The organism is Phocaeicola massiliensis B84634 = Timone 84634 = DSM 17679 = JCM 13223 (genome assembly GCF_000382445.1).
In the GTDB taxonomy this organism is placed as follows: domain Bacteria; phylum Bacteroidota; class Bacteroidia; order Bacteroidales; family Bacteroidaceae; genus Phocaeicola; species Phocaeicola massiliensis.
Genome location: NZ_KB905472.1, coordinates 1,932,954 through 1,990,624 on the forward strand (window position 1 = coordinate 1,932,954; position 57,671 = coordinate 1,990,624).

General features: G+C 38.5%; 57 protein-coding genes (2 of these 57 cut by a window edge). 29 read left to right on the forward strand and 28 right to left on the reverse strand.

The window, feature by feature from the left end:
* Both HMPREF1534_RS10885 and HMPREF1534_RS10880 read left to right on the forward strand, forming a co-directional pair.
* Positions 1-248: the 3' end of a hypothetical protein gene (locus HMPREF1534_RS10885; RefSeq protein WP_004312124.1), read on the forward strand. Its footprint begins 334 nt before the window's first position; 248 of the gene's 582 nt are visible here — the last part of the coding sequence; its start codon lies off the left edge, out of view; it ends in the stop codon at positions 246-248.
* A 5-nt stretch (positions 249-253) separates the two neighbouring features.
* Positions 254-742 carry an SLOG family protein gene (locus tag HMPREF1534_RS10880; RefSeq protein WP_004312125.1) on the forward strand — a complete coding sequence of 163 codons (489 nt, stop codon included), beginning with the start codon at positions 254-256 and terminating at the stop codon, positions 740-742.
* A gap of 279 nt (positions 743-1,021) precedes the next feature.
* On the opposite strand, the gene HMPREF1534_RS10875 is transcribed toward HMPREF1534_RS10880, so the two are convergent.
* Together HMPREF1534_RS10875 and HMPREF1534_RS10870 are read right to left on the reverse strand one after the other, a co-directional pair.
* Positions 1,022-1,438 carry a hypothetical protein gene (locus tag HMPREF1534_RS10875; protein ID WP_018668641.1) on the reverse strand — a complete coding sequence of 139 codons (417 nt, stop codon included), beginning with the start codon at positions 1,436-1,438 and terminating at the stop codon, positions 1,022-1,024.
* Positions 1,431-2,924 (reverse strand): Y-family DNA polymerase, encoded by a 1,494-nt coding sequence (locus HMPREF1534_RS10870; RefSeq protein WP_005939523.1) that lies wholly within the window; start codon positions 2,922-2,924, stop codon positions 1,431-1,433. The genes HMPREF1534_RS10875 and HMPREF1534_RS10870 overlap by 8 nt, the downstream gene beginning before the upstream one ends.
* A gap of 375 nt (positions 2,925-3,299) precedes the next feature.
* On the opposite strand from HMPREF1534_RS10870, the gene HMPREF1534_RS10865 reads away from it, so the two are divergent.
* Both HMPREF1534_RS10865 and HMPREF1534_RS10860 read left to right on the forward strand, forming a co-directional pair.
* Complete coding sequence (locus tag HMPREF1534_RS10865; protein WP_005939525.1) at positions 3,300-3,686, forward strand: DUF2958 domain-containing protein; 387 nt, start codon at positions 3,300-3,302, stop codon at positions 3,684-3,686.
* 40 nt (positions 3,687-3,726) lie between these two features.
* Positions 3,727-4,254, forward strand: a complete 528-nt coding sequence (locus HMPREF1534_RS10860; protein WP_232509266.1) for a hypothetical protein — start codon at positions 3,727-3,729, stop codon at positions 4,252-4,254.
* A 97-nt stretch (positions 4,255-4,351) separates the two neighbouring features.
* Here HMPREF1534_RS10860 and HMPREF1534_RS10855 read toward each other — a convergent pair whose 3' ends face one another.
* Entirely contained in the window at positions 4,352-5,152 is an 801-nt protein-coding gene (locus tag HMPREF1534_RS10855) for a YqiA/YcfP family alpha/beta fold hydrolase (RefSeq protein WP_004312129.1), read from the reverse strand.
* A gap of 5 nt (positions 5,153-5,157) precedes the next feature.
* On the reverse strand, positions 5,158-5,814 hold the full coding sequence (locus HMPREF1534_RS10850; protein WP_004312130.1) for a recombinase family protein: 657 nt from the start codon (positions 5,812-5,814) through the stop codon (positions 5,158-5,160).
* Positions 5,815-6,250: 436 nt separating this feature from the next.
* Here HMPREF1534_RS10850 and HMPREF1534_RS10845 point away from each other — a divergent pair, with 436 nt between their 5' ends.
* From HMPREF1534_RS10845 to HMPREF1534_RS10765, 17 genes are all read left to right on the forward strand, one after another.
* Positions 6,251-7,258: a hypothetical protein gene (locus tag HMPREF1534_RS10845; RefSeq protein ID WP_227194014.1), complete on the forward strand. Its 1,008-nt coding sequence runs from the start codon at positions 6,251-6,253 to the stop codon at positions 7,256-7,258.
* Between the two features lie 13 nt (positions 7,259-7,271).
* Positions 7,272-7,727, forward strand: coding sequence for a hypothetical protein (locus HMPREF1534_RS10840; RefSeq protein WP_004312132.1), 456 nt, complete (start codon positions 7,272-7,274; stop codon positions 7,725-7,727).
* Positions 7,728-8,090 (forward strand): hypothetical protein, encoded by a 363-nt coding sequence (locus HMPREF1534_RS10835; RefSeq protein WP_005939535.1) that lies wholly within the window; start codon positions 7,728-7,730, stop codon positions 8,088-8,090.
* Positions 8,080-8,508 carry a hypothetical protein gene (locus HMPREF1534_RS10830; protein ID WP_005939537.1) on the forward strand — a complete coding sequence of 143 codons (429 nt, stop codon included), beginning with the start codon at positions 8,080-8,082 and terminating at the stop codon, positions 8,506-8,508. The genes HMPREF1534_RS10835 and HMPREF1534_RS10830 overlap by 11 nt, the downstream gene beginning before the upstream one ends.
* A 164-nt stretch (positions 8,509-8,672) precedes the next feature.
* Positions 8,673-9,017: a hypothetical protein gene (locus HMPREF1534_RS10825; protein ID WP_227195314.1), complete on the forward strand. Its 345-nt coding sequence runs from the start codon at positions 8,673-8,675 to the stop codon at positions 9,015-9,017.
* A 76-nt stretch (positions 9,018-9,093) separates the two neighbouring features.
* Positions 9,094-10,014 (forward strand): hypothetical protein, encoded by a 921-nt coding sequence (locus HMPREF1534_RS10820; RefSeq protein WP_004312135.1) that lies wholly within the window; start codon positions 9,094-9,096, stop codon positions 10,012-10,014.
* A 326-nt stretch (positions 10,015-10,340) separates the two neighbouring features.
* Positions 10,341-11,492, forward strand: a complete 1,152-nt coding sequence (locus HMPREF1534_RS10815; protein ID WP_005939542.1) for a site-specific integrase — start codon at positions 10,341-10,343, stop codon at positions 11,490-11,492.
* 12 nt (positions 11,493-11,504) lie between these two features.
* The gene (locus HMPREF1534_RS10810) at positions 11,505-12,662 is read left to right on the forward strand and encodes a site-specific integrase (protein ID WP_005939544.1); all 1,158 of its coding nucleotides are present in this window, start codon (positions 11,505-11,507) and stop codon (positions 12,660-12,662) included.
* 78 nt (positions 12,663-12,740) lie between these two features.
* Positions 12,741-13,325 (forward strand): hypothetical protein, encoded by a 585-nt coding sequence (locus tag HMPREF1534_RS10805; RefSeq protein ID WP_258462005.1) that lies wholly within the window; start codon positions 12,741-12,743, stop codon positions 13,323-13,325.
* A complete protein-coding gene (locus tag HMPREF1534_RS10800) occupies positions 13,322-13,723 on the forward strand; it encodes a hypothetical protein (RefSeq protein ID WP_005939548.1) in 402 nt (133 codons plus the stop codon). The genes HMPREF1534_RS10805 and HMPREF1534_RS10800 overlap by 4 nt, the downstream gene beginning before the upstream one ends.
* 235 nt (positions 13,724-13,958) lie before the next feature.
* Positions 13,959-14,195 (forward strand): helix-turn-helix domain-containing protein, encoded by a 237-nt coding sequence (locus HMPREF1534_RS10795; protein WP_005939551.1) that lies wholly within the window; start codon positions 13,959-13,961, stop codon positions 14,193-14,195.
* Positions 14,196-14,203: 8 nt separating this feature from the next.
* Positions 14,204-14,920, forward strand: coding sequence for a hypothetical protein (locus tag HMPREF1534_RS10790; protein WP_005939554.1), 717 nt, complete (start codon positions 14,204-14,206; stop codon positions 14,918-14,920).
* Between the two features lie 31 nt (positions 14,921-14,951).
* Positions 14,952-15,503 carry a P-loop NTPase family protein gene (locus HMPREF1534_RS10785; protein ID WP_018452241.1) on the forward strand — a complete coding sequence of 184 codons (552 nt, stop codon included), beginning with the start codon at positions 14,952-14,954 and terminating at the stop codon, positions 15,501-15,503.
* A gap of 24 nt (positions 15,504-15,527) precedes the next feature.
* On the forward strand, positions 15,528-15,869 hold the full coding sequence (locus HMPREF1534_RS10780; protein ID WP_005939559.1) for a hypothetical protein: 342 nt from the start codon (positions 15,528-15,530) through the stop codon (positions 15,867-15,869).
* A gap of 197 nt (positions 15,870-16,066) precedes the next feature.
* Positions 16,067-16,450 (forward strand): MobC family plasmid mobilization relaxosome protein, encoded by a 384-nt coding sequence (locus HMPREF1534_RS20940; protein ID WP_229126637.1) that lies wholly within the window; start codon positions 16,067-16,069, stop codon positions 16,448-16,450.
* A gap of 17 nt (positions 16,451-16,467) precedes the next feature.
* Positions 16,468-17,544: a relaxase/mobilization nuclease domain-containing protein gene (locus HMPREF1534_RS10770; RefSeq protein ID WP_258469367.1), complete on the forward strand. Its 1,077-nt coding sequence runs from the start codon at positions 16,468-16,470 to the stop codon at positions 17,542-17,544.
* 2 nt (positions 17,545-17,546) lie between these two features.
* The gene (locus HMPREF1534_RS10765; protein ID WP_005939564.1) at positions 17,547-18,284 is read left to right on the forward strand and encodes a hypothetical protein; all 738 of its coding nucleotides are present in this window, start codon (positions 17,547-17,549) and stop codon (positions 18,282-18,284) included.
* A gap of 63 nt (positions 18,285-18,347) precedes the next feature.
* Here HMPREF1534_RS10765 and HMPREF1534_RS10760 read toward each other — a convergent pair whose 3' ends face one another.
* The 22 genes from HMPREF1534_RS10760 to HMPREF1534_RS10655 all read right to left on the reverse strand — a co-directional run bounded on the left by HMPREF1534_RS10760 (position 18,348) and on the right by HMPREF1534_RS10655 (position 48,034).
* On the reverse strand, positions 18,348-19,538 hold the full coding sequence (locus HMPREF1534_RS10760) for a DEAD/DEAH box helicase family protein (protein WP_005939566.1): 1,191 nt from the start codon (positions 19,536-19,538) through the stop codon (positions 18,348-18,350).
* A 5-nt stretch (positions 19,539-19,543) separates the two neighbouring features.
* Positions 19,544-21,157, reverse strand: coding sequence for an ATP-dependent nuclease (locus HMPREF1534_RS10755; protein WP_005939570.1), 1,614 nt, complete (start codon positions 21,155-21,157; stop codon positions 19,544-19,546).
* A 15-nt stretch (positions 21,158-21,172) separates the two neighbouring features.
* Positions 21,173-24,232 (reverse strand): type III restriction-modification system endonuclease, encoded by a 3,060-nt coding sequence (locus tag HMPREF1534_RS10750; protein WP_005939572.1) that lies wholly within the window; start codon positions 24,230-24,232, stop codon positions 21,173-21,175.
* A gap of 38 nt (positions 24,233-24,270) precedes the next feature.
* A complete protein-coding gene (locus HMPREF1534_RS10745) occupies positions 24,271-26,172 on the reverse strand; it encodes a site-specific DNA-methyltransferase (protein ID WP_005939574.1) in 1,902 nt (633 codons plus the stop codon).
* A 2-nt stretch (positions 26,173-26,174) separates the two neighbouring features.
* Positions 26,175-26,855 (reverse strand): DUF4391 domain-containing protein, encoded by a 681-nt coding sequence (locus HMPREF1534_RS10740; protein WP_005939576.1) that lies wholly within the window; start codon positions 26,853-26,855, stop codon positions 26,175-26,177.
* Positions 26,855-27,667, reverse strand: coding sequence for an abortive infection family protein (locus HMPREF1534_RS10735; RefSeq protein ID WP_005939578.1), 813 nt, complete (start codon positions 27,665-27,667; stop codon positions 26,855-26,857). Before HMPREF1534_RS10735 ends, HMPREF1534_RS10740 begins: the two co-directional genes overlap by 1 nt.
* Before the next feature lie 3 nt (positions 27,668-27,670).
* Positions 27,671-30,919 (reverse strand): helicase-related protein, encoded by a 3,249-nt coding sequence (locus HMPREF1534_RS10730; RefSeq protein WP_005939580.1) that lies wholly within the window; start codon positions 30,917-30,919, stop codon positions 27,671-27,673.
* Positions 30,894-31,124, reverse strand: a complete 231-nt coding sequence (locus HMPREF1534_RS10725) for a helix-turn-helix transcriptional regulator (RefSeq protein ID WP_005939582.1) — start codon at positions 31,122-31,124, stop codon at positions 30,894-30,896. Before HMPREF1534_RS10725 ends, HMPREF1534_RS10730 begins: the two co-directional genes overlap by 26 nt.
* Before the next feature lie 589 nt (positions 31,125-31,713).
* Positions 31,714-32,736, reverse strand: a complete 1,023-nt coding sequence (locus HMPREF1534_RS10720; RefSeq protein ID WP_005939584.1) for a virulence RhuM family protein — start codon at positions 32,734-32,736, stop codon at positions 31,714-31,716.
* 27 nt (positions 32,737-32,763) lie between these two features.
* Positions 32,764-33,273: a very short patch repair endonuclease gene (locus tag HMPREF1534_RS10715; RefSeq protein WP_005939586.1), complete on the reverse strand. Its 510-nt coding sequence runs from the start codon at positions 33,271-33,273 to the stop codon at positions 32,764-32,766.
* 28 nt (positions 33,274-33,301) lie between these two features.
* Complete coding sequence (locus tag HMPREF1534_RS20840; protein WP_225694327.1) at positions 33,302-33,496, reverse strand: hypothetical protein; 195 nt, start codon at positions 33,494-33,496, stop codon at positions 33,302-33,304.
* A 113-nt stretch (positions 33,497-33,609) separates the two neighbouring features.
* Positions 33,610-34,569 carry a hypothetical protein gene (locus HMPREF1534_RS10705; RefSeq protein WP_005939588.1) on the reverse strand — a complete coding sequence of 320 codons (960 nt, stop codon included), beginning with the start codon at positions 34,567-34,569 and terminating at the stop codon, positions 33,610-33,612.
* 3 nt (positions 34,570-34,572) lie between these two features.
* Positions 34,573-36,378 (reverse strand): ORC-CDC6 family AAA ATPase, encoded by a 1,806-nt coding sequence (locus tag HMPREF1534_RS10700; protein WP_005939589.1) that lies wholly within the window; start codon positions 36,376-36,378, stop codon positions 34,573-34,575.
* Positions 36,375-37,367 carry an HD domain-containing protein gene (locus HMPREF1534_RS10695; protein WP_005939591.1) on the reverse strand — a complete coding sequence of 331 codons (993 nt, stop codon included), beginning with the start codon at positions 37,365-37,367 and terminating at the stop codon, positions 36,375-36,377. The genes HMPREF1534_RS10700 and HMPREF1534_RS10695 overlap by 4 nt, the downstream gene beginning before the upstream one ends.
* Before the next feature lie 10 nt (positions 37,368-37,377).
* Positions 37,378-39,495 (reverse strand): AIPR family protein, encoded by a 2,118-nt coding sequence (locus HMPREF1534_RS10690; RefSeq protein WP_005939593.1) that lies wholly within the window; start codon positions 39,493-39,495, stop codon positions 37,378-37,380.
* 12 nt (positions 39,496-39,507) lie between these two features.
* The gene (locus tag HMPREF1534_RS10685; protein ID WP_005939595.1) at positions 39,508-40,419 is read right to left on the reverse strand and encodes a PD-(D/E)XK motif protein; all 912 of its coding nucleotides are present in this window, start codon (positions 40,417-40,419) and stop codon (positions 39,508-39,510) included.
* Positions 40,409-43,300: a Z1 domain-containing protein gene (locus HMPREF1534_RS10680; RefSeq protein ID WP_005939596.1), complete on the reverse strand. Its 2,892-nt coding sequence runs from the start codon at positions 43,298-43,300 to the stop codon at positions 40,409-40,411. Before HMPREF1534_RS10680 ends, HMPREF1534_RS10685 begins: the two co-directional genes overlap by 11 nt.
* On the reverse strand, positions 43,275-44,792 hold the full coding sequence (locus HMPREF1534_RS10675) for an ATP-binding protein (protein ID WP_005939598.1): 1,518 nt from the start codon (positions 44,790-44,792) through the stop codon (positions 43,275-43,277). The genes HMPREF1534_RS10680 and HMPREF1534_RS10675 overlap by 26 nt, the downstream gene beginning before the upstream one ends.
* A gap of 2 nt (positions 44,793-44,794) precedes the next feature.
* The gene (locus HMPREF1534_RS10670; protein ID WP_025066855.1) at positions 44,795-45,880 is read right to left on the reverse strand and encodes a DNA cytosine methyltransferase; all 1,086 of its coding nucleotides are present in this window, start codon (positions 45,878-45,880) and stop codon (positions 44,795-44,797) included.
* Between the two features lie 10 nt (positions 45,881-45,890).
* Positions 45,891-46,121: a helix-turn-helix domain-containing protein gene (locus HMPREF1534_RS10665; protein WP_005939605.1), complete on the reverse strand. Its 231-nt coding sequence runs from the start codon at positions 46,119-46,121 to the stop codon at positions 45,891-45,893.
* Between the two features lie 326 nt (positions 46,122-46,447).
* Positions 46,448-47,710, reverse strand: coding sequence for a type II toxin-antitoxin system HipA family toxin (locus HMPREF1534_RS10660; RefSeq protein ID WP_005939610.1), 1,263 nt, complete (start codon positions 47,708-47,710; stop codon positions 46,448-46,450).
* A 3-nt stretch (positions 47,711-47,713) separates the two neighbouring features.
* On the reverse strand, positions 47,714-48,034 hold the full coding sequence (locus HMPREF1534_RS10655) for a helix-turn-helix domain-containing protein (protein WP_005939613.1): 321 nt from the start codon (positions 48,032-48,034) through the stop codon (positions 47,714-47,716).
* A gap of 852 nt (positions 48,035-48,886) precedes the next feature.
* Between HMPREF1534_RS10655 and HMPREF1534_RS10650 the strand changes: the two genes are divergently transcribed.
* The 8 genes from HMPREF1534_RS10650 (at position 48,887) to HMPREF1534_RS20945 (ending at position 55,171) form a co-directional block, all read left to right on the forward strand.
* A complete protein-coding gene (locus HMPREF1534_RS10650) occupies positions 48,887-49,567 on the forward strand; it encodes a zinc ribbon domain-containing protein (RefSeq protein WP_005939616.1) in 681 nt (226 codons plus the stop codon).
* A gap of 304 nt (positions 49,568-49,871) precedes the next feature.
* Positions 49,872-49,979, forward strand: coding sequence for a hypothetical protein (locus HMPREF1534_RS19785; protein WP_260397896.1), 108 nt, complete (start codon positions 49,872-49,874; stop codon positions 49,977-49,979).
* Positions 49,980-50,142: 163 nt separating this feature from the next.
* Complete coding sequence (locus tag HMPREF1534_RS10645) at positions 50,143-50,511, forward strand: hypothetical protein (RefSeq protein WP_005936264.1); 369 nt, start codon at positions 50,143-50,145, stop codon at positions 50,509-50,511.
* A gap of 1 nt (position 50,512) precedes the next feature.
* Complete coding sequence (tnpB, locus tag HMPREF1534_RS10640) at positions 50,513-50,857, forward strand: IS66 family insertion sequence element accessory protein TnpB (protein ID WP_005936267.1); 345 nt, start codon at positions 50,513-50,515, stop codon at positions 50,855-50,857.
* Between the two features lie 88 nt (positions 50,858-50,945).
* A complete protein-coding gene (tnpC, locus tag HMPREF1534_RS10635) occupies positions 50,946-52,727 on the forward strand; it encodes an IS66 family transposase (protein WP_005936270.1) in 1,782 nt (593 codons plus the stop codon).
* Between the two features lie 278 nt (positions 52,728-53,005).
* Positions 53,006-54,295 carry an MATE family efflux transporter gene (locus HMPREF1534_RS10630; RefSeq protein ID WP_018452656.1) on the forward strand — a complete coding sequence of 430 codons (1,290 nt, stop codon included), beginning with the start codon at positions 53,006-53,008 and terminating at the stop codon, positions 54,293-54,295.
* Positions 54,296-54,308: 13 nt separating this feature from the next.
* Positions 54,309-54,941: a CatB-related O-acetyltransferase gene (locus HMPREF1534_RS10625; RefSeq protein ID WP_005939619.1), complete on the forward strand. Its 633-nt coding sequence runs from the start codon at positions 54,309-54,311 to the stop codon at positions 54,939-54,941.
* Between the two features lie 107 nt (positions 54,942-55,048).
* Positions 55,049-55,171, forward strand: a complete 123-nt coding sequence (locus HMPREF1534_RS20945) for a hypothetical protein (RefSeq protein WP_258462320.1) — start codon at positions 55,049-55,051, stop codon at positions 55,169-55,171.
* A 264-nt stretch (positions 55,172-55,435) separates the two neighbouring features.
* Here HMPREF1534_RS20945 and HMPREF1534_RS10620 read toward each other — a convergent pair whose 3' ends face one another.
* Together HMPREF1534_RS10620 and HMPREF1534_RS10615 are read right to left on the reverse strand one after the other, a co-directional pair.
* On the reverse strand, positions 55,436-56,314 hold the full coding sequence (locus HMPREF1534_RS10620; RefSeq protein WP_005939621.1) for a hypothetical protein: 879 nt from the start codon (positions 56,312-56,314) through the stop codon (positions 55,436-55,438).
* A 17-nt stretch (positions 56,315-56,331) separates the two neighbouring features.
* Positions 56,332-57,671: the 3' end of an ATP-binding protein gene (locus HMPREF1534_RS10615; RefSeq protein ID WP_005939623.1), read on the reverse strand. The gene runs 2,323 nt beyond the window's last position; only the last 1,340 of its 3,663 coding nucleotides appear in the window; the start codon falls outside the window, past its right edge; it ends in the stop codon at positions 56,332-56,334.

A 57,671-nucleotide genomic window follows, 5' to 3' on the forward strand; every position in this document is an offset into this window, starting at 1 on the left:
TCGGTGAACGTACTGCAGTCCATGGAACAAAGATAAAAAAGGAAGAGCGTGCCAAACGGATAAATGAGCAGAACAACATTGAGATTGATGCTGATTTCTTCAAGAACAAGGAGGTCTGCATTTGGGATGATGTAGTCACAACGGGTGCATCCTTTAATGCCTATGTCTCCCAATTAGAACAGGCCGGAGCTCATGTGACCAACGGCATCTTCCTTGCCAAAACAAGCTATAAATACGTACTAAAATGACAATTATGAATGATTTGAAATTTGACAGGACAGTCTCAGCTGCTTTTACAGGACATCGGTTCTATGACTTTTCCCAAAGGGAATTTATTCAGGAACGCCTTACCTCAGCAATATCCGAAGCCTATGACCATGGCATCAGGAATTTCATTTCCGGATTTGCTTTGGGAATAGATCTGATGGCAGCACAGTTGGTACAATCGCTGAAGTGTGATTTGCCCGGAATATCTCTGACTGCAGCCATACCGTTTGAAGGCCAGGCAGAGAGATATAATATCTATGATAAAAGAGTTTATAGACGGTTGCTTGAACTGGCTGATAAGGTAATTGTGCTCAGTGACTACTATTATCCGAGGTGCTTCCTTGACCGGGACAAGTTTATGGTTGAGAATGCTTCATATCTCATTGCCTATTATGATGGCCGTGAGAAAGGGGGAACATACTACACCGTTAAAAAGGCACGAGCGAGGGGCATCCCGATTATTAATGTGTATTGATTTTAAATGGAACGAGTATGAATGAACTTTTTGATACTATTATTGTCTTTTTCGTGTTCCGTTTTTTCTTCTACATTTTGGAAGTATGGTGGAATGGAGATGAACGGAACGATTTCAGAAGAGACAGATAGCAATCCTGATATATAAGTCAAGTACAGGTGAGTAGGAGCGGTCTTGCCGTCAGCTTCTACAGGACAATCACGCTTTCATTGCAAGGATAGGTTTTTATCCTTGCCGGGTCTTTGCGTATTTTGGTGAACGAGACTTTGGTATAACCTGTTAAAACTCCGGAGTATCAAGTCTTCTGATAGACAGAATATTGTCAATCAGAAGCACTCTTCCGTCCGATAACGTGAGTGCTCTTGTCACCTCTTCGTATTTCTTGGCTGTGCCTGTTATTGACACGTATTTGCCTCCATCTTTTTGAGTATCAGGTACGAAATACACGAAAGTGTATTCTTCCTGTTCCGGCACCTGTTCAATGACGCGGGCGAGTTCTCTTGTAAGACTTGCCATCTCATCATCAGAAAGGAGCTTCTTGGGAGTAGTCAGCCTTGCTGTTTCGGCTAACGCTTCATCATGTCCTGTGAGAGCGGCAAACGGGGCAAACTGGGCGGCACGGTTCTCCATGGACATGGGTGTCCTGTTCTTTGAGACATGATGTGGCAGATTGATTATGTCGTCATATTTACTCATGGTGCCCTCCAATCTGTTGGTTACGTTCTTTCTGGGTTGCTCCATCGGCATAATTGATGCCCTTCAGGATGGCATTCTTCCCAAACTTCTTCTTTATACTCAGGATAGCTTCCTGACGTCTGCGTTCCTTCTCAGCTTTTTCCAGGTCAGCTTTCCGCTGTCTTTCTGACTCTTCGAAATCAGTAAAAAGATCGAGTTGGACGATTTTAGGTTGCTTTTTATACTGCTCCTCATGTACGAGGTGATTCACCGACAGGTTAAGACGGCGCACGAGTAGGACAGGATTCACTATGCGGCCGTACAGTTCAGCCACTTTTTCGGAGATGATACTGCCTGCAGAAGTCGGCTCCTCGATATTGATGGTGCCATGAGCATTGACCGGCACCTGTCTGCCGTAATGGTCGGTTGTAATCTTACCATGGTACTTCTCCCTTATTGAAGGGTTGGTCAATGATTCAATGTCGTATCCGACGGTAAGCACCAACTGGTCAGTGAGCAGCCTCTTGTCCACAAGGTCGAGCGACACACTGTCGGCCATTTCAAGTATCACATTACGGGCCATATCCGTAGTGTAAGCCGACTGGAGAACCTGTCCGGAACTCAATGATTTGCTTTCAGGCTTATAGGCTTTCACATATTCCATGGTAACTGGTTCCCATCCCCAGGCATGGTCAATAAGCAGTTCAGCATTGACTCCAAACATCTGGTACAGGAATCCTTCATGTTCTATAGAGCATCTGGCTACATCACCCATCGTCAGGATATTGTACTGGGCAAGCCGGTTGGCAATACCTTTGCCTACACGCCAGAAATCTGTGAGAGGAGTGTGTTCCCAAAGCAATTTGCGATAAGTCATTTCGTCAAGTTCGGCAATGCGTACACCGTTTTCATCGGGTGGCATCTTCTTGGCCACAATATCCATGGCTACCTTGCACAGATACATGTTGGTACCGATTCCTGCCGTAGCTGTAATGCCTGTATCCGAAAGGACATGACGGATCATCTTCATTGCCAGCTCATGAGCAGTCATCCTGTTAGTCGCGAGATAGGTGGTAGCATCGATGAAGACCTCGTCGATGGAATACACGTGGATGTCATCCGGACTTATATATTTCAGGTAGATGTCGTAGATTCTTGTACTGTATTCTATGTAGTGAGCCATGTGGGGAGGAGCCACCACATAGTCTATGGCCAGACTTTTATTGCTGTCCAGCTCCTTCTTCGAGTAGGATTTTCCACTGTTACCTCGCTGCCTGTTTGCCACACGTACTTTCTCAATCACCTCGAATAAGCGAGGACGACCTCCGGTACCATACTTCTTTAATGCCGGCGAAACAGCCAGGCAGATGGTCTTTTCCGTTCGTGAAGCATCAGCCACGACAAGGCATGTGTCGAGCGGATCCAATCCCCGTTCAACACATTCTACTGAAGCATAGAATGATTTCAGATCTATGGCTATATATTGTCGTAATGGCTCTGTACTCATTATATTTCCGGAAAACGATACAAAGATAACGAGAATCCTCCAAAAATTCCTTAATATTGTTATTGCTTATCAGTTATATACAGCCCATATCTCACTCTTACATGCAGTCCCGGACTGATTTTCACCTGTTATATGTCTGCCTTTAAGCACATCCGCTGTCGTGTCAGAGGAAAATTTTTCAGCGAAGTTATCTTGGATCTGTCAAACTGCAAGACGTGTCTTGTGAACAATCTTCCTTTAAGTGACAGGCACTTAAAGAGTATTCTTCATGCCATTCTTGCCTTATTTGCCTTCTCCAAACTTCTGATGCAGAAAAATCTTCCCGACACACAGCTGAAAGGCTGTAACAAAAGGGAAATAAATAATTCAGATATTATGACAGTAACAAAATTCAACAATCGTCTGGTAACTCCAGAACTGAGAGAGGCTCTGAGTGATTATCCCCTGTATTCACAGGACGCAAAAGGAAAGGATGCGCTTTGCATCGCAGTGTTTCACCTTGGCAATATCCGTTGGTATATTATGGAAGGACAGCCCGAAGGAGATGACTTCACCCTATATGGTATAGTGGTCGGTCTACATGAAACAGAGTACGGCTACATGTCAGCATCTGAAATGGCCGATGTCACTTATGATGCGAGTAAGTACGGACTCGGCTTATTGAAGATAGAACAGGATAGGAGTTTCAAATCTTGTGCCCTCAGAGAGGTAAAGGATAAAGAACTTCAGTCTTTCTTGTCAAGACTTTATGATGAAAACTAATGTATAACTTAAAAATTGGACAGCTATGAAGATTATTGTTGTGGATTGCGCAAATGTCCGCATCGATGTTTTGAACGTTCCGGAGAATATGGTTGGAGAGGACGTTGAACTTTTCCTTGTAGAGCACGACTACTCCTTGAATAACATTTCATGGATGGCAGTTCCTGCAGATTATGTTCCGGTGCAGTTTCATGAATTTGGCATAGATGAAGAGAATGGCAAGGAGGTACATGAACAAAGGGATACCAGGTTGAAGAATTTTTCAATCTATGATAGCGTGCAGGAGGTAAAGCATCGCGAACAGGAAGAGCTCGTTTCTGCAATTCGCCAATATGGTGAGAAGGTTGCCGATGGCTATGAATGGCACTTTGAGGGTGATTGCCCGATAGTGGCAGCGTATGACTATGATGAGCCTTGTGATGTGGTAATCCTTGCAGTGAGGGTTAGCAATGATGGAAGAATAACCATCATAGGAGATGAGAAAAACGACCGGGGCAATGAACATGAGATTGATGCCGATGATATATTTGCCGGTCACATTGATTTCATTACGTCGGAAATTGAGTGATAAGAACAAAGGAACAGGAGCCACAGGGATGGTCTTCTGTTCCTTTACTCGTTGCAGTCTTACGGTTATAGCTGCTATGCGGATAAACCTTAAACACTCAGATGTCTATTTCCGTAAACCTTGAAAAGCGTCTTCCGTCCCTTTCTATAGTCTCGAAAAACATCTTTTCCGGTCTGACCCAATAAGATTTCTCTCCATAGAGAGCCTGATATACAACCATCCGCTCCTGAGTTTCACTGTCAAAAGCGGAATGGATATATTTATAGGTACCACCCTTGAAATGACGGAAATATCTTTCTTCTTTTTTAGGAAACTCCATCAGCATCTTCATGGCCAAGGGCGCATACCAGGTCTTCACTTCCTGTTCTGTGGGAGTATGCGCACCCGGGAAATGATGGGAATTGTTGTAATGCTCCAGGAACATGGGCTCATAGTGAGCCAGTCTGTCCTGTTCGCCGAATAGTCCCCAGACACGGTCTCTGTAATACGGATTACAGCAGTCAAACTGAATCTTTTCGAGTTTGGCAAACTCTTCGATTAAAGCTTCATCTATGATAAACGTCTGATTGCCGTCCTTGCGTGGGGCTTTGTACTGATGCTCACCGATTCTTTCTTTCAAGAATTTCGTCATCTCAAAGTGCGGATTGCCAAGCAATGCCGGGATGCCGACTATCGGGGCGAGCATCTGCGCAAGAAAAGATCCGCAGCTGTTACCCAGCAGCAGGTCGGGCGATTCCTGTTCAATGATTGAGCGTACCTGTTTTAATGCCTCCTTGGGATGAAGCGGAAGGTCTGGCGTTAAGACGGAGGCATGATTTTCAAATGCTTCTTTCAGAGCAACTGCCATCGGACAACTTCCTGTGGCAAAGAATCCGTGAAGGAAAAGTATCTTTTTCATTATAGTCAGCTTTTATCCATATCTTTCGATGTATCCTCTTCATTTTTCTTTTTGATAGGTCCGGAATGGTTTCCTCTATTGAGTTTGATGCCATGCTTGTTCAGAATACGGAACACAGAACTTCTGCTTTTGAAGCCGCTTGCTCTCCATATCTCATCTATAGGATGACCGGCTGCATACAGATTGATAACTGTCTTTTCTCTGTCGAGCTTTTGTAATTTTGTGGAAGAAACCTTCGGTAATGATGCAATCATCTTCGCCTGCAGGTTCACCATATGCTCGGCAGTCTTTCTCAAAGCAAGTACTTCTTCAGGTAAGGCACCCATCATTTCCAGCACATCCGATGGCTTGGTTTCAGGGAAAAGCTGGTTCTTGGAATCAATCCGGTCGTGTATGCTTATGACGCGAATAGCTTTTACCCGGCAAAATTCCAGGAAAGTAGCCAGTTCCCGACTGCCACGGATGGCATTTGAAAATTTGGGGATAACAAGTTCATCCCCCCTTTGCAGGGCAACCATGAGTTGCTTCCAAAGCGGCCTGTTGCGTTCGTTCTCATCGCACTCCTCTACAATGCGTATACATCCGAAGTTATTCATCCACTCCCTGTCTTCTTCCAGTTTGTCATACTGGGATATTGCCATAATGTAACCTATCTTTGCCATATTATAAAGGTTTTGACTGATAATCAAATAGATGTCTTATCTTGTCTTGAAAAATATATAGTATGATAATTCTCCAAGAGTATAATGAACACGACTCTGATGCAAAGGTATAAATTATATTCATATTGGTAATCATACTGATATGACAGATTTTATAATCGACTTCTTTTTTAACAACTTCTTATTATCAATAGATATGTATTATAAATCATACTATTATGAGTATGAAATATAAATTAGTATAAACTGAATATTTTATACTGACAATGTGGAATTTTATCTATACATTTGCCACATAACAAACAAAATTATGCCAATGATATATAGAAATTTAATCGGTCAGAATCACTGTTGTAGCGGTTTGATTGGTATGTCTGACGCAGGTTCAGGAAAACAAGTGAAAGAAAGTAAATCAAGTGAAAGAAAAAATACTCAAATGAGTTTAATCTTTCACTTGATTTTTTTATGCTCTGTACTCTTGTTTTACTCATGCAACAATCATGAGAAATATGATTTTGAGTCCTCTGATGAAGCTCTGAATGAATACGATAATCTTTATAAGACTGTCAGATCACAGGAAACGTGCAATGCCGAGCAACTTGCCTCATTTATCAATCTGTGGTATGAATGCTCAGACACAGTCTACAAATTTATTCAGAAAGACCCTTCGTTTACGGCTCATGCCGGTCTGACCATGAGGTTTGACAGTATAACGGATTCCATTCGCACGAGGTTGATGGAGCTTGCGGACAACTTTACTCTAAGCGATGTGGCATATGTCAAACTTCATACTTCTATCTATGGTCAGGATAAGGAACTTGACTCATTAAAGCGACATGCAACAGTATTCTTTTCCTCATTGGATAGCATTCCTGTATATACCGGGAATATTAGAGACTTACTTGCCGATTACTCAGAGTTTCTGCTTTCATATAAATTACATGGGGTACACTCAGAAGATGCGCTTCTTCGATTTATCCGTATGGAAGACTTCTTCTTCCGAAGCTTTCTTGCTTCCATTGACGAGTGCTCAGCTTTGGGTATGGCGGATATTACTGATATGACGGCCAATATTTGTGACAGCATTTATAAGGAAGCATCAAATGGTAAAATCAAGGCTGATGAAACTATTACCTATATGTCCATGAGGACAGGCCGCCGTCTGCTTCTGAATGCCAAAGTCTGTCATGAGAAACTGAAACGTGGTATAGTAAAGGATTCGCAATATGCCAATGCTTACTTGTGGATGATGTTACAACCTTATCTCTCGATAGATGCCCTTGCCATAACAATGCTGACACCGGAACAGATTCGGCTTATGACGGATATGGCAAAGGATTATCCGGCTATCATTTCCAGATTAGACAGCAAACACTTAATCGATCGGGATGTGACCACAAAAATACCGAATCAGCTAATTCGATTATACATATCAACCATCTAATCATATAAATATCATGTTACAGGAAGCTATTTTAAAATTCAGATCATCCGGTCCCATATTGTTGCCAGCCATTATTGATAATTACTGGCTTGGGGAAATCAAGACTTACGAAGATTATGCCGTACTTCCTTATGAAGTACACGAACCTCAGCCTCTCGAAAAGGTTTTGGACATGTTTGAGATGAATGCGGATCTTGCCATTCTTTACCACATAGTGCCATCATCCGCTACCGCATACGGACATGAATGCTGCGCCTACTGTTATCCGGTGACGGAACGTATGTTCAAGATAAACTGCAAGACACATACGGACGGTCTTATCCATGAGTTATATGTTACCATCTACAATTCCATTGAGGTTATGTCTGCTGACATTTTTGAAGATTTGCGACTACATGAACGTCGTGGAAAATTCATAGAAAAGCGAGAGCATGTCCAGATAATGAATGACTTCAACTGCGGACTTTGAATGAACAGGAAAACGTATTACCTCATTGCAGACATCATACAGAAAAACAGGACATGGATAAAGGTTATCGGTACAGAAAAACTGGTAGAGATGCGAATACTTCAGGATGGAATGCTGAAGCCGCTGCTGTTTAAAGCTATCACTTTGAAAAGCTACAGGGAACATTACTGTTTCAAGAGGTCCTGTACCTGGAACATCAATGAATACGATTTGAACATGGGTCTGTTGGCTCTCTGCAAAAAAGACCCTTCAGCCTCTGAACGGATTAAGCATGATGCGCTCACTTTGCGTGATGTCGAATACATTATAGAGAAAGCTTCTTTCGGTATAATAAAACTTGAACTTGACGATTATGAATACTAACAGGAAAATTTATGTTTTTTATTTTACAGTCATCCTGCTGGCTGTACTGGCGATGATGGTATTTGACCTGAATATAATAATCAAGGCTATACTGTGTTTCCTCATATTCTCTTGCCTGATGGTTATGAGAAGCATTAAAAGGGCCTATGACCTGGCCGATGATATTGACCCTGATACGTTGGACAAGGTGACTTCATTGACTGATGATTATGCCATAGGAGATGAGAAAAGGAATCACGATTCCAATTTGGATTCTTATCTGAATCTTCTCATCGAAACGGATGAAGAACTTTCAAAAGACCCCACTATTGACCAGAAATCGTTCAGCTATAATGTCCGGTTGAACAGGCGCATAGCTGAACGGTTGGAGTCAATCCAGAGAAAAGAGCAGGAACACGTTGAGAATACAAATAACTAAATGAATTCACTATGATACATACATTAACCATCATCCGTTTTTTGTTCCCGTTCCTGCTACTTCTGGCATTTTTTTGCTTATATAAAAAACCGTACCGCTGCATGCAAAGCTTCATGTGGAGGATGGTAGTATTTGACAGTGCAAGAAAATTTTATTTAAGTATTATGATGCTTACACTCATCTTCATCAACTGGTGCTGTTGTATGACAGAGCCCAATCTGGCAGTTGGACTGTCAAGCATCCTGACGCTGGCACTTTTGAACAGAAGGATTGCCGATAGTACCCTTCATATTCTGCATGAAAGGAAACGGTTTTGGCTTATCACACTCCTGATAGCAGTGGTATGTTATGCCACCCCTTATATGAACAGTGTGTTTCAGCTTTTTTTCCTGCTAAGTGTGGCAGCTGTCTTTTATCCGTCTGAAAGAGTTCTTCAGCAGAAAAGCGTACTTGAAGACTGCGACAGTTTTAAAAGCCAGATGGACTGGATAATGAAGAACTACTATTAATGCCACTTACATGTGGAATATATATTCCTTGCTTGCTTTTTTCCCACTTTTTAAATGTAATCTAAAAATGACGCAAATGACTAACAATAAAAACAATTCTTCTCCTGAATTGAATGACCCACAGGGCATAGACCGCTCCCTGTTGGAGTATCTGAAGCCTAAATCAGAGGACCGTTACAGCAAACTGGAAGCCTATTGTGATCTGCTCACCAGAGCGACATCAGGAACATATTCCACATCCGTTGTAGTAGGAAATCTGAAATTACTTCCCGGCCAGTTTATTGCCACCATATCTGAACTTGCAAGGAAGTGGCAATGGCAACGTGCTACAGTCCGTCAGTTCCTGACCGGTCTTGCCAACCTGGGCCATCTAACCATGGAGCAATTCTCAAAAAGCTATGTGTTTTCCGTAAGCCAGGAACAACGCCTTTCTCTCTTTGTTGAGACACCGTCTGATATATTGGACTTCAACGCACTTCAGTTTGTACGGTTCATTAAAGGACGCAACACTGCCGGTCAGGTGGCCCAATCATATAATTGTTATTTCAACAAGGTTATGGAATTGGCGGTAACGGAGAACGACGGAGGCAGACCTGCCCGACATGTTCTCAAACAGCAGGGTCAAGTATTTGACTCGCTGGCAAAGTCCATATTTCAGGTCTTGAAAATGGAGAAGGAAATGCCTGAAGAACTGTCGGATTCCATCGGCCTTCTCTTTGGAAAAGACCATGTATGGGACTGGCAGAAAGTAATAGAAATCCTTGGCATTCTGGCTGTGGCCATACGTGAAAACAGAAAGCCGGGTTATATGGCAGAACCCGTATCCCGTTATACGAAAGCAGAAGTTATTCTCCTTGACTGCATATTTGAATACTACGTATCTGACCCGGGAACATTTTATTATGATGACCCTCCTCGACCTGATTTAAGCCCCGTAGAGGACAGAACGGATGATAAGCCTGGGGGCACTTCCTCTATTGAAAACGGAACGGATTAAACGCCTTATTAACGATGCACGGCATGTCATACGCTTTTATACACTTCGTCTTTGTCCCGCTAACGGATAGATGCAACGACAGGCAGCGTGCTTGCACGTGCCACTTTTTTACAGTCTCGGGAAGCCTAATACCTTAAATACGAAAATCAAAAGAAAGAAACAGAAATAAAAGCAACTCATAATGCTAATTTATAGATACTTATAAAACTACCTTTGATTCCTTACGTTTTATTAAATAGCTTATTTTTGCTGTAATTTTGTTACTCATTTTTGCGATAAATACGGGGAATTGTGTTACCTTTGTAGCTGTAACAAAATTAGAAGTGATGGAAGGAGACAGAGGCAAATATACAAAAGATCCCGTAAAAGTCCGGTTTACTACCAAGGCAGACGGGCGTAAATCCATATCTTTTGAGATTTACCAGAATGGAAAGCGCACGTATGAACGTCTTCCTAATTTGTTCCTGCTTGTGGAGACGGATGACAATTCCATCAGAAAAAACCGTGCAACCTTAAACAAGGTTGAAAAACTCAGGAAGCAACGTACTAAAGAACTCCAGAAGAACCCGGTACCGGATAAATATATTTCCAACAAAGATACGGGACAATCCCCCATCATGTTATCTTCATGGATGAACCAATACTATACAATCCAAAAGGACAGAGGTGTAAGAGAACTATCGAACATCACAAGAACCAAAAAATTCCTTTTAACATACAGTGAAGATTTAGAGTTGTGTCAGATTGACAAGTCTTTCTGCATCGGTTTTTCCAATTATCTTAAGACTGAATACAAAATGTCGGATGGGAGATGTCTGAGCCCCAAATCTGGATTCAATATACTCTGCGAACTGAATACAGCCCTTAACACGGCCGTCCGTGAAGGAATACTTGTTGCAAATCCCTTTTCCCTTTTATCGTCGTCTGAAAAGATACAGCCGGTCGAAGTTGTCAGGGAATATCTTACAATCGATGAAGTAAAGCAGCTTATCAGAGCAAGGTGCGGAAATGAAACTGTAAAACGTGCATTCCTGTTTTCCTGTAATTGTGGACTGCGCCTGAGCGATGTCAGAGCCCTCAAATGGAAAGACATCTACAGTGACAATGGTACATGGAAAGTGGCTACCAGAATGAAAAAAACTGAAAATGTCGTTTATATTCCTCTGCCCGGACAGGCACTGAAATGGTTGCCAGACACTGAAAGGAATGCTGACAGCAATGTGTTTCCTGATCTGACTCCCTATGCTCTCTCAAAGTATCTGAAGCCATGGGTAAAGGAAGCCGGAATCATGAACAAGAATGTTTCATACCACACGGCCCGGCATACCTATGCCACCATGCTTCTTACTCTTGGTGTTGACCTTTATACTGTATCAAAACTCTTGGGGCACACCAGTATCAAACACACACAACGGTATGCAAAAATCATCAGTCAGAAAAAAGATGATGCAGTCCGGTTGATAGATAACAAACTATAAATCCCCATATATATGACAAATAAAGTAACAATCAAATCCACAAAGGAACCCGTCAGACTCCGTGTAAAGAATCTGGCCAACGGAGTACAGTCACTTTATCTGGACTGTTATGTGGACGGAAAGCGCAGCTATGAGTTTCTGAAACTGTATCTGATACCGGAGAAAGGAGCCATGGCAAAGGCTCAAAACGAAGCCACTCTACAGGCTGCCAACGCTATAAAGATGACCCGTATTCTTGAAATAACCAACAACAAGGCCGGTCTGAAGAATACTTCACTGAAAGCCAAGCAGACACTGGCCGACTGGATGGAAACTTTCAAGAAGAAGCAGGCACAGAAGGGTATCAAAGACCAGAAGCTGATTCACAAGACCATAAATGTGCTGACAAAATACAATATAAACATTCCGCTCAACAAAATTGACAGGCAATACTGCATCGGATTCATGAGCTTCCTGAAAAATGACTACCGCACACGTAGCGGAAAACAGGTTCAGACATTCACGATAATCAGTTATATGTCCTGTCTGCGTAATGCCTTGAACACGGCAGTCCGTGAGGACATCATATCAGAAAATCCCATAAACAAGCTTTCCGTCCAGGACAAGATAAAGGTACCAGAAAGCAAAAGGGAATTCCTGACAATAGATGAATTGAAAAAAGTTGAAGAAACGGAAAATCCCCATAAGCATATCAAACAGGCTTTTCTGTTCGCTTGCTATTGCGGTTTGAGATATAGCGATATCCGTCAGCTCAGATGGAAGGATCTCATTAAGGACGGTGACCAGTGGAGACTGAACAAGCTGATGCAGAAGACAGGAACACCCATATATCTTCCCATATCCAAGAAAGCCATCGGCTGGCTCCCGGAAAAAGGTAACATGAGTGATGAGTGTCTTATCTTCCCTAAACTTCCGCGCGAGATCTGCACCAAGATATATATCACTCCATGGATGGAAGCCGCCGGAATAAGTAAGCCGATAACGTTCCACTGCAGCAGACATACTTTCGGAACGATGATGCTGACTTTGGGAGTTGACTTATATACTGTAAGCAAACTGCTTGGGCATACCAAGGTGGAAACAACCCAGATATATGCGAAGATCATCAACAAGAAAAAGGATGATGCAGTCAGTCTTATAGACGATGCATTCAGTGACATGGAATTTTAGTTTTGATTACATAACCCCACTATAAAGATGTATATTGCTGAAATAACTGAAAGGTTGCTTGAAGTAAACAGGCTCCTTTTGAAATATATCAAAGATACAGAACTGACCTTTGAGGAAAATCTGGTTTTTTCCGGATTCTATCATGACTACAAAGACATAAACAGTATAATCAACTCAGCTGAAAAAGAGTTAAACGACAGCCCGGCAATACTCATGGAACAGGCAAAAGCCTTGTCTGCCGCTGCGTCTGACTTCCTTGCCACTTATGAAAGTCACGAGGATATATTTGGCTCTTATAATCCGCAACCAGTCTGCGACAGGCATATAAAGCCGCTTGAAAAGGAATATGACTCTATTGCATATGCCGCTTCACAACTATGGAAACGGTATTCTCAAATGAGTGTCCGCATGGACTATCTCAATCCTGAAGATGACGATTACAAGGCCATAGAAAAAGAATCCGAGGAGGTAAAGGCAAGATATGAAGCAGAGAAAGCCAAGAGTGATGAGACATACCGCTTTTACACCGCAGAACGTGAGAAAACAGCCAAACTTTATTTTTTTGAGATGATATACCTTGAAATGCTGGTTGTCCGAATGAAAAGGATTGCAGACAGCATTATCAAAGATATAGAAGAACTGAAATTCGAAGGTAAGATATGACAGGACTGTACTTGAAAGAAACGGCCAAACTATTTGATATAGTAGATTTGACCATCTGTTGCAGCCTGTACAAGATCTGCAACGGCAACCAGTTTGAACACATGAAAGGTACGGATTTCGTAGATTTCATGAACCTGAAAGAAGTTTCACGACCTGTTGTTGTCCGTCATCGTGAAAACAGCCGTGTCTGTTACCTGTTGTATGTCGTCAGTAAAGAGATAATGAATGAGTCTTTAGCAAAGGAGTGGATACAACACATGCTGGAACAGTGTAAAATCAGTCCTGGATACTACAAATCCCATTATAGAGATGCACTCAATTCCGGAACAGGAGAAACCAATGCCCAATTCGTCAAGGCTATCGAAAAAGCCATCGAAAAAGCAAAATCTGTGAAGTGACCACACAGAATTACAGAGCGACCACAGAGCTATACATCTTTTAACAAATTAAATAAAGCTATATTGTTGATTAACAACGATATGGCTTTATTCGTTTTTTGTCCCCAACCACAAATCGTACACATTGTTCCACTTGGGAATAGGCATAATTTTGCAACAGAGCAAAAGGAAAGAAAAAGCATTCAAAAACCTGTTTGCTGTCGAAACGGAAATAATAATTATAAAATAGAATTATATGACAAACAATTTATTGACAACGGTAGAAGCTGCCGAATATCTGGGGATGAAAAAGTCTTATCTGCATAAACTGATGATGAAAAAGGAGATTCCTTTCTACAAACCAAACGGCAAACTGTGCTTCTTTGACAAGGACGAACTTGATCAATGGCTCCGCAGGATACGCATAGCACCACAGGAAGAAGTGGACCGGCAGGCAATCGCCTATGTGACCCAAAAAGACCTACTTAAATAGCCTGTATTATGAACCTGTATGAATTGTTCAGTCTATTCTGGAGGGATAACGGATACAGGGCATTTTCCAAGACAGAAACAATCTTATACTTCTATCTTCTTAATATGGCAAATTCCGCCAGATGGCAGATGCCGTTTACAGGCTATACGGAAAGAATAAGTGCCGATCTTCAGACAACAAAGCAGAATATTGTAAAGGCCAGGGCCGGACTCCAGCAGCGAGGTCTGATTTCATTCACAGCCGGGACTGGAAAGGAGAATCCGCCTTTATATACCATAATTGACCGTACTTCTCAGTTGTCGGTGCCGTTGTCGGAGAACTTGTCGGTAAAGATGTCGGTGCCGTTGTCCCCTATTAATATAAAAGATAAAAATAGAAATAATAATATTCATAATGTCAGCAACGGAAAATTGGAACTGGATGAACTGGAAATGATTCTTGCAAATGATGCTGCCTGGCTGGACTCAGTAATCCTTCAACGGGGAAGCGATATAGACCGTGAAACTGTACTGGAATACCTGAAAATGTTCATTGCCGAACAAAAAATGAAGTCATCCGACAAGAGGGAAATAATAGACATCCAGAAACATTTCCGCAACTGGCTGAACATTAAAATGAATTATAGACTAAAACATGAAAGAGCAGAATCAAAACGAGTCAACAGTGGACGTAGAGCTACTGAAATCACAGCTACTTCACCGGAAGATTACGATTGGCCGGTTTAGGCTGCCATATTCCTACGAACAGACAAAGGATATGCTGCTGGCCGCATACCAGGCAGAAGTCGAATACAGGTGCAGACATTTCACAACCTGTGAAGAATTTGAAAGCCAACGTGAACAGATTGCACGCTTCCTTACGGGAAATTCCGAAAAGTTCGGTCTGTTTTTCAGCGGAATGTGCGGAAATGGAAAAACCACATGGCTTAAAGCCATCCGTACCCTGATAAATTCATTGAACTTGCGCCATCCGCAGACCAATTCCAGTTATAGCGTATCGCTGTGGAATGCAAGGGAACTGGCTTACAGGTGCAAAGACGAATATCAGGAATGGGCTCGGATAGCCAGACTTCCAATCCTTGCGATAGATGATTTCGGGACAGACCCAAAGGAAATCATCAGTTTTGGCAATTGTCTTACCCCTATGATAGACCTGATAACAAAACGGTATGAGGAACAGCTGTTCACCCTTTTTACGACAAATCTGACATTTTCACAGATTAAGGAAAAATATGAGGAACGTATCGCCGACCGGCTTATTGAAATGGTCGTGCCCATCAGGTTTGGCAACGGTTCATACCGGAGCTGACATATTCTCCAAACAAGTTAAGACATGAAACAGGAAGAACTCAAAAAGGTACTCGCTGAAGTTGATCCTTTACTGGCAAATGCCGTTGATTCCATGATTTCCTTTATACATGCCAAAGGCATAGATGGTGTACCGTCGGAACGGCAGATAGAACAGGTAAATACCTATTTTGATTCCATAGTAAGCCGTACCGGAAAAGACTATGAGAAGTGGAGCGAATACAGGTGGATAGCATCATACAATATAGAAATCGGAGCCATTCCATGCCTGGAACACCACGAACTGGACTATCTGCACAAAGTCCTTGAATCAATAGCCAGAGACCACTCATATTATGAGGAAGCACAGGTACACTGGCACAGATAAAACTCCATTTATAAATCCGTCATCCACGACGAATATTGTACAATAGCCTGTTATAATGGCTTCCGTAGCATTGTACATCCTGTTCAGAAAGTAGGACACTTTTTTAAGGGGTGTGGGAGCAAGATAGGTTTTTTGTGCCAAAAAACCACCGACTGAATGTCGGAAGGCTCCGCCTGGATGACCTTAAACAAACGGACATGACAGAATTTGCACCCACACCCCGAAAGGATCCAGAACGGAGAAAAGGAGGCCGTCCTCGAAAGGATTCGACAGAGAAAAAGTGCCATTTTATAAAGGTCGGTTTTGATGAACTGAACTTCAAAAAACTAAAAAAAAGAAGCCGCAGGATGAAGGCTTCACTTTCCTCCATAGTCTATGATCTGGCAATAAACGGTAAGATAAACGAACCGCTATCCCAGGAGATGATGGATTGTTTCAGGAAGCTCGCAGGAATGGCAAACAACCTGAACCAGCTGGCACACGAAGCGCACATTGCAGGCTATGAGGATGTGGCCGCAGCTGACAGGCTATTGTCAGAAAAGATAGATGAAGTTTTGAATAAATTAAGTGAACTAAGATAACGATGAATGCAAAAATAATGAAAGGGAAATCAGCCGGAGGTCTGATTGACTACCTCAATAGCATGAAAGAGAAAAATGCCAAAGTGATTTTTTCCAATGGAGTCAGTACAACCTCAAACCGGACTGTGGTTGCTGCCTTCAATCTCCAATGGGCAAACAGTTCTTCCAAGATAAAGGACAAGATGGGACATCTGGTAATCAGTTTCTCGCCCAAAGACCGGGAAAGGCTGACTGACGAATTTATAACGGAGCTCTGCAAGGAATACATGCAGCGTATGAAATTTCCGCCCACTATCTATCTTGGCTACCGTCATCTTGATCAAGAACACGATCATGTACATATTGCTTACAGTCGTATAGACAACGAAGGAAAGGCTATCACATGCGACAGCAACTATGCACGTTCAGTAAATGTCTGCAAATCTATCCGGGCAAAATACGGACTTTCTGCTCCATCGAAGAGAAAAAAAGATGTAAACCGAGACAGACTTATCGGAAAGGATAAGGTCAAATATCATATCATGGACATAGCTTTCCCTATTCTTGACAAAGCCAGCTCGTGGAAAGAATATATCTCAAGGCTGAAATCAGAAGGTGTCGATATAACCATGGTAAGGGATGAATACGGGAATGTACGTGGTATCGTATATACAGCAGAAAATCTTTCTTTTGCCGGAAAGAAAGTGGATCCGGAATTGTCATTCGGAAATTTAAGAAGGAAGTTCGGCAGTTATGGGCAGGAAAAAACCGCTATATCGGATATCAGAAAACATGACTCCGTTTTTACCGGATCTGACATGAATATCTCAAAGGATATGGCTCATGCGGAAGCCTGTCCGGTGGACACTCCGGAATACAGCCCGAATATTCAGAATGCACAATCCAATCAGGAAACTATGGCTGCTGGCAATGTAGAAAGCGGAACCGACAGTGGCAGTTCAATAGGATCTGGAATAGTTGGAGCCGCCATTGAACTGATAGTTCAGCCACATCAGGCACCGGAAACAGGATGTGGCGGTGGTGGAAGCAGCGACGATAACAAACGTGATGAAGAAAAAGACAAATATGTACCACGAAAAGGCAGAAGGAGGTAACAATGGCAAAGAACAAACCGTTAAAGGATGAAGAATATGATCCCATTGATGAAATCCAGACTACACTGGATAGACATACGGACAAACTTAACCGGATAGAAGCCGGACTTGTTTCTATAAAGAGTGAAATTGCCTCTGTAAGTAAAACCGGTGGCCACAATATGGATAGCAGTGGAGACAGACAGTTTATCCAACTGAGAAATTTGTTCTATGATATATTAGATAAATTGAGCAAAGCATACGAGGAACTGAAAACCGGAAAGTCCGATGCCCAGACAGAAGAATTACTGGTTAAGATTGCCAATCTATGTACGGATATACAAAAGAACAGCCTTAACGCTGTTGCACTGACAGCGGACACGAACAAGCAATATCTTAAGATTATCCCTTACATAGAACGAATGAACCGTATCCTTGATGTTGTAGCAGAACGGCATAACATGTCAAAAGCACCGGTAAAACCTACTACCATTAAAGGCTGGATTTTTTGGGTCTTCAAGAGACTTTGGTTTTGGATTGACAGATATGTCGGATTCAGGTATATCAAGCAATTCTGTATCCTTATAGCCATTTTTATATGGGTAGTCAGCATAGTAACCTCATTCTTTATTTTACGTGAAAATCACAGGCTAAATAAAACAGAAGAAAAATATATTTTACTCCTAAATGAATGTAAAAGAGATGAATCACTAAGTATTTTTATAAAAAATATGGAGTATATATATTCTCACAAAAGATAAGTATATTGTGCATTGAATAACATCTATAAAGCTATTTAGGTTATATTCAGTGTACAATATATATCAACTGTTACTATTCCAAAAGGGAATATCGATAACTGAGTTGTCAAAATCATCATCAACAACTAATGCTGTTATGAAACGAGCTCTTGTTATAGCTACATATAATTTTGATCTACTTTCATCAGGTAATTTATAATTGGGATCTTTCAACCAATTTTGCATTGTATTAGTACAATATATTATTGATGAGCTACATTCCCATCCTTTAGATTCACCAAAATTTATTCTACTTTTTATTCCATTGTGGATCTTTATTGTTTTATTCCATGTCAATGCTATTGGGTTATTTAATTTTACATAATTATCAACATCTTGTTTCTTTATTAAAAAACATCCTATACTTCCTTTATATTCATTTCTACGAGAAACACATTTTTCACATTCACAAAAAACTGTTGGTGGGTACAATGGAGTAAGTTTCGAACTCAGTTCGCATATCTCTTTAATGCACCTATGTGATTTTGCTAAAAATGAATTATCAATTTTGATATATTCTTTTTTAGCAGTATTAACATTCTTATCTAGGAAAACATCAATTTTACCAGAATACTTACCATATTTTTCAGATATATGAGTTGAAAAAGTATGTTGCCTAGGATCTGCAGCTATAATGCATCTTATTGAACATTTTTTTATCAAGGTTTTTATTATTTCATAATCAAAACCTACAAAATCTTGTGCTTCATCAAAGTAGATGCTATCGAATATTGAATTAATTCTGTTGTAGAAATTTTCTTTGTTACATGAAATACATTCAAAAGCAAATTCAGATAACTTATCAGAATAAATTCTTGTCTTATCTCTTGTTAAATATTTTCTAACAATATCACTCTTTTTATATTTGTATTTGTACTTTCCACCAATTTTGATTATCCCAGATGGTGAATTTACTAATTGCACCCCAATGTGCTTCATATAAAGAAATGGTATTATATCTCCTTTATAAGGATTTATAATATATTTCAATAAAAACTCAAACCAACCTAATACATATATATTTGACGGAATAAATCCATGTTTCTTAATTATCTTATTCCTTATTACTTCTTGGTTCTTTATTGTAAAAGTTACAATTGCAATCTTCTTATGGTTAGAAATAACATTCCGTCTGGCTAATAAGGATTCTATTAACCAAGTCGTTTTACCGGCACCAGCAGATGCTATATAGCAAATATTATCTTTTTCTTTCATATATATTACTCATTTAACCATGATATAGCAGATGTGATGTAATCAGGAACATTAAATATTTCATGCTTATCTTCATCTAATGAAGAAAGTAAACGGTAAGCCCATTCCGTTTTGTTGTTTTCCATGAACTCTATTAATTTCTCTTTTGTTTCTTCTGCCTCCTTTTTTTTCCTTACGACCTTAGATAAAGAATTCAGTTTTGTTATATTTTTGTTCACAAATGATGGTTCCAATGTATTTAAAGTTCTTTCTTTTTCTGTAAAGACTCCAATATTAACAGATTTTTCTGAATTATATAAATTAATTATTTCATCTTCAGATTTTCCATCATTGTCTGTAATAATTGCCAATTTAATATTTAATGATTTAGCTAACTGGATAAAATGCTTAAATGCAACCCCAGTAACACTCATTAATTCTATACCATCGTCAAATGGGTGCTTATTACGTTGAGTCTTGTAATAATAAGTTACCAACATTTCATCAGTTGGCCCTTCCACTAAAACAGCCTTTTTACATAATGTCAAACGCAAAGTTGGATAGTTGCATGTCTTAAAAAAGTATTTATATACATCAATGTCAATTCCTGCAATACTAATTCTACTATCAGAAATTACACCATTTGTATTAGCTATCAAAATAAGGTTATTCAGTTCTAATCGATTAGCAACAAAACTACTATGAGTAGTTACAAATAATTGCCCTTCTGTTCTATCTGATAAATATTGCAACAATTCATGCATCTTAGTATGTGATAGATGTGATTCTGGCTCTTCTATTATAACAATAGACTCTTTCTTGTTCTCCTTGTTATCAATAGATAAAAGAGTTTTGATGATACATTGTTCACCAAGTCCTATTTGATTAAAAGGAATCTCTTCTAAAACAGGACACATAATAGTATTCCAGGCAGATTTACTGTTTAAATCAACAGAAATCGAGAAATCTTTCTTGACTTTCTCGGTTTTTAGAGATAATGACCTATTAATTTCTATTACATCTTCATCCTCTTCAAAGTTTTGTTTAATTTTTCTGAGTTTCTTTTTTATCATTATATTTTCTTTCTCTGATAACTTGGATTGAATAATTCTAGTAATATATTGATTTGTTCTAGAATTGAAAAATGCAGATGTAGAATCTATCAATTGTATATTATAAGGTATATTAAACTGCTTAACAGGTGCATCAGAAAACCAGTAACGCTCTATTTTGTAATATTCACAAGGTATATGTTTACAATCTACCTTTTCTAATTCAAAAAGATCTCGATAATCTTCATCAAAACATATGGAAAAATGTATTCCTATCAATTCTTCTGGGTGTAAACTATGATTCTTACCTGAATACTCCGCTAGTTCTGGATTTGTCTTGAATATAACTTCAATATATATTTCAGGTAACTCCTTTGTCTCTCTAAACTCTTCCCAAACAGAATGATGGAACAGATTTGGAGTAACTTCTAAACTATTTAGACCGTATCCTAAAGCTAAAGACATTGCCTCAATAATTGTAGATTTTCCAACCCCATTATTACCCACAATAATATTAGTAAAATCATGAAATTTAATATCAGCAGATTTTATGCCTTTATAATTTTTTATTATTACTCGTTCTATCATATTTTATACAAATTATTATTTCGTCACAAGGTTATATAAACTTTGATAATCTTTTGCTACTCCATAAACCACTTTACTATCACTTATCGCTGCAAAATGGCGGCGAGCACATTCTATCTTTGCATCCTCAGAACCTCTGAGCTGTGATTCCTGCCAATCATTGCCTTTAGTTTCCGCAATGAAATATATATGCTTTACACTGCCTTCCTTAAATGCTACAGCCCAGTCTGGATTATAATGCCCCATAGGGGTATTAATATAGAATCCACGTGGCAATTTGGTATATACCTCCACCGCATCTTCCTTTTCCAATGCTTCTGCAAAGTTTTTCTCTGTCCCTAGGCTATCGACGACTACAATATCATACAAAGATTTGGCACTTTCCATAGCATTGATACCCAATTTACCTCTAATGGTACTTTCTGTGAAAATATCCATATCGTATGTATTTGTACTACGCTCGTATGCTATTTTCTGGATAACAGCTATAGCTTTGGCATCATTAATGATATTTCCAGTCTTTATAATGAATTCTTCCGGATTCATCTTAAACTGAGCAAAAGTTGTTGGTTTTATACCCTTTAATATTTCCACTATGGTTTTTCGTGTTAATCCTGTTACATTTACCAAATCACCTACCAAATCATAGCGGACACTATTACCAACAGCCTCCGAAACACGGATTGTACGTGTCTTTCCTGCTGTCATGGCCACTCCAGCCTGTAAAGACTGCTTATCACGAATATTTTCTAAGCTACCACCCTCTATTACAATTCGTATTTCTGTAACACTCAAGTGCTTGTCAATGCTTTCTATAGCCTTCTTTATCAATTCATCTGTACTGAAATCTACTTTATAGTAAGTCTTCACATTGATACGTTTCCAGACTTCTGTGAACTTTTCTTTGAACAGATCTTCTCTAAATGTGGCAACTTTTGGCTTACGTGCATTGTCCGGTTTCATACTATCCGGGTTAAAGATGGTATCAAGTCTGCCAAGTATTCCGGCTTTAATTGGATTCAGTTCTTCTCCCAAATCAATAGCTCCGGCTTTCTTGTCATTGAAATACTTCTCAGTAAGTTTGCCTTTCTTTACATAGCCATTACTGATAAGTTCCTCATGGATTTCACATGCCATTTCACGATTTACCTTTATTTCCTTACCATCTGAAGATACCATTACAATATCTTCAAACAAATGAGCCGTAACCTGAACAGGTCTGTCTGCAACATCTTCTGCAAGTTCACTCTGAAGCTGCTTACTAAAATGCTCATAGCTTTCACTGGCTATCACCGTCAGGATATTAACATCGAATACACCATCACCCAATACATCCTGATCCTGGCGTTCACCATTCTTGTTTACGCAAAGACGCATACCACGCCCTACTTCCTGGCGTTTCTTTATTTCGCTGCCTGTATCTTTCAATGTGCAAATCTGAAAAACATTTGGATTATCCCAACCTTCTTTCAGGGCAGAGTGGGAGAAAATAAAGCGTACCGGTTCTTCAAAACTCAACAGCCGCTCCTTATTTTTCATAATCAAATCGTATGCACGAATTTCATTATCTCCCTCTTTTTCTTTTGAATCAACGGCTATACCCTTTTTATCTTGGGAAAAATACCCCTGATGTACTTTTTCTGCTGAGAATTTATTCAGATATCGGACATATTCTTCATCAGAGAAACGTGGCTGCATTTCCTGAATTACATTCCTGTATTCTTCCTCGAACATATCTGCGAATTTACCGTTGCTAGTACCGTCTTTGTCATAAATGCGGTAACTGTTTACATGGTCTATAAAGAAGAGTGAAAGCACTTTAATTCCTTTTGAAAACAGTTCTCTTTCTCTCGCAATATGAGTACGAATCGTTTCACGTATCTGAATCCTGCGAAGCACATCTTCATTTACTTTTCCAATAGCATCACCCTCATTAAGAGTTATACCATTCAGAAAACGGACAGAGCCATCTATACCGTCAATGCGTTCAACAATAAAATGATTATCGTATTCAGCCAGTTCACCACTTTGCTCAAAAAGGTTAAACCCTTCTCCAACTAATCGAGTCGTTTGCTTGAAACCATTGGCCGTTTTTACATCAAACGAAATACGGGCTTGCGGATTACTTTTCCCTATAACTATTTCATCCAAATAGACAAAACCATTTGTAGCTGTTGAACCTAACTGTGAAATACCTTTGACTTCAATCTTCTTTACCAGTTTACGGTTATAAGCATCCATAGCATCCAGTCTGTACACCATATTGTACACATCATCTTTCCTATGTGTTGCGCTATAAAGCAAAGTGAACAAAGGGTGAAACTTCGCAATCCCTTTTCTTGTAGCGTTTGACTTATTTGCTCCAAGAACACTTTGCGGCTCATCAATAATCATAATAGGATTTGTCTGAGCCAATATATCAATGGGTCTGCGACTACCAAACTCATCACGTCTGGAGAATATAATACGTGCAGCAGCATCACCACTACGTCCTTCCTGATTCTTATCCTCATTCATGGAACTGTTGAATGCCTGCGTGTTGATAATCATCACGTGGAGTCCGCTATCGCTGGCGAAACTATCTATTTTGGAAAGCTGCTTGGAGTTATAGACAAAGAACTGGATACGTTTGCCATATTCTGTGGCAAAGTGTTCCTGCATGGTCTCAAAACTTTTCTGTACACCTTCACGAATGGCGATACTTGGCACTACTATGATAAACTTATTCCAGCCATACAGTTTATTCAATTCGTACATTGTCTTGATGTATGTATAAGTCTTACCGGTACCGGTCTCCATTTCAATGGTGAACATCGGGTTTTGAATATCCCCTTGCATATATTCAACAGGTTTAAGTCCCCAGTTCATCTGAATTTGTCTCAGATTCTCCGTGATTGACTCCCGGTCAAGCATCAACTTCTGATTGCCAAAGCCAGTCAAATCAAATACTCCTTTATTCTTACCTTGGTCTATCAGAAAATCGGCACTATCACAATATTGCTGACCGGTAAATATATCTGTCACACTTTTAGCTGCATCAACCTGAAAGCGTTGATGTTTATATTTAAGTTTCATAAATAATTCCTCTTAACAACTTTGTGAAAACCTCTTTTTTAGATAACCTTGATATTCTTCATAGCTTCTTCCTCGCTCCAGTCCAGCAACTGTTTCAGGGTTTCGAACACATTGATTTTTGCATCGTCACGGGCAAAGCAGCTGTCACGGAACAATACACGGAGCGGTTGTTTGTCAGCCATGGCTCTTACGATATTTTCCGTAATATCATCTGCAAAGCAAGCTACAAGGTCACCATCGTTTACCGAATAAATCATCTTTCCATCCACTTCTTCACTGGTCATAGGCAAAGATAGTTGTACACCCCAACTGAGCATAGCTCCAAACAAAAGGTCAAGGTCTGTACGGTCACTCTTAACGTTATTAAGGAAAAGGTCAAGCTGCGATTGGTTGTATTCCGCCGGAGCTTTCTTTACTTCCTCAAAATTACTGTCAGCCAAGCGGAATACACGAAAACCAGTGTCAAGATTTTGTGTTGTCAATGGAGATTCTTCCTTGATTTTCTTTCCAGCCCGACGGATACGTTCTTTGGCTATTTCTGGAATTGTGTTATAGCCTGCTTTACGAGCTTCACTGTCTTCAGGCGTTTCCTCTGGAAGTTGAACCATTATATATTTACGATTGCCGCAATCCTCTGCATTTAGCTGCATTACGGCATGAGCAGTAGTAGCACTACCAGAAAAAAAATCTAATATCAATGAATCCTTATTACTATACAAAGATATACAACGCTGAATTAAAGTAACAGGCTTCGGATAATCAAAATACTTTTTTCCATCAAACAGTTTTGCCAATTTCTGGGTTGCTCCTTGTGAATGATCTACTTCAGTATGCTTCCAGATAGTCATTGGAGTAACACCAGTTTTTCGTAATTCTGAAAGAAAACGTTTTATTCTAGGAACGCCATTGCCATCTGGACCAAACCAAATACGATTATCTTGGAGTCTCTCTCGGAAAGCTTTCCGAGAGAGACTCCAGCTGCGCCCAGCTGGAGGCTCTACTTCACGCCCCGAAGGGGTCGTAATTGTATATACATTCTCTTGAATTGCAGGTCCAACAGATATATCACTTGAAGACCATACCCCTCTTGGATCATTATCCGGATTAGAATAACGATCATTTGCTTCTTCACTTCTTTTTATTCCATTACATACCGCATTCTCTCCATTTTTTGCATAGACTAAAATATAATCATGCGAAGGAGAAAAATGCTTCATCAAATTAATAGGCGAAAAGGCTCTTTCCCATATTACTTGTGCAAGAAAATTTGTACTTCCATATATTTCATCACAAATATTCTTTAGATTTTTCTGTTCATTATCATCTATTGAAATAAAAATCACTCCATCCTCAGTCAACAAAGAACGAGCTACCATTAAACGAGAATACATCATCGAACACCAATCTGAGTGAAAACGACCATTGGTTTCTGTATTCTTTCTGTAACGATTTCCTAGTTCATCTATATTTCCAGCAAATAAATCATAATCATCCTGTGAAGCTGCAAAATCATCATCATACACAAAATCATTACCTGTATTATAAGGAGGGTCAATATAAATCATCTTTACTTTACCCATATATGACTTTTGAAGTAACTTCAATACCTCCAAATTATCACCTTCAATATACAGATTTTGTGTGTTATCCCAATCCACGCTATCCTCTACCACCGGACGTAAAGTCTTTGTGGTAGGACGAGCAGCTTCCCGGCGAGCTTCTTGTTTTCCCGGCCAGGTAAACTGATACATTTCATCCGCATCTTCCACTGCATTATCGCCAAGCAATTGACGCAAAGTCTTGAAATTTACCACATGACGTAACTCACCGGTTTTATCATCCTTTACTTCCGTAAAACAGGATGGTGCTATCTGATAGAGAGCTTCCAAATTCAGTTGTGTTCTGTCAACTGAACTCAATTCTAATTTATTGGGTTTCATAATTATATATTATTCTTTTTTAATTTGCCAGTTAGTAATGTTATTTCTTTCCTTAGTTGACGCACCTCTGTATTCAATTCCATTTGTCGATTAAACTGCTTTTCAGCCTTTATTCTTTTTTTCAGTGTCATAATCTGTTTCTGAATACTTTCTATCTGTTTACGTACATCAACCTGTTCTTTATATTCTTCTTTTGTAGATGCGGATAATCCTGATATTTGACTGAGCAAACCGTTATAAACGGCATCCATAGACTGTCCCTGTATATTCAGCGTATCAGCATCAATTCGTATATCCCGTTTCAATTCGCCAACACCACACTTCCATTTCTGTTCTCCATGAACAACTGACATTTCTTTATGGTGCATCAGTAAATCAAACTTTCCAGCGTACTCAATAATGAAAATAGTATGTCGTGGCAGCAATTCATCCATTACACTGAAAGGCTTAATATTATATTTGCCTTCTTTCATCCTGCAATAGAACACATCAATCTCATGCACATATTCACCATCCTCTACATTGAGTGTAGCAGGTGCAAGTTTATACAGCCAGACAATACCTTCAAACTCCTGTGTCAGAAATTCTCGTAAGGAAGAATCACTGCTTCTTCCATAAAACGCATTCTTTGGCACAAGCTTATTGACTATTGTTGAAATAGGAAAACTCAGTATATTATCCATTATCCTATGTCGCTAATATGTTTGTAACGTACATATGAATCCCATAAAAACCTTACTAATGTCACACTGCTTCCAACAGCAAGACTTGCGTGCCTTGGCTCAAGTCCTGTAAAAGAACTTGATTTTCCATGACCACTGCCATATAGGTTTCTTAACTCAGATATACCTTGTGCTATGGCTTTCAAGTTTCCTAACACTTGTTTAATGGATTTAGCACCTTTGGCATCATCTGATATTTGTTTAGGCATAATACCAAACAACTTAAAAGTTTCATCCACTAATCGTGTCATATCCCAATCTTTTTCAATAATATGTCCTTCTTTTTCTAATATGGTTTTACAACAACTCTCTATCAACTCTTTAGCCTTACCTATTGCTTCTGTCGGGTTATCATCTTGCATTTTTACCATCAAGTCAATTTGGGAAGATATATAATCACTATTAAAAACTTCTTTAAGTTTTTGTGATTCAATATCCGCTATCGTATTGGTATTTATTCGATCCAGAATCGAACGGCATTTTACATATGCATCTGCATATTTTTTCTGATATTGCTCATCGTTCTCTTTTTGAGGAGATAATTCATAATGTGCCATCAGATCATTAAACAACTTTATTATATCTTGTTGTGATGCTTGTTTTACATATGCTACTAATGATTTTCCTTTTGACATTTTATATGTCTCACAAAGAGGAACCCCTATACTTTCATGAGTAAAAGTATCAAAATCTACGGTAGAGAAATCCAATACATATCCTCCTCTATTAAAAAAATTAAGAAATGTTCCTATTTCAATATTTGATATACTCATAAATTACTTTATTACTAAAAAACAAATCAATTCAAAATCATCCAGTCCTTTAATGTTATAGGTCAAAGCACTTGTTTCACCTACAGAGAAAAGACTTTCTATATCACTCTCTTCTTTCACTGTGATAATACTCTCTATGGCCGATTGCAGCAAGTCACTGTAATGACGCATATTCTTTCCATCACGTGTTTCCTTGTTGAACTGCTTACAAAGCGTCTTATCCGGTTCGGTCTTGTCCTTGCAGGCATAACGCATCTTATCCAACAGTTTTTTAGGTGACAGATGATCGCAGATGTCGGTTCCGGTATGCGAAAGATAAACCATGTAGAACGGATGCAACAGATTGGAACGGTCAATGTTCACACCGTTATTCTTATTCTTCAACACATACATCACGCCCGGTTCTACTAGTTCTGACGCACTGACCACCGCACTCATACCAAAAGGTGTCAAATCCATATTGGGATGCTCTTTCAGATTAGCCAATAAATCCAGACGAAACTCATTCAGTCCCAAATCCATGATATTGACACCTGTATCCATATCCTCAATATCTACCACTTCATTCTGCAATTTCTTCAATTGGTTGCGACGGTACTCCAAATCGCCTTTTTCATTAGCTGATAATAGATTATCATCCCCTGTACTGGTAATGACTGTTGCCTTCATTCTACTTTCTACACGACCTTTCAGCTTGATGTAATCATCCAGTTCCATATCCGGCCAGTAATTCACCAATTGGATCACATCGTTCTTGCTTCCGATACGGTCTATTCGGCCAAAACGCTGAATGATGCGTACAGGATTCCAGTGTATATCGTAGTTAATCAGATAATCACAGTCTTGCAAGTTCTGTCCTTCACTGATACAGTCGGTAGCAATCAGTAAATCTATTTCCCTTGTATCATTCGGATGAATGGCATCACGGTCTTTTGACAAAGGAGAGAAGTAGGTTAATATATCATTGAACGTACATTTCAGTTTCGGCAAAGAACATTTCCCTTCCGTACTGCCGGTTATCAGAGCTGTATGCAGTCCACAATCGTTCAGAATCCTGCCGGAAAGCTGTTCATACAGATAATTAGCTGTATCGGCAAATGCTGTAAAAATCAGCACTTTCTTATTGCTACCATTGATTGGATGTTCAAACTTGTTTTTCAAGTCTGCTACCAGCTGTTGCAGTTTCGTATCATGCTCCGGTGTAATATCCTTCAACATAAGGATAAGCAATTCCAGCACATCCAGGTCAGCCTTCAAATCACGTCTCCAACTTACATAGTCCATATCCCGGAGATTGATTTTTGATTTACGGCCTACAAACGGATCATTTTCATTATCTTCAGTATCAAAATCCTCTGAAAAATCAGTTACATCCACTGTTCCTGCACCGCTTTCCTGGAATTTATCAATAGCAGTAATAGAATCATTTATAAAATCACGAATTCTTGTCAAAGTCAGACGGAAAGAGTTTACGCTACTTTCCAGACGCTTCAACAGGTTGATAGCCATCAATTTCCGAATACCTTTTTCACGGCCATCTACAGTAAGGCCCTCGCCTTCATAATCTATTCCATAATTGCCTTTTTCACTCTCAAAAATAAATAGAGAAGGTGTATATATGGAAAGATTCAATCTGTTAAGCATTTCTGCTATATCCGCAAAAGTAATAGCATCGTTCAAATCCGTAAGCTTAGGTCTGCGTGATATTGGTGACAAACGTTCAGGAAATTTGCCCACATCATTCGTGTTGTAATACTTGATGATATGGCTTCGGCTTCTGGCTATGGTAACTGCATCAAGCAACTGGAAAAAATCATAACTTAATGAATCTACCAGTTTCTCTGTTGTTCTCTTTTCCGGAGACAATTTTGCCCATTTAGAATAAACAGTCTGTGCATCTCTGAAAATACTATCTATACTCTTTCCGGTATCAAGCAAATCATTTATATTCTCGGCCTTTCCTTCATACGCAAGTTGCAGCTGATTTTTCAAATCACTGAAACGGTTGTTTACCGGTGTAGCGGAAAGCATCAGCACTTTAGTCTTTACACCACTGCGTATAACTTTATTCATCAGCCGGGCATAACGGTTTTCCTTGAAATCATCATCTTCATCCTCATTATCAAACCGACCGCCATTGCGGAAATTATGGCTTTCATCTATTACAATCAAATCATAATTTCCCCAGTTCACCCGTTCCAAGTCAAGTCCATTACTCAAACCTTTATCCCTTGACAGGTCAGAATGAAACAGAATGTCATAACGCAAACGGTCTGCCAATACCGGATTATTTTTATAGTTGGAGCGGAATGTCTGCCAGTTGTCGTTCAACTTTTTGGGACAAAGAACCAATACATTTCTGTTTCGGTTTTCGTAATACTTGATAACTGAAAGAGCCGTAAATGTTTTTCCCAATCCCACACTATCAGCAAGAATACACCCGTTGTATTTTTCCAGTTTGTTTATGATTGCCAATGATGCATCACGCTGGAAATTATACAGTTTATTCCATATAACACTACTTTTGAATCCTGTAGCTTCATTAGGTAATACATCCTCACTGATGTCTTCTAAAAACTCATTGAAGATATTGTATAACGTAATGAAATAGATAAAAGCTGGTGCATTCTCCTTATAAACGGTTTCGATATTTTCTATAACATTATCTGTCACATCCTGGAACTTCTCTTTGTCCTTCCAGAGCTCGGCAAAATTCTTCAGAAACATATCTGTAGAACTATGACCGGGCATACCTACCACCATCGGGCAGATGTTGTTTCCTCTATCAAGCCCGAGTTCGGTAGTGGTAAACTCGTTAAAAGGCATATAAGTATAGGTTTCTTCACCTTCCCTTATGTTGAGGAAGGTATTCATGGAGCCGTGAGTGATGTTGGTCTTGAATCGTGCTTTTCTGCGAATCCAGTCTGCACATTCCCGTGCTATGGCTCGTTGAGTAAGCTGGTTTCGAAGCCTTATTTCAAAATCAGATCCGAAAAGACTCCTTTCCCGATTTAATTTAGGAATATAGAATTCTCTTTTTTGCTTTTCGGACTTATCCGTATAGAATGTCGGTGAAGTAAAAATAAAGTTTACACAGTCCACCTTTTCCAGTTCTTCCTTCAAGGCTTCATAAGCATAGATGGAAAAGCTGGCTGCCGCTATAGAGATTTGACTATTGCCCGATGACAATACCTGTTTCAAATCATCTATAACACGTTCTGTTATATTATTGAATTGTTTCGGAGCTCTCATAGATATCCTCGTTCTTATTAATCAAATCTCGGACTTCAACACCTAACAAAAAAGCAATCCTAGTCAGAGTCTGTAAATCTGGTTGTGAAGTATTCGTACACCATTTAGATACGGTTGCAGGATCTTTCTTTAACTCGGAAGCCAACCACTTACTAGTTCTCTTCTTCTCTACTAAAACAACTTTTAATCTATTAATATCGGCCATTGTTCTCTCAATTTCTTTGCGTTATACGCAAAGATAATAATAAATATGGACCTATAAGATGAATCATGCTATTTTTATCACAAATATCACCCTAAAAAAAACAATCACTCAATTCACAGAATAGTTGGTGCTTTATAATTAAGCACCTTTTTTCTTTAGCTACAAACTTTTTTACAACAATAGATTTTTGTTACTTATTTGTTACTAATAAATTTTTATATCCATAGTAACAGTCTAATATTAAAGTGCTTATATAGTATTATAAAGGTAAGAGCCTAATACCCCAAGCGATAAATCGCTCGTGAGACTTTGCCAATCCTCTGCAAGCTGAATTTGGCATTATTGCGGTTTGGGGGTGTATTTCAGTAGTGCTTTTACGAACTCTTTTATGAACCCTACTGGTTCTTTTATGAACTCTTATGTGAACTCTTTTCTTGCTTTTAAGTGGTATACTGGAGTAACATCGGTCACCATAAATGCAGATACTAGATGATGAACACAGAACTATTGTCCGAACACTTGCCAATTTAACGACATGAATCTGCCATATCCCAAAGGCGATTTTGCCAATCTCAAAATGACATTATAATTATTCAATATCCAATGCAGGAAGACTATTATCTTCAAATCTATCAAAGTCAGATTGAAAAAGACGGTCTTGAATGATCCTGTACTTTTCAAACTCTGATTCAGCAAACTCTTTGGCATATTCGGCAGAAACCTTTCCGCTATCCTGTAATATCGGGCTCTCAAATAAATTAATGAATTTGTCTATTTGCTTTGCCCAATCTTCCATTGTCATAGGTATATGACGCATAGCCATACTTTCTGCCATATCAAGCGACGCATTGACTATCCTACCCATTTCTTCTAATTCTTTTTCTCGCAAATAGTTCTTTGCTACAGACACATCTGTTTTGACAATTTTTCCATTCGGAGCGTTTTCCCAAGTGGTCAATCCCATGTGTTCCTTATTCGCATCGGCTCGTTCGACTATCAACTCCGCAGCAGTATGCCCATGCACAGCATAGTGCATTTTGTTCTGTACCTTCTTGAAGAAAAGACGGGTTGTCGGAGCATCTTTGTTATAGTCTATAGCCGTAGCATAAATATCGGTCAGTTTCTGATAAAAACGACGCTCACTCAGCCTTATCTCCCTTATTTCGGCAAGCAAATGTTCAAAGTAATCTACACCTAAGAAAGCCCCGTTCTCCATTCGCTTATGATCAAGTACATATCCACGGATGGCAAACTGACGGAGTACAAACGTACACCACTGCCGGAACTGAGTGGCACGAACCGAGTTGACTCTATATCCAACACTGATAATGGCATCAAGATTATAGAACATCGTTTGATAATTCTTCCCGTCTGCGGCAGTTGCCGAGTTTTTCTCGGTAACTGAATCCTTGACAAGTTCCCCGGATGCAAATATATTTTTTAAGTGCAGTCCAATATTGTCAGTAGAGCAATCAAAAAGCTGCGCCATTGCCTTTTGCGTTGCCCAAATGGTTTCATCCTTATACATCACCTGAATCCCATCCTCCTTGCCTTCAAGCAAAAAGATGAGAAACTCAGCCGTACTATTTCGTATTTCTATATTCTTTGCCATAATTTAGATTATCACCTTCGCAATTATTCATTTCGATTTGCCATAACTTTCAACGGGTTCTGCCACCATGCTATATTCTTCTTCAGTTGTCTCATATGATTTGATTCTTCTATCCTCAAGATAAATATGGTAAAGCATGTATTCTAAAGCCTCTAAAGTCTGTTGGCAGACTTTCGGTTTCAACTGACATTCCCAAACGGTAATACAATGCCAACCCATTGAAGTTAGCTGTTGCCGTTCCTCTATATCTCTACTCCGATTACGCTCAATTTTATTCTTCCAAAATTCAACATTTGTCTTTGGTAGAACATAATATTTGCATCCTTCGTGACCATGCCAGAAACAGCCGTTTACGAAAATAACAGTTCTGTATTTGCGTAAAACCAAGTCGGGATGTCCGGGAAGACGTGGGTGATTCAACCTATACCGAAAGCCACGGCCGAACAAGAACTTTCTCACCAATAATTCCGGTTTTGTGTTCTTGCCCTTTATCGCAGACATGCAACGATGACGCTGTTCCTTGGTCAATTTATCCATTTATTAACATATTACTGACAGTTATCTATTATTCTACAAATCTATCTATACATCCCTTTACTTTTTGTGGAAGATTCGAGAATTCTTGCATTACTATTATTCCTCGTTCATCAATTGATTCAATATAGTCTTCTAACAATTCAATATCTTCAAATGACATCCCGTACCTTAACATCCATATATGTTTCGTATTGTAAGTACCATATTTTGTCAAATTAGCCATTTTTTCGGCTTGTTCATCCGGACAACGTTCATTGTATTTGACGAATGCTACTTGAAAGATATTGCACAAAATAATGTTCCTAATTTATGCAACGTTTATTGATGATTTTCATTTCATTTTTTTATTATTTCATCGATTGGTAGCATATATATATAATCTTCCGGATTCGAATAGGATTCAGTATTATACTGATTTGCTAAAGCGTAACAAATTTGCACATCAGGATATTTCTGAGCAATAGCCGCTATAGAAAGAGTTGATAGTTTATTGTTCATTGGACTGATTACTATATTATAATCTTTCCTATTCTCGTCAACAATCTTACCAATTTCTTTGATATTTTGCTCCAGATTTTTACATGAGAATTGAAAATTTGAAGCTCGAGAATTTTTTTCAAGTAATTTTTCGAAATTCGAACGATTAATTTCGCTTAGAGATTCATTATGACTTTCTGTTGGCGAAGCCATACCTAAATATAACTTACTAGGCTCGAAAACCTCTATCAATGTTTGAGCACGTTCATATTCAAAACCGACTAATATAATTAGTAACAAATCCTTTATTGGTGACATATCGCCAGAATAGCCAACAACAGAACGTATTGTCCTTACCCCTTTACTAAGCCAAGGTAACGAAGTACCCTCTTCATAGGATGAGTATCTACTCGACGGACAATAACACAGATGTATATCAGTAAATTCAACTATTGAAGAGGATAAGATTTTTATTATTATCAACAATGTTTCTCTAGTAAATGTTGATACATCAACATATAGGTGTTCTTTTTTGCTTGTTGTTATTGCATCAAACAAATTATCATAATTATCCAACGGATTCTCAAGAGAGAGTTCTATGATAGAAGATCGTCCTATGAATAGTTCTTTTAAACTCTCAGCATTCTTCTCTGTTTCTGTATAGTTATTTGGAAAGTAGCAAATAACAGCCTCAATAGATTCATTCTTGGAAATCTCATTAGGTATTATTAAACATCTTTTCTCAAAACTTGAACTACAAATAAACAAAGAATCGTTAACTATCTCTTTATCTATACTGTTTATTAATATTTTTTTCATATCTTAAATAGGATTATTACCGTCAAACAATAGTAATTGAGTAGCCGAAGAACTGTCATCTTCGGTAAATTTAAACTGTGCTAAAAATCTCTTAGTATCAATCATTGCCATTCTCAATTTGGCGCTATCCATAAACTTGTAACCGGCAAAACTTGTAGCATCCAACTTGAAATGAGGTGCCAAAATTCTACTTAATATGATTAAGCGGTTTCTTCCAGTACCTGTTTTATTTCCAATTGTACTTTTATGGAAATAACCCAGCTGTTCTCCCATGTCAATTATTTCATTCATTTCGTCATCTGGAGTATCTGTAATTGCCACAGAGAACACTCTTCTTTCTGAGGAATTAGAAGTAAGCTGCAAATGAAATAATTGTCCCAAAGAGTCTATCATTCGATATAATTTTTCCAATTGTATTTGCCTAGTGTTATTATTGTCAATATCTTTTTTAAGTTTTTCAAACTCACCAACCAAATAGTTGTTGGAGTATTTTTTTATAACTTCATCTTGAATAGAAGGTTTGATGCTGGTAATATTATCTTCATTTGCTCCAAGTTCTGTAATTGCTAACGAATACATTTCTTGCGCAGGAGCTAAGAAATGTCGAATAATACCAGAAGACACAGCTACAAGTTGATCAAAACCAGCATAGCTATATGTAGAGCCTGCTTTATGATTCTGTTGCAACCGTGTTATATATTCAGGTCTTGCATAGCGTCTTGCTGCATCCCCACCTGCATATTTTTTCTCAGGATCTGCATAATCTATCAACATCTGATTATATATCTCTTGAATCTTTAGCTCTTGTTCTTTATCCTCTGGAAAGAAATCTTTTGTCTCAATATCAAGGTGCAAATATCTCTTTAGTCTTTTCTTAACAATTTCTTGAAGTCGTTCATTATACTTACTTTTACTACTTGAATAAACTGTAGAAATGTTTATCTCAGAATAATCATGAGGTGCGTCTATTCTTTTCTCGTTATTCGTCAAATGTGTTTTATAATCTAACTGGGTAGAGATCTTAAAACATATGTCTTTTGTTGTGCGATATGACACCCAAGTGTTCAACACCTTTGTTTGAGCCACATTTAGATAGCCAGCATCGTCAATCAAAATATACAAAGGTTTATCTTGAGGAAAAAATGGTAAAGATTTTAAAGACACAAGTAGTGGTTTCATAAAATCTATGAAATCAACAATTGGTCCATCATATGGAATAGAAGTATCTTTTGACAAAGCTATTTTATTGCAATAGATTCGACAGGAACGATTTATCCGTTCTACCTCTTTTGCCATTAACTCCATCATTGTTAGTCCATCCTTGTCTGTATCGTTTGGTAATTCAACAATGTTGTTAACACCGCAGTAAGAAAGAACATCCCGAAAATCAGTATTATAATATTGCCATATCTGCTCTTTATAATCATTTAATATATTCCCCAAATAGCATCCAACCGACTTATACACATTAGACATTACGTATGTCGTTAACAAGTGCTCATTTAATATAATTTCGGCATGAGTCTCAAGGCGTGCCAAGTCAGGAATATTTATATTTGTTAGTTTTATAGGAACGTATACAGCAAAATAATCCAGCTCAGATATTTGGCAATGCTTGGCTAAACACTGACAATCTGGTTGTATGTAGCGGAACATCATACTTTTACCTGAACCTCTTGGACCATTAATAAATGTATGTCCTTTTTCTAATACTTGATAAAAGTCAGGAAAAACATCAACAAATAAATCGACAACATCCTGAGCGGAGTTCTGTTCTGGAGTCTTTATTTCAAATGGATTTTCTTTCATAATGAACTATTTACACATTGATGAACATAATCACCTGTTAATTTGTTGTTACTTCGTTCTAATTGTGCCCCACAATACTCAAAAACATTATTTATTGATAACGTTGGATATCCCTTTTCCTCTATACGATAAGATATTGTATCAAAGAAAGGTTCAAACCCTTCATCTATAAATTCTATAGAAATAATAATCGAATGGAATTGATACTCATAGCTAACAAAACGATTATAGTACAAACATTCCTGGAATGTCTTGAATGTTCTTGTATATATTTCATCCAACAAATAAATAGAAGACTCACCTTTCTTATATCTATTTTGAACTTGATTCTTAGTGAGAGAAAAGCCCATCTGAATACAATGACTTTCTTTATCTGGATTGAAGTTGTACAAACTTTCAGAGAAAGCATGATACAATTTGCTATCCTCAGGTATTAAGTCCTTTTTTAGCAAGTAAGAAGACGCACGACTGTTTTCATCCGCAAGTTCATCACCAAATCTTAACAAAGCTGCTAGTTCACGGATTCTCACATCATGCCCCGAGATAGAGGTCTTGTATGGCAAATTTCCAATCGGATCATTTTTGCCTGAATGCGCTTTAGCTATATCCCCAATAATTTTTCTCTCAATTGTATCAACGTTTAAATTTTCCAGAAGATATCTGCCAGATTTTTCATGACCGTCTCTGCCATTAAAGATATGTCCCGCATCATGAATTTGAATCGCGACCAATAGTATAAAGCATTCATATGGAGTAAGGTATGAACAATCTTTCAGTATGGAAGATACTTTAACCATAACCATTTTTACATGATTAGCACTGTGATCATTCAGATACACAGTATTATCCAGTCTTGTAGTAATCGCTTTAACTTCATTATGGATCTCTGAATTCATAAACTGTTTAAAAGTGCGATATATAGCAACATAGTCTTTTTCCGATGGAAAATCCTGACTGTTTTTTGTTTCAAAATATTCTTCTAAATTCATTTTACATTATTTACGGCATTACATATCCCTTATCTTCAACATTGCTGACAATCTTCAAGAGTCTCTTACATTGGGCAGACGAAGGAAGAACCATTTTAGCTATAAATCTAGTTGCAATAGACTTAATAAAATCAAGGTCTCCGTACGGGAGAACATTTTCTTTTAAAAGTTCGTTATAAACCCTCATCCAATAGTCAGCACCCAAATTAAATATCTCAACGCTTACTTCAATGTTTGAATTGAATTTGTGCACTCGTTTAGCAGCAGCTTCTGTTGTTTTAATCTCCTTTTGGGAAACAAGGGATTTAATAAATTCGTCAGAGAGTTCAAACGGAACTTTCTTATAGTCATCCCAAACTGCAAGCGTTCTGGATATCGTTCTAACAAGGCCTCCACCAGCTTGTTTTGTCAAAAACTTCTGTGTATCAAAAGCTAAACGAATCAACTCATTTGCAAGAGCCGGATACAGTGTCTGTTTATTCCAAATCGTAACCCAGTCAAGATCGGCATCCTTTGGCAAAATTGATATCAGTTTTGCAATTGTGTATGGCACAATCTGAGCTTTATCTCCTCCTTTAGGATACCATTCGGACTTATTGATCATTACGTCCAATTCATCAAACATAATGACGGAGCAGATTCCTTTCTTAAAGAACACCTCATTAATACTATCCTTTGATTTATCATAAAGTTCTTCAACATAATCCGCAAAACGATTGAAGTTGATGGCAGAGCTTTGACAAACCTGGTGAGGATTCATACGAATAGTATTCAAACATTTCGCCAGCTTTTCCTTCTTGACAACCTGATTTTTCGGACTTTTCTCGCAGAAGGTTTTTCGTTGCGCTTGTGTAAGTTTCATTTGTTCCTGTTCCCATTTTCCACGAGAACGCTCGTAGAACCAACGAGTCTGATATGGTTTGCCGGCAACAGGAGGAGCAAGAACCTTTTGCGATAGTTTCTCCATCATTACATGGAATGGGTGATTAGAGAAAAAATCGGCATCCGAAACAGGATTTTGGCAATTAGCACATTTTGAGATTGTTTTAGTAATATTGTTATAACGTTCAACATCTTCCTCCGACATATCGTTGTCCACATTCAGCACAGTCAGCTTCATCGGAACAAACAAATTGTCCATGCCTTTTTTGTCCTCTTTGCGAATAATTGCATTAGCTAACGAAGCGGTTGTCTGACCACCATTTATAATTTGTAAATCCTTAAAATGAGTAATTCGAGTGTTATCTGCAGAAAAACCTATTGAACGGGCAACAATAGCAATGCCGTTATTATAGGTAAAGAAATTCTCTGGACTATTAATGATAGTATTTCGGATACCCTTGTTTACCTTACCACGAACATTCAGGAAAGCCCGCACATTGCCTTGCAATAATTTACTCCCATATTTCAAATAGATATCTGCCAAGAACTTTCCTGGAACAATTCCAAGATATGCATCATAGTCGCTACTATCTCCTAAATCTGCTTTTAGATATTGAATCCCCTCGCAATCAAAATCTTTTGTATCAAACTCAACAATCTCACTTGCATCGGACATAAATGTTTGGAACAGCCGTTCCAGCGTCCAGATATTTAACTCTACCGGTCTCTCAAGAAAATCTTCTTGAGAGACGTTCTTCACCTGTTTACTAAGAATCGAGTTAGAAATAATATAAAACTTGAAGCGAAGAATCTCTGTGTCCAACATTCCTTTGCCAATTTTCTTTCGAAATTCTTTTGCTAAAATAATGGCAGGATCGGAATCGTCACAATAGTCACTCATCTTGCCGTTGACAACTTCGTCAAGGAAATTGCACATGTGAGTATACAAATCCATGATGCGGGTGTTGGTCAACGTGTTTACGGCATCACGCTCATTGGTAAAATCACTTGCAATCAATATGAGTGCACTGTCAGCTTCGTCGTAAGCATAAGCATCAAAAGCCATGATACGACCACGCTTGCCTCTCATTTCAATAGACATCGGCATCGGATCATTAAATTCCCCGATAGATTCCAGTTCTTCTAATGTTTTTAGAATAAACTGAGTTTCCGGTTCTGTTCCTTCGTGATCGGCATCAAATCTAAGCTGATCAATAAATTGCGCTCTATATTCTTCAATCTCCATAGTGTAACGGATTTAAAGTTTATATTCTTCTAATTCAGAAAGAAAAATCTCGTACTGAATTCTGTTTATTGCATTCGGTATGTTTTTTCTGCATAGGCGAGGGAAATCGTTGCTTACATTGTACATTGAGAATCCCACATTCGTAAATACGAATTTGTCGTATTCTGGAGAGAAATCGAATTCGTACATACTCAGTTTAGACATGAAAGTCTCTCTATTTTGAGCTGTCCCCATTTTTGCCATTAGGTTTTGAACCAGTACATTCAATTTTATACCACTGAATGTTGGACTCATCTTTTCCAAACAATAAATAGCAAGATAGCCCTCGTCATCTCCATCCAGCTGCTCAAGTGATGAAATCTTTACAGAATCTTTGCCTGCACTTATTGCCTTTATCTCATACCAAACACTCTCAGTAGAATAGTCCTTATGGGTCTTTTCTGGACCCATCCAGCTATCTAATGCCATATCCACACCATAGTGAGGAATCATATAATCCTGCATAAAAAGCAGTTCGCCTATCAACCCCATTACCTCATTGTCATTCATTCCACCATTATTGGGTCGGAACAATTTTTTCCATGAGAAATATCTTGAACAAAGTGTTTTATAAGCATCTTCATCGTCCTTAATAGCTTCCGTAGAATCGAGCAAATCCTGGCAAAACGTACTAAAATATTCCAGTAGCTCTGAATTACAGAGTGAAAAGCGAAGAATATAATTCTCGCCACTCTTTCCCTGCTGTACTGTAATCACATCCGACTGAGATATTCTAACTGGAACGTATGTACCTCTAAAATCAAAGGCATAGTTTCCTTTCTCATCCTTTCCTACAAAAAGACTGAGGTCGCGGTTTTCACCAACACGGATAAAAGTTCCGCTTTGGAATCCTTGCGAGAATGTTGTAGATAATTTATTCTTCATCCTCTTCTATTTCGTCTGGTTCATCAAGCATGTTAAGCTGATAATATGTTTTATTAACTTTATATTTCTTAGTTTTACCTGTTTCTTTTAATCCAGGGAAACCAATAGCAAAAGCTATCATTTTATTGCCATTAAGTTTCTCTATGAATTTTAAGGCATTCTTGTTGGCTTCAATATTTTCTGGCTCTACCGGTTCGATGAGCATAATTATCAATACAGGTTTTCTGTGTGGAAGATGCTCAAAATATGCTTTAATAGGAATATGCCGTCCTTCAAACTCAGAACCTTCTCTCGCCCAAACTTCTCTGCATCGTTTTTCTGCCAAATCTATCTCATCTTGGCTTAAGCAGAACTTTCCTTCTCGTAAACCAAGAATCCTACGACGACTCGAAATTTGAATTACATGATCATGTTCCTCAATCTGACGTTTCGGACAACGTATCATTTCAAGTCCTGGTATGTCATAAAAGGTCTGCCCATCACCACCTTCGAAAACAATATCCCATTTATCTACTCCTTCTGTTTCTTTGTCGCAAATAAAATCAATTAAGTTTTGCCGGTTAAATTTCATGTTAGCTAATGAACATTTTATATTAGACAGGAAGTCTACCACTAATTCTTTGGACACATCAGAAAAATATCTAGATTTATCAATATCTGAACATACATCCTCATCTTTGTATTTGTCGACATTCGCGAAACCAAATTTATAATCATTTTCAAACAGGTGGGCAGTAAAACATTTTACTTGATTCCAGTTCTCTTCATTATGTTCCACCTTGACACTAAGGTAAGGGGTATCACAGATATTTCCATAGTAGGATTCCATCATCAACAATTCGTACGCGGTCCGCATCTTATTGTTAGCTGTTATCTGTAATTCGTCACAATAGTCACGAACTTTAATACCGAAATCTTTAGGAGTAAGATGTTGCTCAAACATTTTCTTAATATCTGCTTTCAATTCGGTGGTGGCTGTCGCTATTTCTCTATACCAAGTTGCACTTGCTTGGCTTGTCCATATTTGGAACAAATCGGCATAACCAGGTCGATAACCAAACCAACGCCCCATCTGCATCAACACATCAAATGTTGCAGTGTTTCGATAGAAATAGCTTACAAGTAAGCCCTCTAATGTGAGACCTCGCGAAAGAGCAAGTCCTCCAATAGCAATTACTCTCAACGAAGAATTAGATTTGTAATCTAATTTGCTTGCGCTACTACCATTAACAACGATAATTTCCATCTTTGGAACATCAGCTTCAATATCGAACACAGCACCTAATAAATTCTTCTTTTTTATAACATCAATAAAACAGATATCAGTAATATTATCAAAATGTTTTTTCCAAAGTCGTTTCAGTTCTTTATACAGTGACAGATGAGCATTCTTTGAGGTATCTTCGTCAAAGTTGTATTTTAGTATTTGAATAAAGTTGTTCTGTATTTCTTCAATATGTTCCTTAATCACCTGTTGCACCCTTATGAAACGAGACATATTAACCAACATACTTCTTGGTTTAGAGGCATGTCCTCTTAAATCTCGAATAACATTTGCCAGATAATAACAATAGATGGACTCCTTCAGCGAATTTGGCAAGACTCCATTCCATTCTTTTTTGTGACGAGAGTAGAATGTCCCAGAATTAAGTTCTTCTATATTTTCGTGTAAATCAGTCCTATATTCATCTGAAGTGTAGTCTGGTTCTTCAACATCAGTTATAAAACGTAAATTGCGATAGTACTCTTTATCCTCATTAAAAATTTTATCAGCACCAATATATGAGGAAGGGGTCGGTAACGTATATATGAAATGCTCTGGAAACAAATCTGCATTCTTCATACTGTCCACCGAATCCGGATCTATAAAAACATTTGCAAATGGAGTAGCAGTAAAACCAATATAATTCGCAGTCTGAAAAAGATTGCAAATCTTACGAATTATAGCGTTTGTCTTAGTTGGATCTGTATTATCTTTTTTTGTATTAACCGATGCATTGTCTGCCTCATCGTCAATAAGAAGCATTGGATGGTTTATACTATTTGTACGAACATCCATATTCTGGTTTTTCAACCAATCATGCAATTTTGTCAGAACTGATACATTTTTTTTAACGACAAAAAGGACCAGAGAATTATGCTCCGATAAAGTCGTTGAAATCAAATTACTCCCTTTAACAAAATCTTTTACACATGTAGTAAAAGAAGTAGCTCTACGTTGCTTGTTGTCTTTACCAACTCCTACCTTCCCCTCGCGAATATGTTTTTCAACCTTACGAATAGTGTACCCAACAACACTTTCATCAATACGTTCCTGTGTTTGCTGACGAAGACTTTCTGTTATACCAGCTAGAAGAATAACAACTTTATATCCTGCATCAGCTGCTTTACAAATCAGACCTGAATATGTAGCGGTTTTACCAGACTGTACATCACCAATTATTAAGCCCCTCTTCAAACGTTTACCTTCAAATTCTTCCTTTGGATTGTATAAACAATTCATTATGTCAGGCAATGTCTTTTCGTGCAAAAGATTAATACTTTTGTCGTCAATTGAAGTGTGTTCTTTTAAATAACGATAATATCTCTCCCAAAAATAGCTGTCATCTACTTTATCATTGAAATACCACTTCTTTTGTTCATAATCATCATAAATAATATTGCCCAATACATGAGTGATTTTCTCTCGGTATTCTATTTCTTCCAACAATTTATTTTTGTCTTCCTCATCACAATCAATACCAGAGAAGGCTATTGCGTCTTCAATCGCAGGCTTAATATTTTCCAAAGATGGAACAAAGCCCGACAGTTCCTTCATAAGTTCCAAACGTGCGGAAATTATGAGTAGAATCTTATTATATGCTTCGTTTGTTAATTTCATCCTTGTAGTTATCTAAAAGTTTTTCCTCAACAACTTTATATTTGCAGAATGGCTCTGATTTCATCAGATCAGAAACAATCTCTATTATAGATTTCTTGTTAAAAGATTTTGCCAAGTTTACCATATAAATCCCAAGTTGGAAAATCTCATCGACACGATTATCTGGTTCATCTTGACTGATTGCATCATTAGACTTGTCAATGTAAATCTGCTGAGTCGGAACGTTTTGCTCAATTTCTTTCAAAAGCATCTCAAGCAGAGTATAGTCTTCTTCTGACATTCTATCCCTCACCATCTGGAACACTTTGCTCTCACGATTGATTTGATAATAAAAAGTCTTTCCTCTGCCTTCCATTCTATCCCAAATATAGTCAATATCCTCAACATTTTCTTTTCGACCACGATGGGTTTGCTTCCTAACAGAAATATCCATCGCATCAATCACTGTTTGGCGCAATTGACGCTGAATTTGCTTTGGAATAGAAGCTGTTTGTTTCTTTATATCAATACTCCATATGTCATCAAGTGAATTCGGAATATCTACTCTAACTCTAGCATTTTTTGTGAGTTCACCACGCGGTTTCATCCCGAACCAAGTTCCCCAAATTATCAAACGTTTATTTCGATAAACATAGAAACCTTGTTTGATTCTTAATGTTTCTACTCCTCCTATGAGTTTTCTGTGTTCATCGTTTAAATCTGTTGCAAATGGCAAGATATACGGTTTAACCCAGATTTGCCGTTCTTGCCCCTTACTGTCCCGAATAGCAATGGAGCGTGCTTTCTTCGTTGTTGTCTTAGAATGTGATTCAAGGAAAGGATCCATTGGTTTTATCCTCCCTTTATTCAAGTACATCTTGATCTGCTCCTTACCTTTTGCTGAAAGAAAGTTATGGAAAATCAGAGCAATATTATTGGCTACAGATTCTTTAAGTTCAACAAGAGCATCATAAACCATTCCACCACTTGATTTCTCCAACACATCGAAATCCTGCCATAGTACAAGCGTGCCATGTGGCAATTCAAGGAGAGAGTGAATATAAGGAAGTGCTTTTATTTCATTTTTAGACAGCTCCTTCACCACCCACTCTTTTCTATTTTGAATATAATTATAATCCCAAGAATAGCTACTAATCTTCTCTTCCTGCAAACTGACAACCGTCAAAATTCTACATTGAGACAAAGAGGCAGATTTCATTCCTAAACCGAATCGTCCCAAATCATTTGCATTTCTTTCAAGTTCAGAGTCCGTACTTCCATACCTCATAGCCTCAAAAAGGACGTCTGCAGACATTCCTTCTCCATCATCTAAGATTCCCACAACAAGATCCTCTGTAGGTTCTGAAGGGAAGAATAGTTTGACTACGCTGCAATTTGCACTGATACTATTGTCTATAATATCTGCAATAGCAGCTTCGAAAGAATACCCCATTGAACGCATAGACCCCATAAGAGTATCAGCTTGTGGAATGCTTTGTCTATAAGTACTCATAGTTATTCCTTATTATATGATGAATCGTATTCCATAATCTGCGCCATCACTGCTTTAGACAATAACGGAGGAACCGCATTACCTATCTGTTGCTGTATGCTCATATGAGGTCCTTGAAAGATAAACGTATCAGGAAAACTTTGTAAACGTGCCGCTTCCCTCACCGATAAACCTCTGTCTTGATATGGATGAATTAGCATACTCTTCCTATAGTTTGAAATGACAACAGAAGGGCAATTTGCTTTCAGCCGTTTATATATTCCACTATGACAACGAGTCTTGTCTGAATAATTTTGCATCAAGAACTCCGGAATAGCTCTCCAATTCTCACCTTGACCGATATATTTGTAACGTTGCATCACAAGATCGTTACTCTTTGACACAAAATTCTGCCTTGATTCTACAGAACCTTTTCTCATCTGTTGCGCATAAGGGCTAGATTCCTTTATTGACTTAGTGTAAGGCAATGAATCTATCATATCACCATTATGTAAAACAGGTAAATCTCCAATAGCTTCTTCTACACTCACTTTATAATCAAAAGGCTTTGGAAACTCAAAGTCAATTCCTTGGTTATTTCCGACCATAAACATTCTCATCCGTCTTTGTGGAACACCATATTCATCAGCCCATAGAACCTTCCATTTGACTTTATAGCCTGGTTCTATCTCCTCAAAACAATGTTTTATCATTTCTATTGTCTCTCCATTGTTCATTTTAGTCATTCCCCAAACATTTTCAAGGACAAACCATCTAGGCTTTATTTCCGAGACCAAACGAACAAACTCTTTGAACAATAAATTATTAGGATTGTCCATATTGCGAGACATCGTATTTGACATAGAAAATCCCTGACAAGGAGGGCCTCCCATGATTATAAATACTTCCTCGTCCTTATTTAAGAAATCTATAGCTTTTACATCCCGAATATCGCCACATATTACTTTTGCTCCTTTGTGATTAAGTTCAAAAGATTTGGCCGCATGAGGATTAACCTCAATAGCATAGCGAACCTTAATTCCCGCCATTGAGCCGCCCAGACTTAATCCACCTGCTCCTGAAAAAATGTCTATACCGATTTTTTTCATAAGCCGAGCATCATAAGACATTATTATCTTTTGTTGTAGTTAGCAACTGTCGAATGTCAACATCCAACAAATTCGCTATTTCTTGCAATTGAATAATAGATGGTTGCGATTTATTAGAACACCATCTTGAAATTGTGTTCTCTGATTTGCCCATTTGAGTTGCCAACCATCTATTGGTTCGTTGCCTTTCAGCCAGTACCGCCTTAATCCTATTCATCATTATTTGTTGATTGTTCGACATCAGTATTCAAATTATACTCGTTATATTGCAAACAAAGATACATCTAATTTCCCATATAGCCAAGTAGATAAGCAACAAAAACATCGTTTAAAGGAATGACTACAGTTGGCATAAAGATATGCAAAAAAACACATGTATTGTTTTTATCCATTCCATCAATGAATTTCACCTTTCAAAAAATTATGCTACACAAACATTATGTTCGCGCAGCATAATACAAAGTTTAATCGCATCCAATCGCTCAACTACTTACAGCTCAGACATCTATCTCGTATCGCTTGGTAATTTGGCACATTTTTGCTTGGTAATTTGGCACACTATAATAGTCATTCCGCCTTATATCGCCCATCCAACACTCCGGCAAACATATCCGCTTCTCTCTTGGAAATACTTAATCGTGTTGCCAATTCGCGCCATCCTTTTACAGCTTCAATCACCCCCGAAATCATCTTTTCTGCTGTTTTACGGTTTAGCATGTAGTCTTCGCAAGCATCCAGCAAGATACTCAGCTCTGCTTTATTAGAAGTTAATGAAACAAGCAAACTTTGATACTCACTCAGCGTGGGATTCATGTCATATGCAGGAGATAGTGTCCAACCTTTTGCAGTCAAAAGAAAACCGTGATTGCGAAAATGGTCATCAGTATTGCCGATACAAATATTGAAAGCCACACGGCGGTATAGTTCCTGTAGGTTTCGCTCCACATCGGTACAGCTCTGAATAATAAAGTCGACTATATCCAGATAGCCATGCCCGGTAGTTGCATTGTCACCATCACTCAGCCCCAACAAGGTCATGGCAGATGCAAAATGAATGCGTTTTCCTTCTTGGGTTCTATCGAAGCGTTGTGACAGCAATGTATGATATCTCTCTCCAGTTGCCAGTACTTTGGTTTTTGCAGCGTTTATCCCTGCTTTTGTGGCAAGCAAATGACTGAAATGCTCCCAAAGTCCAACATCATAGTCATCCTTGCGCGATGGAAACTTGGCCACATAAAGAACTTTATCTGTATCTACAACATTTGCTTTAGGTCTTGCACCTCCCAACGATGTTCCCGGTTGCACAAGTTGTGCAATCCATTTCCTATCAGGGAGAATATTGTTTTCTTCACATTTTTCTATCTCGGCACTGGCTGCAATCAGTTCCCGAATATCCGTCAAAGGTGGAATTTTCAATGATTCACTCACATTGATAAATTCGCCATCGAGGTCTTCCTTAAAACGGAATCCCCCCATTCGGGAGAAATCATCGATACCAGTCAAGAAATCGAAAGAAGACAATCTCCTTACAGGTCGCTTTTCTTCTGCTGCCGCAATTTGCTCTCGACGCAACAACAAAGTACGTCCCCAACGATCCGGCAAAGCATCAGAAAAACATCCGAATATATCCTTGTTCGGTTGTGTATATTGTTGTCCCGGGTAATTATTCAGGTCGTCACTCAAAAACAGATCGCTGTGCTGCCTTAACCATTCATTATTGAACGTAAAACTATAGCTGTCCGCACCACGAAGAGACTCATAGCCTAGTTCTCCAATGAGTTCCATTTCTTTGAGCCAATCGAAATCGGCATATACATACAACTTTTTCATAGATTATTCTTTCTTTGATGCACGTTCTCTTGTTTTCAAACTCAAATCTTGCAAAGCTTTTCCCATTTTATCTTCTTTGGCAAGCAATAGAATATCATCGTCAAGTTGCAATGCGTACAAAACACGTAGATAGATCCCTATTGCAACAGTAGGAATCCCTTTTTCTATTCGGGACACAGTAAGCGGTGAACAGGTGGCACGTTCAGCAACCTGAGCCACACTCAGATTCCGACGTAAGCGAGCCAACTTAATCTGCTCACCTACAATCTGCATCTTCTGCTCCAATTTTCGGGAAAGCTTGGTTCCCATTGTATTCTTTGCCATTACTACATCAATTTAAGGTGCAAAGCGACTATGTTAATGACTTTGTCATAATCAACCTATCATATAATATGCAAAAGTAATACTTTTTATTTATTTAATGATGTATTACACATAGGAAAATGCACGTCTTGGCATTATTAACTATATACATAATCTATTTTGAGCAAAAACTTCCAAAAACTAAATGCTATAATGTTGTTTGTAATCGCCATATACACCTACCAACAAACAATATGTTATTCGTTACAAACAATGCAAATTGTTCATCATACACTCATCATATCAAAGAACTATTTTGCTTGCCAAAAGAAAAAGATATAACTCCACTCTCAACTTGACTTTAATGACCGTTATTATATACACGGGCAATAAAGTCAAGTCAAACAGAGGGGAAGAAAAGAAAAAAGGCTTCAACTGAATATTTCTCTTTTGGTCAGCATACAATATCCGTGAAAATATCTTGCATTTAGTTGACACTATAGGCGAAAACATCACGGAATTTTGTACCTTTGTAGTCGGATAGAAGATAGGTGAACTTCATTGAGGACACAATATTTCCTCATGGTTCTGATTCATTGAGAAAAGAGTGTAATATAGCCTTAAAAACAAGTCCAAGAGGTTCAAAAACAACTTTTCTACCGATTAAATTGCAACAATCTATCATTCAAGCAGCTATGTATGCTGCATCGAAAATTCCGCCAACGAGGATTTAGAAAGATGTAATTCTGGCAAAGAATTCAACTATATTGAGAAATTATCGGAATATTTTTTAAACTCTCCAATGAATATTGAAAATATTTCTGTATTTTTGAGATCATAATAAAAACACTTTCAATTTTTAGAAGCAAATATATGAAACAACAGTTTTGCCAGAGTTGCGGTATGCCTCTCACTGATACAAATAAAGGAACAAACTCTGATGGAAGTTTGAACAATGAATACTGTTCTTATTGTTATCAGAAAGGACAATTCACACAAGATTTTACCCTGAACCAGATGATAGAATTTTGTACCCAATTTACGGATCAGATAAATAAGGAGACAGGATGGAATCTTACTCCGGAACAGGCTAAAGAAAATATGAGACAATTCTTCCCTACTCTTAAACGATGGAAAGAAAAAGATGAAAGAACACTTACAGAAAAAGCAACCGGCTTGCTTGCACAATGTAAGGAGATTACGATTGTCTCAATTGACGCAGAAGGATTTCCACGTCCGGTTCCAATGTCCAAAATCAGTTCAAAAGGATGTAATGAGGTATGGTTAGCAACCGCTGCCAATTCAGTAAAGGTTGCAGACTTCAAATTGAACAACAAAGCCGGACTTTGTTATTCAAACTATGGTGACAGTGTTGAATTGAGAGGAATCATTGAGATTATAACTGATGACAACATACGAAAAGAAATGTGGCAAGACTGGCTCATCAATCATTTTCCGTATGGCCCTACAGATCCTAATTTTGTGCTTTTACATTTCATAGGAAAAGAAGCTACATTTTGGATTAATGAAGAATTCTCACACGAAAAATTGTAACATAAATTCATATTATGAAGAATAGGCATAGCATTCTTTATGTCTTGCATTCATTATGGAAAGAATAAGATATTTAGGACAACAACCTCTTACTGAAAGGACAAAATTGCAAGATACAAATTAAAACAGCAGACAATGGAAATTCATAATTTACTGGATGTCAAATCAAGAACCGAGTGTCGCCTAACGGTTTTTTACAATAGACAAGGATATATTGCAAAAAATACAATCTGACCCGGTAGTGTGAAACAACTTCTGCCAATTTCCTGATTTATATAAGCGAATCAGAATTGATGCTATCCAAATCAAGAAGAATCAGCCCGAACTTTTTGAAAGTCGCCTGAACAAATTCATAGAAAATACTCGAAAAGGACTCCTTTACGAAGAATGGAATGACAACGGAAGATTATAAAATTACAGAAAAGCATTAATCTATTTCTATATTTTGTTACCTTTGCATCTAAGATATTAAAAACAAAGATTGTTCAACCATATGGTAAGCATTCTATTTTCCGCCTTGACGCACATTATTCACAAACCTACCTTTGCGCCATAACCAAATAACAACAATGATTATGGCGAAAGAAAAAGTAAACTATCAGGAGGTATATGACCTCTACCAGTTATGCAGCGAGACCAAGGATCTTCGCGAGTTCTGTGCGGATTATGGAGTAAACTACGACAAGTTCATGAACTGGCAACGTCATCAGCTTTGGAGCGAGAAGTTAGGCAAGACAGTTCAGGTTGATCAGCCCAAGGTTGCTAAAGTCCAGATAACCGGTAAACCTTGCAACAGTCCAACTGTTAAGATGGAAGTGAAACAACCGGAAGGCGAACCTCCTATTAAGTGGGTGAAACTGCAATTGACATCTGGAGCGACATTGTTTCTGAGAAACACCAGCGTTCTTGATCTGAGTCTGTTGCTTAATAAAATGATAGGATGATATGCTTGGACTGAGTGCTAACCTGAACTATTACCTGTTCAACGGTAATGTGGATTTACGGAAAGGCATCTTCCGTTTGTGTGAAAGTATAAGGCAAGAGATGTCACTTGACCCTAGTGATGCGTCCAATGTATATATGTTCATGTCCCGTAACCGGAAGGTCGTCAAGATACTTCATTACGAACGCGGTTTTTATGTGCTTTACGAGAAACGTCCTGTCATTGGAAAGTTCAAGAAACCTGTGTTTGACGAGGTGTCAAAATGCTACCGGATACAGTGGTCTGACATGGCTTACCTGACGGAAAGTATCGTAGTCGACAGAATGTATGTAACTCCTAAAGAATGAATAATAAGGCGTTGATTTACAATGGAATAATACAAAAATAATCGATAAAAAGTTTGCGTAACTGCCTGATTTTTCGTACCTTTATATCATGATTGATGAAAGAGCATACGAGTTACTTTGCTGCCAGCTGGGTCTGGCGAATGAGGAAAAAGCAGGGCTTCGCAAACAGAATAAAGAACTGATTGCGAGGCTTGAGTCTATTGAAAAATCCAACAAGGAGAACTCAAAAACTCTGATTGATACAATCAATGACCTCAAAGAATCCCTCGAAAAGCAATCAACCACGGTTGAACATTACAGGAAAGAAATGGAACTTATGAGGAAGCAGCTTGAAGCAAAAGACGAGGTGAACATGATGCTTGCAAACGAGATATCCAATCTCAGACTTCAGCTTGAAGACAGCAGGAAACACCGTTTCGGCCGTACATCTGAGCAAAGAAGGCTGCTGAACAACCGTAACATTGACAAGTCTGCAATGGAGAAGTCCGAATATGACGGTTCTGACAAGAAAGGTGATGATGATAATAAGGCCAATGGTAACGAAGCTGGTGGCAATACCTCTTCCGATAACGCAACAGCACAGAACAGCAAGCCTTCAAGAAGAAAGGAAACCGCACCACGTGCGGAAAAGACCAGGCTGAAGGTGGACAAGGTAGTGGTACATGAAATAGAAGACTATTACCAACTCCCGGATGGTGCAAGGCTTATGAACCGCAACGGAATGGCTGATGTGTGGGAATACAGGTTTATAGAACATGTGCGTGCCCATAACGTGGAACATGTGTACAAGGTGGCAAGGGTAAAGCTTGCAGACGGCACTTTCACTAACACGATGGAGCATCCCTTGAAAAACCTTGGAGGAATCTTCTCTCCTGAACTGCTTGCCCGTCTGCTTTGTCTGAAATATGACTTCAGCATGCCTGAGAACAGACAGATAAGACTGCTTGCAAGAGAAGGCATCCATATAAGCAATACCACGCTGAACAGCTATATCCACAACGGAATCTCCAGGCTTAGGGAGTTTATGGAAGATGTCTTCAAGAAGTTTGTACAACAGGCAAAATACCTTATGGTTGATGAGACTACCGAACTCGTTGGAGTTGAAACACCGGAAGGTAAGGCTTACAGGAGAAAGTACTTATGGGCTTTCTTTGCAAAGCATGTCAAGTTGGTTTATTATCATTACAATAACGGCAGCAGAGCATCTGATGTGGCAAAGACCTTCCTTGATCATTTTATGGGATCTATATCTACAGACGGATATACGGTTTACAGAATGTATGACGGAGAAGGCTCAAAGGTGCTTCATATAGGATGCTGGACGCACTGCAGGAGGTTGTGGGTTGATGCTTTGCCATCAGACAGGACGGCGATGGACATAATAGATTCTATCGGTGATTTATTCAGGAATGAAGACCTGTTCCGCACAATGAAACTCAGCAGTGAGAAGATAAAGGAAAAAAGACTTAAACTTACGGGACCTGTTCTTGAACGTATACATCATAAGGTGGTCATGATGATGCAGGATGCGAAGATCATGGCTAACGAACTGATAAGAAAGGCTGCGAACTACACGATAAACCAGTGGAAATCCTTGAGAAATATCCTCAAGGACGGTTCAGCGGAAATATCCAACAATCTCTGTGAGCAAAGAATGAAACCTGTAAAGCTGCTGCTCAAGAACTGTATGAATATAGGAAGTGAGGCAGCCGCAGAAAACTCGGCATTCATCTTCTCCCTGATAGAAAGCTGTAAGTTGAACGATATAGATCCTCAGGATTACCTGAAGCACTTGTTTGAATGTATTCTTCATGGTAAGGACTGCGACAAGAAGGCTCTTCTGCCATGTTTTTATAAATCGGAATGTTAAAACTAAACTATTTTCTTACGGACATTTTTATTTTATCGGCTGAAAAACAGCCGATAAAATTGTCGTAGCGGAAAATAGAATGGTTACAACCATATGAAATGGCAATTGTGCATATAGCTACGCATAATAAATAGCATTCTCAATTCAAGCTATTGTTAATATACAGGCTTATAATACAGGTCTGTGCTTCTTTATTTTGCCATTATATCAAATAATTACTTTACAAATAAGTTATGTCACCAGCTGACAGAACTTGTTGTATTTTATCATGTTGAACAATGAATTATACATATAAAAACATATGGCTCATCAACTTTCCGGTTATGATGAGCATCCTTATCGAACAACTTATTAATATAACTGATGCTATCTTCTTAGGTCATGTTGGTGAAATAGAATTAGGAGCATCCGCACTCACCGGAAGCTGGTATCTTGCCATTTATATGCTCGGTTTCGGATTCAGTATAGGTTTACAGGTTGTCATTGCACGGCGTAATGGCGAGCAGCAATATTCAGAAACAGGTAGGGCATTCTTTCAAGGATTACTTTTTCTGTCGGGTTTAGCAGTTCTACTATGCAGTATTTCGAAAACAATATCTCCCATGATTCTGAGCAATCTGATTGCATCTGAGAAAGTATATTTTGCTGTTATTGATTATCTGGACTGGCGCATTTGGGGATTAATGTTTTCTTTTCCTTTTCTTGCATTGCGATCTCTCCTGGTCGGTATCACACTTACAAAACCTCTTAACAAAGCTGCCTTTACTGCCGTATTGGTGAATATACCTTGTAATTGGCTTCTCATATTTTATTTCGATATGGGAATAGCCGGTGCTGCAATAGCATCTTCATTTGCAGAATTATGCTCATTGATAATATTGTCAATCCATGTTTTACGAAAAATGGATAGAAAGGTTTATGGTCTGAACTGGAAATTTGATAAAAACATATTCCATCATGTCTGTTGTGTTTCTATCTGGAGTATGTTCAATCCATTTATTGGAGTAGCCTCATGGTTCGCCTTCTTCGTAGCCATTGAGCATTTGGGAGAATTAGAACTGGCAGCAACAAATGTCATACGCAGTATATCCACCTTTTTTTTCGTCATTGTCAATTCACTGGCAGCAACTACCGGCTCATTGGTAAGTAATCTGTTGGGAGCAGGACAAAAGAATCAGGTTTTCCCGTTATGTAACCGGGTTATCCGTTTAGGGTATTCCGTGGGAATCCCACTTATTATCCTTTTTATAATCTGTTTCAATCCGCTTTTCAAAATTTATTCTGGTAATGAGAGCCTGATACAAATAGCACGGCTGCCATTTACAGTAGCCCTGTTGAATTATGCTTTTGCCTTACCTGGTTATGTATATATGAACGCCGTCACCGGGACAGGTGCCACACGTACAACCTTCATTTTTCAGACTGTAATCATTATAGCCTATCAGATTTATTTATGGGCGATAAGCTATTTCAGCACATCCCTGTCTATATATTGGACAGCAGAATATTTATATGTGATATTGCTTGGAGGACTTTCCATTATCTATCTAAAATGCAAAAACTATTAATCGTTTGAATCCCATGATGAAAAAAATATATCCTCGTACAGGAGATACACAGACTGTTTACCTAAATGCTGTTGTAAAAGACCCGTCTATTGAAGTCGGCGATTATACGATCTATAATGATTTTGTATCCAATCCGCTACTTTTTGAACAGAATAATGTACTGTATCATTATCCAATCAATCACGAGCGATTGATAATAGGTAAATTCTGCTCCATTGCTTGCGGCACAAAGTTTCTGTTCAATTGTGCCAACCATACATTAAAATCTCTATCAACCTATACATTCCCTTTGTTTTATGAGGATTGGAATTTGGAGAAATCCAATGTTTCAGATGCATGGGATAACAAAGGAGATATCATAATAGGTAATGATGTATGGATAGGTTATGAAGCAATTATAATGGCTGGGGTACATATCGGAGATGGAGCAATCATTGCCACCCGAGCTGTTGTCACTAAAGACATACCACCTTATACCATAGTAGGCGGTATTCCTGCCAACCCGATCAGGAAGCGTTTCAGCGATGATATTATTCAAAAATTGGAAATACTGAAATGGTGGGACTGGCCTATTGAAAAAATCCATCAAAAATTACCTTACATTCTCAATGGTGACATCAGCAACTTATTTGATAATAGAAAGTAAAGAATTGTCCAAATTTAAAACCTAAAAGAGTGTAATTCGCAGGGAAACACTCTTTTAGGTATTGGGAATCAATTCATCAGGTGATCATTTGCAAAAATATATCCTATTTGGTCAGAATTTATCCCGGTTACTCCTATTTCCACGTCAATATTGGTATGCAAGTATCCATATATACAGGCATCAGTCCTATCGCCCTAATGGTACGCAACTTCCACCTGGTAGGCAAATGATAGGTAACCACCACGATATGGTTTGCTATACTTTTCTCGATTTTTTTGCAGATAAAGTCAAGAGGCCTCGTACATCCGGTTGAACTCCTCCACCTGCAACAGCTTCCCGTCAAACTTAATCTGACGGAAGTCGTTCATACCTTTCCACACAAAATACTCATCATCCGGGTTGATATGTGATCAAAACATAGTCAGAACAAAATCAGCATCATTGATGCGGAATATATAGAGAATTATTAGAAATCAAATTGATTTACAATTTCTTTAGTATGCACAATTTTCAATGTATCCTTCCTGTTCATACACCCTACCATAGTGATGAATCATTTCAACCAACCCATTCAAACGTGAATCTATAATATTCAGATTTTTATATCTAAGATATTGAGTATCATACAGTCCCGCATTTCCAGATTTCAACCTCTCTTCTATATCTTCAGGAATAAGGAAACCTGCTCTGTCGCCCAAAAATTTATAAAACTCTGACTGATATATACATATACCTGCCAGATCAAAATCTCCGAAATGTATATATCTATTAGGAATTTTGATAAGCCATTCCCTTAAATCCGCCGACTGAGGGTATCTGGAGACAAACAAAACTTTATTATCTCCAAACAGATATTTCTGACTCCGTATACGACAGAAGTTTTCACCATTTTCCACTCCCACCACTATCACGTCTGACGGTATATAAAATTCATCGGGGTTTTGTATGAAAACAGCACTTCCTTCCGGAGGGGATATAACAAACTCACTATTCCTTATTCTTGCATGAATAGGTTCGTAACAGTTGACAAGAAAACCCCTGAAAGTTCGAAGCTTTACAGTTTTGGAGTCGCCGGTTTCCTGCACAAGCGTACTGCGCTGCAAGTCTTTGTTATCGCCAGAAAAGATTTCAATCCATCTTTCGAGAGAAGTGCCGGATGTATAATTATCTGAAATATATCTGCTGAATGCCACAGAATCCGTAAGGCGATAGGAAATTCTGCTGCCACTGGTTATTCCGGTTATAAGACCCTCTATCCTAAATTCATCAACTATCCATCGCGGAAGTGAGCTTGAAGGAAGAGTTCTTCCTTCAAGCATATAAAGCAACTTTTTTGCAATAGATATTGTAAATCGTTTTTTGTTTATATCCATATTATTACAAGACATTTTTATTTCCGTGTAAGCAATGACACCACCCTTGTATTGCTTTTCGCATCTTTGCTTAACAGATAAGTATATTTATAATCCTCAACATTATAAGTGGTAGGCGAACTGTTGATAAGTAATATGTTGCGGCAATTGGCAAATTCAAGTATGCCTTTCACATTATTAGGATGCAACTTACCGATTTCATCCATCATACAATGCACCTTGAAATCTCCGAATTTCCTTGAGACTTTTTCCTTGAAAACATTGATAAGCATGATGTTCACCATAGCCTTAACCAGTATGTCTGTACCATCGGAACCTACATTCGCTATTTTCTCTACCCAGCCTGTGTCGTTATCATTTTCGATAATGCGGAACTGCAGATTAAAGGTATCAGAAACGACAAGACTCTTTCTGGAAGGCTCATCCTTTAGCAGTTTGCTGAAAGCATTAAGATATTTTACAGCCCTGAGATTCACGTTCTCGCGCGAATCCTGTGAGAATAAGTCCATTCCACCCATGTTGAAGGTGTTCTCATCATTGAAATTCTTTATTTCTATAAGAAGCTGCATAAGCTTGTCGTTACTCGGCAAAGGCCTGAGTTCGATACTGCGGATAACTCCTGCGAAATTACGTTTGACAAAATCGTCATTAATATCTTTAATGGTCTTATTAATAAGACTTTCGCTTTGGGTAAGTTCTCCTGTTTCCTTTGATATGCGTCTTATTATGTTTACGTACCTTTCACTTATGCGGTTCTGGTATTCGGTAATTTTATTGTTTTCCACAAACTCACATAAATTGGATGCAAAATCCATGTAATCGGAATCACACGACAATGACTGAGGGAAACTGAAAGTATTTCTTGCAGTAAAATTACTGTTAAACAGATTGATCGATTTCTTGAAATTCTCAGTATCCTTGCCAAGAGAAACAATCAGACTTTTCAGCTCTTCCACTATCTTACCGCAAGGTTTATTGGTAGGAAGTTCTTCGGGAGTGTACGACTCCGGCGGACAGAAGCCTTCATCTTTGCGGAAATTCTCAAGAACGGAAAGATCGTTCTTTATGGCATCACGTTCGGCTGTCTTTTCCTTTATACTGTTTTTTACAGTTTCATACTGACCGGTGAGCTTGTTTTTCCGCAATGCGTATTTTTCTTCAAGCTCATCTAAATGCATCTCATTGTTCTTCTTGTTGTCGCGCAACTCCGGCTCACGATCAAACAGTTCTCTCTTATCTTTTTCATAATTCCACACAAACGACTGTTTTTGCGATATATAATCCAACTCAGACTTTATAGCATCAATTTTTGATTTATAGGAATTTATAACCGATGTATCAGCTCCCTTACCGTTTA

What these genes read in the sequence shown, in the direction of transcription:
- tnpC (WP_005936270.1), top strand. Translation starts at nt 50,946, where the DNA reads ATGATTGATGAAAGAGCATACGAGTTACTTTGCTGCCAGCTGGGTCTG.
- HMPREF1534_RS10650 (WP_005939616.1), top strand. Translation starts at nt 48,887, where the DNA reads ATGAAACAACAGTTTTGCCAGAGTTGCGGTATGCCTCTCACTGATACA.
- HMPREF1534_RS10740 (WP_005939576.1), bottom strand. Translation starts at nt 26,855, where the DNA reads ATGGATAATATACTGAGTTTTCCTATTTCAACAATAGTCAATAAGCTT.
- HMPREF1534_RS10790 (WP_005939554.1), top strand. Translation starts at nt 14,204, where the DNA reads ATGAACCTGTATGAATTGTTCAGTCTATTCTGGAGGGATAACGGATAC.
- HMPREF1534_RS10865 (WP_005939525.1), top strand. Translation starts at nt 3,300, where the DNA reads ATGACAGTAACAAAATTCAACAATCGTCTGGTAACTCCAGAACTGAGA.
- HMPREF1534_RS10770 (WP_258469367.1), top strand. Translation starts at nt 16,468, where the DNA reads ATGAAAGGGAAATCAGCCGGAGGTCTGATTGACTACCTCAATAGCATG.
- HMPREF1534_RS10715 (WP_005939586.1), bottom strand. Translation starts at nt 33,273, where the DNA reads ATGGATAAATTGACCAAGGAACAGCGTCATCGTTGCATGTCTGCGATA.
- HMPREF1534_RS10670 (WP_025066855.1), bottom strand. Translation starts at nt 45,880, where the DNA reads ATGAAAAAAATCGGTATAGACATTTTTTCAGGAGCAGGTGGATTAAGT.
- HMPREF1534_RS10850 (WP_004312130.1), bottom strand. Translation starts at nt 5,814, where the DNA reads ATGGCAAAGATAGGTTACATTATGGCAATATCCCAGTATGACAAACTG.
- HMPREF1534_RS20940 (WP_229126637.1), top strand. Translation starts at nt 16,067, where the DNA reads ATGACAGAATTTGCACCCACACCCCGAAAGGATCCAGAACGGAGAAAA.
- HMPREF1534_RS10705 (WP_005939588.1), bottom strand. Translation starts at nt 34,569, where the DNA reads ATGAAAAAAATATTAATAAACAGTATAGATAAAGAGATAGTTAACGAT.
- HMPREF1534_RS10730 (WP_005939580.1), bottom strand. Translation starts at nt 30,919, where the DNA reads ATGAGAGCTCCGAAACAATTCAATAATATAACAGAACGTGTTATAGAT.
- HMPREF1534_RS10720 (WP_005939584.1), bottom strand. Translation starts at nt 32,736, where the DNA reads ATGGCAAAGAATATAGAAATACGAAATAGTACGGCTGAGTTTCTCATC.
- tnpB (WP_005936267.1), top strand. Translation starts at nt 50,513, where the DNA reads ATGCTTGGACTGAGTGCTAACCTGAACTATTACCTGTTCAACGGTAAT.
- HMPREF1534_RS10835 (WP_005939535.1), top strand. Translation starts at nt 7,728, where the DNA reads ATGAACAGGAAAACGTATTACCTCATTGCAGACATCATACAGAAAAAC.
- HMPREF1534_RS10875 (WP_018668641.1), bottom strand. Translation starts at nt 1,438, where the DNA reads ATGAGTAAATATGACGACATAATCAATCTGCCACATCATGTCTCAAAG.
- HMPREF1534_RS10845 (WP_227194014.1), top strand. Translation starts at nt 6,251, where the DNA reads ATGAGTTTAATCTTTCACTTGATTTTTTTATGCTCTGTACTCTTGTTT.
- HMPREF1534_RS10660 (WP_005939610.1), bottom strand. Translation starts at nt 47,710, where the DNA reads ATGAAAAAGTTGTATGTATATGCCGATTTCGATTGGCTCAAAGAAATG.
- HMPREF1534_RS10690 (WP_005939593.1), bottom strand. Translation starts at nt 39,495, where the DNA reads ATGGAGATTGAAGAATATAGAGCGCAATTTATTGATCAGCTTAGATTT.
- HMPREF1534_RS10880 (WP_004312125.1), top strand. Translation starts at nt 254, where the DNA reads ATGAATGATTTGAAATTTGACAGGACAGTCTCAGCTGCTTTTACAGGA.
- HMPREF1534_RS10685 (WP_005939595.1), bottom strand. Translation starts at nt 40,419, where the DNA reads ATGAAGAATAAATTATCTACAACATTCTCGCAAGGATTCCAAAGCGGA.
- HMPREF1534_RS10630 (WP_018452656.1), top strand. Translation starts at nt 53,006, where the DNA reads ATGAATTATACATATAAAAACATATGGCTCATCAACTTTCCGGTTATG.
- HMPREF1534_RS10735 (WP_005939578.1), bottom strand. Translation starts at nt 27,667, where the DNA reads ATGAGTATATCAAATATTGAAATAGGAACATTTCTTAATTTTTTTAAT.
- HMPREF1534_RS10825 (WP_227195314.1), top strand. Translation starts at nt 8,673, where the DNA reads ATGATGCTTACACTCATCTTCATCAACTGGTGCTGTTGTATGACAGAG.
- HMPREF1534_RS10815 (WP_005939542.1), top strand. Translation starts at nt 10,341, where the DNA reads ATGGAAGGAGACAGAGGCAAATATACAAAAGATCCCGTAAAAGTCCGG.
- HMPREF1534_RS10800 (WP_005939548.1), top strand. Translation starts at nt 13,322, where the DNA reads ATGACAGGACTGTACTTGAAAGAAACGGCCAAACTATTTGATATAGTA.
- HMPREF1534_RS10765 (WP_005939564.1), top strand. Translation starts at nt 17,547, where the DNA reads ATGGCAAAGAACAAACCGTTAAAGGATGAAGAATATGATCCCATTGAT.
- HMPREF1534_RS10785 (WP_018452241.1), top strand. Translation starts at nt 14,952, where the DNA reads ATGCTGCTGGCCGCATACCAGGCAGAAGTCGAATACAGGTGCAGACAT.
- HMPREF1534_RS10745 (WP_005939574.1), bottom strand. Translation starts at nt 26,172, where the DNA reads ATGAAACCCAATAAATTAGAATTGAGTTCAGTTGACAGAACACAACTG.
- HMPREF1534_RS10780 (WP_005939559.1), top strand. Translation starts at nt 15,528, where the DNA reads ATGAAACAGGAAGAACTCAAAAAGGTACTCGCTGAAGTTGATCCTTTA.
- HMPREF1534_RS10675 (WP_005939598.1), bottom strand. Translation starts at nt 44,792, where the DNA reads ATGAGTACTTATAGACAAAGCATTCCACAAGCTGATACTCTTATGGGG.
- HMPREF1534_RS10645 (WP_005936264.1), top strand. Translation starts at nt 50,143, where the DNA reads ATGGCGAAAGAAAAAGTAAACTATCAGGAGGTATATGACCTCTACCAG.
- HMPREF1534_RS10840 (WP_004312132.1), top strand. Translation starts at nt 7,272, where the DNA reads ATGTTACAGGAAGCTATTTTAAAATTCAGATCATCCGGTCCCATATTG.
- HMPREF1534_RS10750 (WP_005939572.1), bottom strand. Translation starts at nt 24,232, where the DNA reads ATGAAACTTAAATATAAACATCAACGCTTTCAGGTTGATGCAGCTAAA.
- HMPREF1534_RS10795 (WP_005939551.1), top strand. Translation starts at nt 13,959, where the DNA reads ATGACAAACAATTTATTGACAACGGTAGAAGCTGCCGAATATCTGGGG.
- HMPREF1534_RS20840 (WP_225694327.1), bottom strand. Translation starts at nt 33,496, where the DNA reads ATGGCTAATTTGACAAAATATGGTACTTACAATACGAAACATATATGG.
- HMPREF1534_RS10655 (WP_005939613.1), bottom strand. Translation starts at nt 48,034, where the DNA reads ATGGCAAAGAATACAATGGGAACCAAGCTTTCCCGAAAATTGGAGCAG.
- HMPREF1534_RS10810 (WP_005939544.1), top strand. Translation starts at nt 11,505, where the DNA reads ATGACAAATAAAGTAACAATCAAATCCACAAAGGAACCCGTCAGACTC.
- HMPREF1534_RS10830 (WP_005939537.1), top strand. Translation starts at nt 8,080, where the DNA reads ATGAATACTAACAGGAAAATTTATGTTTTTTATTTTACAGTCATCCTG.
- HMPREF1534_RS10700 (WP_005939589.1), bottom strand. Translation starts at nt 36,378, where the DNA reads ATGAAAGAAAATCCATTTGAAATAAAGACTCCAGAACAGAACTCCGCT.
- HMPREF1534_RS10695 (WP_005939591.1), bottom strand. Translation starts at nt 37,367, where the DNA reads ATGAATTTAGAAGAATATTTTGAAACAAAAAACAGTCAGGATTTTCCA.
- HMPREF1534_RS10620 (WP_005939621.1), bottom strand. Translation starts at nt 56,314, where the DNA reads ATGGATATAAACAAAAAACGATTTACAATATCTATTGCAAAAAAGTTG.
- HMPREF1534_RS10870 (WP_005939523.1), bottom strand. Translation starts at nt 2,924, where the DNA reads ATGAGTACAGAGCCATTACGACAATATATAGCCATAGATCTGAAATCA.
- HMPREF1534_RS10725 (WP_005939582.1), bottom strand. Translation starts at nt 31,124, where the DNA reads ATGGCCGATATTAATAGATTAAAAGTTGTTTTAGTAGAGAAGAAGAGA.
- HMPREF1534_RS10760 (WP_005939566.1), bottom strand. Translation starts at nt 19,538, where the DNA reads ATGAAAGAAAAAGATAATATTTGCTATATAGCATCTGCTGGTGCCGGT.
- HMPREF1534_RS10625 (WP_005939619.1), top strand. Translation starts at nt 54,309, where the DNA reads ATGATGAAAAAAATATATCCTCGTACAGGAGATACACAGACTGTTTAC.
- HMPREF1534_RS10680 (WP_005939596.1), bottom strand. Translation starts at nt 43,300, where the DNA reads ATGAAATTAACAAACGAAGCATATAATAAGATTCTACTCATAATTTCC.
- HMPREF1534_RS10820 (WP_004312135.1), top strand. Translation starts at nt 9,094, where the DNA reads ATGACTAACAATAAAAACAATTCTTCTCCTGAATTGAATGACCCACAG.
- HMPREF1534_RS10755 (WP_005939570.1), bottom strand. Translation starts at nt 21,157, where the DNA reads ATGATAGAACGAGTAATAATAAAAAATTATAAAGGCATAAAATCTGCT.
- HMPREF1534_RS10855 (WP_004312129.1), bottom strand. Translation starts at nt 5,152, where the DNA reads ATGAAAAAGATACTTTTCCTTCACGGATTCTTTGCCACAGGAAGTTGT.
- HMPREF1534_RS10665 (WP_005939605.1), bottom strand. Translation starts at nt 46,121, where the DNA reads ATGTCGAACAATCAACAAATAATGATGAATAGGATTAAGGCGGTACTG.